This window comes from Fulvivirga sp. AWR4_260 (assembly GCF_056158185.1).
On the sequence record NZ_JBSWSU010000015.1, the window covers coordinates 3460287 to 3517957 of the forward strand.

Below are 57671 nucleotides of genomic sequence, written 5' to 3' on the forward strand. Positions count from 1 at the left end.
AAAAAAATATTTACAACAAACACCCAGTTCATTAATTTCCAATAGAATTATAATAGAAGCCAAACGCGAATTATATTTAACTTCAAAATCTTTGAAGCAAATCGCTGCTAATCTGGGTTATGCTGATGAGTTTTACTTTAGTAGGTTTTTTAAAAAGAAAGTAGGTGTCTCCCCTGATAATTACAGAAAGACAGTAGGTTTTGCTAAACTAGAAAAATTGTGATTGTAGGGGGTAAGGATTAGTACATGCTACTCACCATGTTTTAATTTTTTTCTATTCCAAGTTTATCAATCAGGTCTGAATCTAAAATTGGGTAAACCTGCTCTACAGGAACGAGTAAGTTATTTTCGTCATCTATATTGTTCCGCTGTTCAGTTACAAAATCGGTTATATCTTCAATACTGATGATGCATTTTGAATTAAACTCTTTCAACATAGATCCCTTCATACCTATTTGAATTGCTCTTCTTTCCAGTTTCTCCCCTTTAGGGCCATGATCTGGGTCCCACTGCAATCGGACTTCTGTATTTTCTAATCGCATCTTCCATTGTTCATGACTCCCATAAATATCTTCATAATACGAAGAGTGAGTGGCCTCATGAAGTATATGATTAAATCCATTGTGAGTCAGTTTAATTGCTAAAATCCTCTCTTGCCACTCCTTTGTGGCCCACCCTGCACGATACATCATCCACAAGAAATTGGGTTTAATCCAACTCATCCTCGTAAAGCTGTAGTCACTTCCGCCAAATTTCTGTTGTTGGACAGCATACGTTGCTATTGATGGTTTAAATGCCTGATAGACAACAATTCCTTCGTCATCATAGCTTGCTATTATTTGTTGTCCTCTCTTAGGAATTCTTTCTCTGTAGGACTTATAAGATTCTGTAATCATTTAATTGTTATAAAGATCATCAATGATTCGTGAGGACTCCTCAGCACTATTCTGCTCTATGAAACCTATTCATCAGCGTATGTTAGCATCTTTTTTTCTATTTTTCCATTCTTCTGCACTTTAAACATTTCTGTTTTATCGTCTCCATAAGTTCGTTTAATGGTCATATCAGGCATCAGCCATCCTGAAAAATAGATTTGATTTTCATCATCCCACTGTGCTAAGGTTAAGTTAGCTATCAATTTGCCATCAAAGGTAAAAGTTCGTAGGTCAAAATGGTAATTCCTATAGCCAGAATTGTTCCTCCGGTTATTAATTATAAGTAGAACATAATTCTCCGTTACTAGCCGTTCATATGGAAAATACTCAACTCTTCTAATTATTGGTTCCATATAAGAAGAATCAACGTAAGTTTCAAGTGCGCCTTCTAGCTCGTTAGGAGTAAGAAAGTAATTTAAGTTTTCGTCATCAAATGGTAATATGTTGGCCGATTCTACCATATAGAGAATAGAGTTAGAATCACTAAAGTCACCTAGACTAAAACCATGAGGCAGTTGAGTTATTTCATAAAAGTATGGTTGTTCAGGCACTTCCTGATAGTTGATGTCTGAGAAGTTTTTGATCAACTGATTTTCAATGACTATCCTCTCTGTTGGCTGCCTGGAGCATGAAAAAGCAAAAACTATAAAAATCATTAATAAGAACTTGCTCATAGGCTACTCTACAGATTGACACTAACCAGTTTGGCGCTGTGCCCCCACTGGCTAACGGTTTTAAAATAGTAAATTTGCCAATGTTCCCAAAGTTTCCATGTGCTATTACGTTAAGAAAATTAAAAGCTTCTATAAACTGAGACTGCTAGAAAGCGTAGAAGTTTTCTTAGCAGCCGATTCACGGTGACGTTCCACCGAAACAGTCTAAATGCTCCGTTAACACATCCGTCCATACACAATGTTATGTCTCGTTTTTCAACAGTTATTCGCATTTATAATTTACACTTGTCAGGTTTTCCATGTTACCTACAGATCACATAAACAACTATTTTAATGATGCCTATTTTGCTTTGCCATCCCGTGTTTTTCTGATTCGGCAATTCTCTTGTTTCTCCATCCCCAATACCCCATTTTAGGTTTTATATGTTTAGTTTGTTGATGCATGAGCTTAAGAAAATCAGTATTCGTTGGAACTCTTATACCATTTTTTTTCTCTAAGCGTCTTTGTTTTATTAAACCCCCTATCATGCGTAAATAATCTTCTCTCTCTCTTTTTAAATACAGTGCAATTTCATGTATTTGTTGAAGGTTGGGCCACTTTTTCTTAACAGTTCTATCAAAATTAAAATCAGCTTCAATTTTCGCAAAAATTGAATTGAAAGATTTTCCAGTTGTTCCCGAATATGCCTCAATACACCTATGCAACTCAATCCAAGCATGAGAAACATCAGAATTCATCAAATTTCGGTAACAGCAATTGAACTTACTCACGTAGTAATAACCAATATTTATTTTTTACAATTATGATATCTTTATATTCAATGAAACCTCTTCATCTATATGTATTGTAATCGATTACTTCTGTATTTTAAGGTCGAAACTGATTTTTCCATCCACCCCTGGTTCAAATGATGTGATATTCATTACTCAGTAATTGTTAGCGGTCTGTGTGAAATGCGTTTTAATACATCCATTTTTGTACAATATCCCTTCCAAGCATTTCATTCAAAATCTCTTCACACCATTCTTCCACTTGTTCCTGTCCGATTTCCTGATTAAATAATTCTGCCTGACAAAAAACCAAGCACCCTTTCAGATAGTCATTTACATCGTCAAATAGTTTTGTCAAGAAAGGTTTAGAATCGTGATCATAATAATAGATTTCCTTAGTTTCACTATGAAAGCAAAACATGTTTCCATTGCCTAAATAATCACTGAAAGACACCAAAAATGGTAGATGTTTTTTGTCCTCGTCTGAAAAATCTGGTCCATATTCAGGTTGGTCTTTCCATATATCTTTTATCCATCCAATTTCATTCAAATTCTGTAATTGTTCGCCAATATTGGCAACTCCAAATTCTTGATAAAACAATTTTAAACGATCAGGTAAAGCAGTTCCCAATCGCTTTTCCAATTCGGATATTTCTTGCACAGAAATTGGCGGAGGTAACTCATAGTCCCAATAATCAGCAAGTTGAGTTAGAATATATTTCGTTTTATTCGTCCAGTTTTCATCTCCTATATTTTCAAAAGGAATAATGATTTCTGATTTTGACTTTATATCTATCATCTCTAATTAATACTAACGTTTTGGGTATGCGCAGTGTCCCGAAGTGTATTGCATTTAGATTTTGTTAGCTGTTGTTGCTATTTTTTGAGTTAGTGGCAATTCTAAACCCCAGGTCATCAATTTTGAACGAAAAGGGGTGACTTCTTCTTCGAGTTGTCGCCATTACGCTTCTTTCTTGGTCGCACCAGCCACCACCACGGAAAATGCGATACGTTCCGTATACGGTTTCGTCATAAATGTCTGAACACCATTCCCAAACATTGCCCAACATATCATAAAGTTCCCATTCATTTGGCTTTTTTTGTCCAACTTCTTGAGTCCTATTGATGGAGTTTTCTTTAAACCAGGCTATTTCACTCAATTCTCCATGTCTAATCTCTTTTGTGCCTGCCTGGCAAGCATACTGCCATTCCGCTTCTGTTGGTAATCGGAATCCATCTGCTTTAGCATTCATGGTTACCTTTTCAGTTGCTAAGTCAATTGTATAGCATTTGTCTTTTCCCAAAGAGCTAGATAGTTTATTACAAAAAATCACGGCATCTATCCAAGAAACTGTCTCAACTGGTAATTTGTCACCTTTAAAAGTCGAAGGATTGTTGTCTGTTACGACTTTATAGAATTCTTGGGTTACTGGAAATTTACTGAGTTCAAACGAATCTATATCAACTGACCAAGTTTCCTTTGTTCGGTCGTCTCTCATATGTACTGTCCCCGGAGGAATGGTCACAAACAACTCGTTAATTACTTCTCTATTTATCTTTCCTTTTATGGTCTCCACGTTGTTTTTTATAAAATAACGATACCTATAATTGCCGTGGCGAAGCAGTCGCAAGGCGTAGACAATTAAACCTTGATAGCCTCGGCTGCTTTATTTACTTTTCCGCCCTACCTCAAGTCTTTCTAATTGATTTTTTATTCTTTGTATAATTGATGTGTCAGAATCTCCATGAATATCTCTCATTGTGTAATTTTCTTTTTCTGGATTTTCTATATTCTTAAACTCATTTACTCCTAAATTGAACAACGCTTGTCCAAATCTTTGGTCATAATGCTTCGAAAGATATTCTGAAATTAAATCAAGAATCTCCTTATGTTCTTTTTTAGGATTAGACTTACTCCATTCTTCTTCAAATTCCGTCTTCTCTATTTCAAACTCTTCAAATTCAACTACATCCAAAGGCTCTGTTCCCAAACCTCCATAATCATCAAATCTTTTATCTGAATGATATTTTAATCTATTTCCGTTTTCGTATAGCTCAATTTGCCGACTAATGTATTTATCTTCTTCAATTTCAAAGTACCAAATCGATGTTCCCCATGAATCATATTCATCTCCTCTTGTTTCATCCCATTCTCTTTTGTAGTACTTTTTCATTATTCCTTAATTGATGCCAACAACCAGCTATCGGGTGCATGTTTGCAGCTATTGAATAGCACGAAAGTAGTAAAATCTGCCTAAGCTCACAACGGTGGCAGTTGGCGCATTCTTGTTAACGACTGTAATATATCGGCTATCTCACAAACGCATCCATTGGATTGTACTCGGTTATTTCGTATCCGTTTTCCGAGAATTCAATCAGATAATAGTGAAATTTATCTTGGTTGTTCAGCTTGCCGTCTTTGTTGATATCCTCCAAAGTTCTGAAGTATAATTTGTTGTCGCCCTTTAACATTCGATGATCATAGAAATCATGCAGTTCTTTAGAAATCTTTTTGAAATTGGTCCCATCAATGTTACTTAAATAGAAAGACTCCAAATCCTGTGAATTCATTTTACCGTCTCCATTCGTGTCTCTGTCATACAGGGAGTACATTAAAATTTGCTGTTTTGTACTGTTGTAAATGTCTCGTAAAAACAAGACTCGGTTAATCGTCATCTTGTGGTTAGTCAATGGAGTTCGGTTACCGTTCATATCCTCAAAAACAAGGTTGATGAACTGTCCTGATAAGTGGTCCTGATTAAAATAACTATAGCTGATTTCTGAACCTCCATATGAACCGGAACCGAATTTGCTGTATCCACCACGTTCTTGTAAATCCACAAACCCAACAGCGTATATCAACACTTCGGTACTATCAAACCGAACCGGAAGTTCAGATACTAAAATCATAGTAGTATCTTCAAAGATGTTGACAATAGTTGCAACAGTATCAATCTGATTTTCATAGTCGATCTTGGGAGTGCGCTCAGAACAAGAGAAGGTTAAAACTCCAAAAAATGCTAGTATCAAAAGTCTGTTCATATGGAATATTGAGATGATATATAACACCCGCACAAGGAAACACCTCCCTTACGCGCTAAATATAAAATAAAGTTAAGTAAAATATCAATATATCATGTTAATAAAAGATTTTTAAATTAGTAAAACCACGTATTAGTACTAATATCATATTTACTTAGTGATGTATAATAATATAATATTCTTTGCCATTTGCGTGGTCTAACCTTGGATTATGTAATGAGCTATCTTCATTCCATTATATTAAACTCCTAAAACACAAGTCTTAAAATAGCTAGAAGTAGGTATTGCCACCTATATAGACATGTTGTATACTTGCATTATTTAGAATTAATCTAAATAAATAAACATTGACTTTTCACCAGCTAAATGACCACAATCTACTAAGAGAACTTCAAAGAGGCAGCGAAATAGCCTTTGAGACATTATTTGATCAATATTGGGATCATGTATATGTAATCTGTCTCAGGGCCACAGCAAATGAAGAAGAAGCTAAAGAAATGACCCAGAATATTTTCAAATCTGTATGGGAAAATAGGAAAAAGCTTCAAATCAACACCTCTTTTAAGCATTACTTGGCTAAGGCTGCCAAATATCAGGTATATAACTACTACCGAGATAGACAGCTACACAAAAGCCATATGGAATGCTTCTATTCGGACTTTTGTGGTGAAGACAACTGCACTGAAAATGAAATATATTTTAATGAACTATCTCACAAATACGGCATTCTTATAGACAGCCTCCCATATGCCTGCAAAACAGTATTTAAACTCAGCCAAGAGCAGCACCTAACTCACCAACAAATTTCTGATAGGCTGAACATCTCCATTAAAACCGTTGAATATCATATGCGTAATGCCCGCACCTTTCTTCAATCTCAACTTCAGGTATACCGCCAGGCATAAATTCAAAAAAATTCGCATCCTGCACTAGGGTCATACAAGAGTTATGTTACTATATAAATGAGTGACTAATACATCTTAAATGAGCAGTATAAACCCCGAACTTTTAGAGCGATACTTCCAAGGCAACTGTACCCCTAAAGAAAAAGAATTGGTAGACCGGTGGTTCGCCTCTGAAGAAACCGAGTCTAAAGATGATTTTTTTGAAAGTGACCTTGACAAAAAACAGCTAAGAGATGAGCTATGGAATGGAGTAAAACCCAAAAAATCAACTCACACCAGATTAATATACCTTAAAGCTGCGGCCATGGCGCTTATATTTTTATCAGCAGGCCTGCTTATTTATAAGAAGTATAACAGCACTGATGCTACTCAATACAGAACAGTGGAAGCCACTGCGGGACAAACAAAAAAATTGATTTTAGAGGATGGAACACGGATTAGCCTTAATGGCAAAAGTCAGGTAAAAATCCCTGAAACCTTTGATAGTAATGAAAGAGTAATACTTCTTACTGGTGAAGCTTATTTAAAGGTAGCGAAAAATCCTAACCGTCCCTTTAAGGTAAAGACTCGCACCACTACCATAACGGTTCTGGGTACCATGTTTAATGTAAAAGCTTACGCTGAAGACGACCACGTAATGGTGACGGTAAAAGAGGGCAAAGTACGTGTGGCCGACTCCATAGTAGGCCATGTAATACTTACACGAGGTGAGGCCGCCATACATGATTTTGAAAATAAAAAAATCACTAAAAAGAGTTTAATAGGCAACCCAGAGCCAGCATGGATCAATGGTGGCTTTGTATTTAAAAACCAAACCTTAACGGAAATCGCCAAGACATTAGAAAGAAGATTTCCTGTTAAGATAGTATTTGCAAGAGACGATTTATCTACCTATAGGTTTACCGGCACCTATAACAATACCCCCACTTTACAAAAGATAATGGATGATATCTCTCTCACTATGCAGTTGAAATATAAAATTGAAGAAAATACAGTATCAATATTTTAAAAGAAATGCTACTAAAGCATAAGAAATAACAAAATATAAAAATAGAGTTTGGTGCTGTTGCACTTAAATTTTCGCGCCAAGCCATTATTCAATAGTCTGAGAAACGAAGCCTTAATCAACTAAAACTATGAAATCTTTACCGCTGAGAAAGCCTAAGATTTTACGTATTCCTCTGTGCTTTGCCTGCTTGTGCATAGCCGCACTATGTGCTCCATCATGGGCTACTGGCAATAGCGTATTAGATAAAAAAATATCTATACGATTTGCAGATATTACCTTAACCGAAAGCCTTGAAATTATGGCTCAACAGGCAGGATGTTCCTTTTCGTATAGCTCCACCCTATTGCCCATGGATCAAAAAATATCACGATCTTTTGAGCATAAATCCATCCGTTTTATCCTAAACAGTTTACTAGGAAAGTACTTACTAAATGTAACCGCAAAGGGGCAAACCATAATATTAGTAGCCACAGTGGGCCGGATATCGGGCTACATTACCGACAAGAATAATAACCCCATTAGCTATGGCACCATTACCTTAGAAAACACAGGGTATGGCTCAGTAGCAAATGATAAAGGGTACTACGAGCTTAAATGTCCACACGAAGGCATTTTTGATTTATCAATATCCGCGATGGGCTATGAATCATTACAAGAACAGATAGAGATAACCACCGGCCAGCACTACAACCGTAATTTTCATCTCCATGAAAGCACCGTACAGATGAATGAGGTAGTAGTAAGGGCCAATCGCAATGTAACGGCTTCGGCTACCCGCACACTAACAGCTATCAAAGATTTACCAATGCCTGTAATGGTAATAGACAATCGGCAATTAGAGATGATGGGCAGCAGACGGCTCAATGAAGTACTTCAAGAGCAAACAGGGCTGGCGCTTACTACTGATCCTAGTGGAGCTTCCAGTTCGGTAGGGCTGCAAGTACAAGGCTTCGATGCTTCCTATACCATGATTATGATTGATGGGCAACCTTTAATAGGCAGAAACTCAGTAGGCATATTAGACCTTTCACGCATCACAGTAGCCAACATCGATAGAATTGAGGTAATAAAAGGCACCTCCTCCGCCATGTATGGTAGTGATGCATTGGCCGGTGTGGTCAATATCATTACAAAGGACAAGCAAAACAACAATTATCAGGGTATGACCAGTGTAAAATATGGCTCCAATAATGTCTTTGATGCTACTTTAGATGGAGTTTTGCCTATTAAAAAAGATAAACTCACAGCCAATGTAAACACTAACTTTTACCGCACTGATGGTTTTGATGCAGACAACACTACTCCTGGCAAAACACAACCGCCCTATCATAGCTACGCCCTTCAGGGTAGTATCCACTATTTACCCAGCGAAAAAAGCTTTGTCAAACTATCTGCTCGGTATGCGAAAAGGCATCAAAACAACCACTATAATCTGGACCTTTTGGGAGAGCGAGAAGACACCAATATTGAAAAAGACTTCTCTGCCAGTGCATTGGTAAAAAATAGTTTATCACAGAAGGTGACGCTACAATCTCAATATTATTTCACTCAGTACAATGCCATAACCTCTTCCTCAGGACTGCAAAATAATGAGATATCTAACAATGAGTTTACTCAATACTTTCATAGGATAGAGTCTTATGCTAATTATAATATTCACAATAATGTGGTGCTAACCACTGGTGCTGGAGCAAACGTTGAGCAGCTACAAGCTACTCGCTACGGAAGTGAAAGACTGATGAACACAGTTTTTGCCTACCTGCAAGGCGATTATAAACCTACAGAAAAGCTGGGGCTTTTGGCTGGCGTAAGGTATGATGGGCACAATATTTACGGCTGGCAGCTCAGCCCTCGACTGGGTGTAAGGTATACTGTAAATAAGCAACTTACATTAAAAGCTACAGGTGGCTCAGGCTTTAAAGCTCCTAGTTTTCAGCAGCTATACCTCTCATTTACTAACCCTAGCGCGGGGTACACAGTACTGGGAGCTTCCGTTTTTGATGCAGAAATAGAAAGGATGCAAAATAACGGTGAGATAAAAGCATTATATACCACCACAGAACAGGTCTCCAGCTTAGAAGCTGAACATTCTTTGTCTTTTAATGCTGGCTTTATGTGGACTCCTTCTTCAACGATCTCAGTAGAATTTAACGGTTTCTATAATGATATAGACAATATGATATTTGAAGAACTAGCAGGCTTAAAGCAAAACGGATCTCAAATTTACACCTACAGAAATATAGACCAGGCTTTCACTAAGGGCACGGAAATTAATGTATCATGGTCTGCCCTACCACAACTTACCTTTTCAGTAGGACACCAACTATTATACGCCAAAGACAAAGGTGTAATAGATGAAATTGAAGCAGGAGAAACTGAGATAAGAACTCCTGAAGGAAGGATCATATCACCTCAAAAGTCAGATTATTTCAACCTGAGCAATCGCTCAAGGCACATGGCCAATTTCAAAGTATTTTATGAATACCTGCCTCTAGGCACCGCACTAAGCGTAAGGGTAAATTATAGAGGAAAATACGGTATAGGAGACAGAAACTACCCCAACAATTTCATAGACCCTTATGACCTATATGCTAGCGATTATATACTGCTAAACGCTACTGTAGAAAAAAGAATCTTAAAGCATCAATTAACCGCGCAGTTTATATGCGATAACATAACAAATTATAACGATCCTCTTATTCCTAATATGGCAGGGAGGCAATTCTTGTTGTCTTTAAGCTGGCAATTTACAAACCCTAATCGACCATGAAAATCCTGAAATATATTTTAATACCTATAGCTGCTGCAATATTTAGTTGCTCATCTGAAAGTGACCCTGCACCGCCTGAAGTTATACTAACTACCATTGATGCGAATACCAGCATAGACGAAAACACCGGCACTATGTACATTACTGATCTTCCGGGCTCTGTAGGAAATACATATGCTACGGGGCACATTCCTGTATTCTTCAGCCTATCAGAGCATGCCATTATCAACCCTTACAACAATGAAAATCAGTTGCAAGAGCTTCCCGACTCACTAAAAACCAGCACACTTTGGGACTTAGGTTTTACTGAAATTTATAACTCCTCTATTATCATAAACAACGGCAACATAGCTGGAAACCCTGGAGAAAACGGCCCGGGAATAGGAAAAATAATAGTGATAGATGCCCTTTTTGATGAAGTAGATGCCGCCCCCACTGACCAAGAATTTGATGAGTTTATGAAGAATCAGACGGCCACAGGCTGGGAAAACTACCCTCCGGGCAGCAAAGGATGGTACTTTTATAGCCTAGAAAGCCACATCATGTCTCCCATATCCGGAGTAACAATAATCATAAAAACTGCAGAAGGTAAATACGCCAAAGTTGAAATGGGATCTATCTATTTAGGAAGCCCGGAAAACCCAACGGTAAATACCCCTTCCCCATATTTCAATTTTCGCTATTTCCTTCAAACGGATGGCAGCAGAAACTTAAAAACAAGAAATTAAACTAATCTGACGTATGGAACCAATACACACTATCATCAAACAAGCCACAAAGGAAGCACATCAAAATTTAGAAAAAAAGGTGGTTTTAAGGCTTAAATCATTACGTAGTGAAGCTGACTATGCTGATCTTCTTAAGTGTTTTTTCAGTTATTTCCATTCACTGGAACATGCCATGTCCCCTTACCTATCAGATACCAGTGTAATTCCAGATTATGCAGAAAGACGCAGCTCATTATACATAAAAAATGACATCATAGAACTAGGCGCTAACATAGATCAGCTTCCCGCTTGCAGTGTGCCTGAGATAAATAATGCTGCCGGAGCTCTGGGGGCTCTTTATGTACGCGAAGGGTCAACAATGGGTGGTAGCATAATTGTAAAAATGTTGCAAGAAAAAGGTATTACTAAAGGAGTATCTTTCTTTTCTGGCTATGGACCAGCTACTGGTGCAATGTGGGGAAGTTTTCTCAATACACTAGACCTTAATACCTCAACAGAAGAAACTAAAGAAACAGCTATAAGTACAGCTCAGTCTACTTTCGAACATTTTTCAAGGGTATTTACAAATCAATCAGCAACCATCACAACTTCATAATCAAGATGCTAACAACCAAGTACACACATTACCTGAGTTCATTATTACTTGTTTTTGTAGCTGTCCTTACATTTAGCTGCAATGAAGATGATGTAGCTCCCGATGCTCCTGAAGATGACTCTACAGCAGCAAAAGGTATAGAAACATTCTATATTAAAAATCTGGTAGCTGACACATTAGCTAATTCAGGTGGCTTTGCCAAGCCTCTCTATTTTAGTTTGGAAAATAATAAAGTTGTATCAGAAGACTACGCACTGTCTAACGAATGGGACATTTGCTTCTCGGGCACTTATAATAGTTCTATCTATGCTAATAATGGCAGCAACCCCAATTCACCAGGCTATGGGGGTCCCGGCCAGGGACTTTTATACCTTAACATGGTAGATGAAGTAGAGGCCAAATACTACCCTGGCCCTGGCAAGCCATTGACCATTTTACCGGAAAAAGAATTATTTGATGAAGCATTCAATGCCACACCGGAGGTACCTGTTGCAGATACAGAATTTAGCTCTTCTGATATTTATCTAGACTTTTTTATGGGTAGCTCCTATGGCTGGGCCTACTATGACTTCTATGGAAAAATGTTCCCTGATGGTGATCCGGCTCTAAAAAGCCACGTATGCTATGCTTTACCCAGAGTAATCATAGTTAAAACAGCCAAAGGCAATTATGCAAAACTGGTTATTTATAGCATGTATGAAAATGCCCCTACCGTACCCGACAGAGCATATACCCCGGGCTATATTACTATGACCTACGCCATTCAAAGAGATGGATCTACCGATCTGAACCATAACAAGGAATAATACCTAATAACAACTTTCGATAGTTAAAACTAATAATATGCATTTCAAAAAATTGACCGCTTTGCTATCCATTGCATGGATACTGGGTTCTTGCACCGAAACCGAAACGATTGAAGCTCCGGCTCTGGCTTCTAACAGGGTAATGGAATTTAAAATCAGCAATTTAAATGAACCCATCTACGGAGCTATTAGTGAAGATAACCTCACTATCAACATATACCTCCCATATTACTATTTCTTAAGCATTATTCAGCCAGAAATAGAAATTTCTGAAGGTGCCATCATTAGTCCGGCCAGTGGTGAGTATATAGAAAACATACCGGCTCTCATTAATGGAGAAAATGACTTTATATATACCGTTACAGACGCTAACGGCCATAGCGTAGAATATCAATTAGAAATACACTCAGACCAGCCGGAACTAACTGTAGATGAAGTAAGTACAGCCGAAGACACGCTAGCACTTAGCCAAGGCACAATATACATGTACAACGGAGCTGAAAACTGGGTAGCTGGTGGCTTAGACCTTTCTGGCGCAGGATTTTTGATCAAATCTAATGAGGTACAAGTAGGCAAGGTATTTTTCATAGCAGAGGATGGCACAGCATACGAATCTCCCTTTATCCACGTGCCGAGTAGTACAAAAATGTCTACCAGCTTTCCTAGTTATGAAAATATGCCTACAGGAATTTATCAGGTGCGCATTGAAATGTACTCGCAATCTTATACACTAAAATATCCTGTGCTAGTAACCGAACATGTGACGTACGGCTAACCTTTAACCTTAATTATAATGAAAATTTTTACCTCAAATTATATTAGAAATTTCTCACTGGTTCTATTCAGCTTTTTGATTTATTGCTCTTGTGATACCGAATATGTAGATGAGCTATACCCATACAGTGAAATCACCAGTTTTTATATAGATATGGACAGTATAGAGTTGCATGGGGCTCTTTCTGGCGAAACCATATTCCTATATACCTCAGCGTTACAATCATTACCCGATTCTGTAACTCCAGAAATAATGATATCTGAGAATGCTACCATCTCCCCTTCCTCTATGGAGAAAGTACCGCTACAAGATGGTGTAACTTACACCGTAACTGCGCAAGACGGAAGCACTACCGTATATACACTAAATGTAATGCCCCTACAGGTAGACCTTACACTGGAAAAAATAAATGTCTCTACTGCCGAATATGGACAACCAAGGTATGTAGTAGGCTCTGGCTATTTGCTAAACAAGCCAATGAATGAAGTATACCTGGTTTCTGTAAAAGATGGAAAAGAGACGCCAGTCATCATAGATGCTGTCAATGAAAGTAATGCAGATGGCTTTGGAGAATCCATTTATTTTACCTTGCCTGAAGAAGGTACCACCCCACTAGATACAGGATTTCATTTATTGAAAATTGTAAGCGGAGAGAAAGAGATAATATCAGACTCTGCAATTCTATATGTAGAATTCACCTCGCCTAGCTTCGATGAAATAACAGAAACCATTACCGCTACCAGAGGAGAAACGCTAACCTTAACAGGCAGCTATTTTGGAGAAAACAGAAACCAGGCCGTGCCTGTAGTAGACGCTAAAGCATATCCTACATATGATGACTATAGAAATGATACTAATGGAGTGCTTTTAGAATATGTAAGCCATACCGATAACTCTGTTACTTATAATATTCCTGAAGAAGCCACTTTAGGAGACTACTATGCTTTTAGAATTAATTTATACGATTCGCGCAATGACAAAACGGGAGCCTACCGGATTAGATCTACGGAAGCCCCACTGCTTATTATTGAAAACAACTAATTTTTATAACCCAGGTAAAGAAGTAAATGAAAGGTAAGCCGAACACTGGAACTGTCCGGCTCATGCCTCTTAAATCTCATTACAAATAACCAATAATTAAATAATTATGAAATTAATTCAATTACGGGATTCAAAAAGCAATCCTAAATTAACTCAAAATCAAAGAATTACAAACCTATTTTTATGCATGCTTCTGGTTGTAGTAGTACTGTCTGCCTGTCAGGAAGAAGAAGTGCGACCAGAACAGCCCCTTGCAATAGACGAATTAGCGGTAAGCCTTGCCGATGGTGAAACGGCCTCTTTTGAAGAAGATGAAACTCATGGCGACATTACCAGAGATGGTGATGTTTATTCTGTAGAAAATTTCTTTCAAGGAATAGCCGGCACTACAGAAGATGAGCACGAAGCTAATTCTGAATACTATTTTGATTTATCAATAAATGATGGAGGTACTGCTTCAGATCATTGGATTGAGTTTAGTGGTAGTGCTAATGGCACCGTTTCTTCTCCATACACCATGTATTGGACTAACACTGCATTTGATGATGTAACCATCAGCACCTCTACTAATGGCCCTATTACTGAGCTAGGAAACAACCGTACTATGTGGGAAATATCTCCATCTAGTGGCGATTACTCTATCAATACCACTGAGCCAGGATGGTACAATTATCATTTTGTTACTCATACGCTATATCCTTTAGTAGAAAATGGAACAAATATAACTTTAGTAATTACCGATGATTCAGCAACTTATGCTGTGGAAATTCAGGATATATACTATGATGGAAGCCCTAACGGTGGTTTTGCTCCTGATAACTACCCTTATCTAAAATTCAGATATAAAGAGCTGTAACCAGTTACTTACATTTACTTCTCACCTGAACCCATTGAAGCCGCCCCCAGTTGTGCGGCTTCTTTTTTATATCCCACAACTGATGAGCAGAAATTTCACTCACTTAAGTTTTACTACCTTAAATTTTAATCGCTAATTTTCATTGCCGCTATTACATGCCAGTACCCTCTGAAGACCGCTCCCTAAATACCTGCCTGTTTGGGAGTAACTCCAAAGGTCTTTTTATAAGTAGCTATGAAATGAGAGACATTTTTATAACCTAAAGAATAAGCTATCTCCCCCACGCTATGATTAGAATTTAACATTTTACGCGCCTTTTGCATGCGGAGAGCTATCACGTAAGCTCTTATAGAAGTACCAAAAGCCTCTTTAAAACCTTGTTTCAATTTTAACTCATTTAAAGATACTATTTTCGATAGCTGCTTAATGGTGGGAGGGTTACGATAATGGTTATCTAAAAATGTTTTGGCTTTAACTAAATTTTCCGAAGCCATGAGATCAGCAGGAACACTCTCTGATGTCTTATAAATGTGCATCATCAAGAATAATTCTTTCAGTTTGGTCTTTACGAAATACTGAGCCACTTCACCTCTTAAATTATGGTCTAAAAGCTCTCCCAATATCTCTACCAACTTAAAACTTGCTGGCAACACTATTTGTCCAAAACTGATATAATTACCTTGTCTAACCTCTCTATGGAAAATATCATCGTTACGCCAATCTTCTCCAGAAAGCAACGCAAGATAAAACGAACGAGATAAAAATAGCCTGAAATAATTGAGGGGCTCATCGCTATCTTCTGGCATTAACACCTGCGTATTGATCTTTTTTCTAAAAGCAAGCTGTAGCACCCCTTGCGGAATATCCTTGATTGGTCTTTTATCCTTTTTAATGATTCTGGATTTACCAGTAGCCAATAATGAAATCTGTATATAATCAGCTCCTACAGTTATAAGGTCAATATTAGTGGTTAATACATCGTATTTATTATTAATAATACAAAACCCATCAGTGTAAAACACAGAACACTTACCTACTAAAAAATCATGATCTATTTTATGGGTTAAGCGGGTAACATCACCTGTAATCTGATACTCATCGGCCAAGTCTACGTCTACCAAAACCCTCCTATTCTCTTTCAGCTCTGACCTTATGTACATAATACGGATATCGTCATTTTTTATACCATTGCTGTTATCGGTGCTACTGGCGCACCACATAGATTTGCAATCTAATTTAGAATCAGTTTAAATAAAAATAATTATTGAAATCAACTGCCAGCTTTTTGATAATCCTCTGCCTTTCTGCTGTTAGCGGTTTTGCTCAGCAGCAGACTGCGCAAATCAGCGGAACGGTAACCTCGCCCGAAGGCCCATTACCCAGCGTGATGGTGTACATAAAAAATCTTTCTTTGGCTACACAGACCAATTCAAACGGTACCTATACGCTGACCGTTCCTGCCGGTAAACACAATCTACAATTCAGGCTGATAGGATACGAAGAAAAGTCAGTGCCGCTTACACTGGCTCAAGGAGAACAAAAAGATATAAATGTACTCCTCCACGAGGTGGTAGCACAACTCAATGAAGTGGAGATCTCAGCACAGGCTATAGAGCAGATAAAAGAATCTCCATATAACGTAGTGGCTTTAGATGCTAAACCCCTTCATAATTCTACTATGGACGTAAGTGGCATGCTCAACAAAGCCTCCGGAGTTAAAATCAGATCTTCTGGTGGAATGGGCTCCTCCATGTCTATTTCACTCAATGGCTTTACAGGAAGACGTGTAAAAGTTTTTATGGATGGCGTACCTATGAGTGGATTTGGTGCTGCATTTCAGTTAAACAACATACCCGTTTCCATAGCCAACAGAATAGAAGTTTACAAAGGTGTAGTGCCTATAGAATTTGGCTCAGATGCCATTGGTGGCGCTATTAACATCGTTACAAATCAATCTGCAAATACATATTTTGATGCTTCGTATTCTTATGGCTCCTTTAACACCCACAAAGGCAGTATCAGCGTAGGTCATACTACTAAAAATGGTTTTTCCTTCCAGCTAAATTCTTTCATAAATTATTCAGACAACGATTATAAAGTTCATTTAGACAAAATGCTAAACGTTTCTACCGGACAGTACATCTGGGGAGACTATACCGCAAGAAGGTTTCATGATGCCTATAAAAACCAGACTGTTATGGCTAAAATTGGTTTTATAAAGAAACCGTGGGCAGACCGAATATTTTTGGGTTTCACTACCGGAAAGGTAGAGCAGGATGTTCAAAATGCCAGCACTATGGAAGTAGTATACGGTGCCATTACCCAATCTGCGGCTACCTTCCTACCCTCTCTGGAATATTACAAAAGAGATTTTCTAACTAAGCATCTTTCTTTAAGGCTTACGGGTAACTACAACTATAATTATAATGAAAATGTAGATACTACCTCACGGTTATATAACTGGTATGGAGAGTTTACAAAAACCAGAACAAAAGGAGAAAAAGGTATCAACACCCTGTCTAAATACAAAAACAAAAACTACTCTTCCACTGCCAATATTTCTTATAAACTCAATAAGCATCATTCATTTATAGCCAACGATGTAATAACAGGGTACACGAGAAAAGCATCCAATAGCGTACCTGCTGAGGAGCTATCGGCCGCTGATACTATGAGGCGTGTTTCCCTCAAAAATGTATTGGGGCTGTCATACGTCTATCGGCCCAATTCTAAATGGAATATCAACCTGTTTTGGAAAAATTACTATCAGCATATAATAGGCCCAGTGGATACTGCTACCGTAGGCAATAGCTCGCATTATGAAGAACAAGAAAGGTCATTCCAAACCTCTGGCTACGGTATAGCTTTAACACGCTTTTTAAATGATGACATTCAAATTAAAGCTTCTGTAGAAAAGGCTTACAAATTACCCTCAGGCCAACAACTATTTGGTGATGAAAACCTTACCACTTCCAATGCCAGCCTTAAAGCAGAAAATTCAACAAACGTAAATCTGGGGGCATCTATCAATAAAGCACTGCATGAAAAGCATGTGTTATATGCCGATATAAGCGGGTACTACAGGTTAAATAAAGATTTTATTCGTCAAGTGCAAGATGCAAAATATGCCACCATGAATAACGTGAATTTTGGTAGGGTAAGAAATATAGGAGTAGACATGGAGCTTAGATATTATTATAAAAATAAGCTGATGATAGGCGGAACAGCAACTTATATGAGTCTTCTCAATAAGGAAAAATATAGAGACGCTCAATCAACGGTACAAAGTCCATTCTACGATAACCGAATGCCCAATATTCCTTATTTCTACGGCAATACCGATGCCGTATACTATGCACATAACCTATGGAGAAAAGGCAATACGCTAACCATAAACTATACTTTCAATTTTGTAGGCAAATTTTACCTGCTATGGGAAAGCCAGGGCAATGGCAACAATAAAGCTACCCTACCTAAGCAGTTATACCATGACTTATCTATTAGCTACTCCATGTCTAAGCAACGGTACAATCTCAGCTTAGAAGCACTCAATTTCACTGACGCCTCTCTGTACGACAATTTCAGCCTGCAAAAACCAGGAAGAAGCTTCAATGTGAAGGTGAGCTATCATTTTGTAAAGAAAAATTAACAAGAACAACTTAATCAAATTCTATAACAATAATCATTTCTTATAATGAAAATCAATTTCAAATTTTATGCCTTAAGCATAGTACTAGCTATGCTTGCTTTTGCAAGTTGCGATAGCGATGATGATGCTACTACCCCACAGCCAAATCCAGACCCAGATACGGATCCGGAAACAGTAGAACAGTCAAAATTTTTTATTGCTGCAGAAAATGAAGGTACTTACTTCTTAACTGTTGATAGCCTAAATGGAGGCACCACTACAACCACCAATAACGGTATAGAAGACCCTCAAAGTTATACTCACTATGCCTACAACGGCTCAGAAGCTGTATTAGCACTTTATTATAGACAAGGAAACCCTTCATTAGGAAGAGTTTTCGGGCTCAATACATCAGGTGATTTAACAGAAGTAGGTGCAGGTTTTCAAATGACAGCAGGTTTTTCATCTATTGGTTCTTTTGAAAACTATATCATAGCTACCAAAGGAGGTGTAACTTTTTCTGATGAAACCGTAGGGCAAAACTTCTATTTCATAGACCTAGATAATGATGGCGTTATTACCGGCAAGCAGTTAGTAACTAATGGCTTGGTAAAAGAAAACGAAGATGCTCAATTGGTAGGTATAGTAGATGCTGGAGATGGAACGTTCCTTTCTGCTGTTCAACCTGATAACGGTGTGGACACATGTTTCATTGTAAAGCTAGATGAAGACTTAAACGTGATCAAGGTTATGGATGACGATAGAATAGGCTTGGCCCTAGGACAATGGAGATCGGCAAGGTATTCTCTCATAGCTAATGATGATGACGGCAATACGTATGTCTTCGGGAGTCCTAATGGAGGAACAAAAAGCGGTGGAGTGCTTAGAATCAATCAGGGAGCTGATGACTTTGACACTGACTATTACTTTGATATACAAGCAGAATCTAACTACTCTTTCAGAAAAGTATTCCATATAACAGGGGCGTATTTCATGCTGGAATTCTACAACGAAGAGAACCCTGGTAATGGCACTGCTGCTACCCAATACGGAATTGTAAACGTAGAAACTAAATCATTCTCATGGATTACAGGATGGCCGGCCCTTGACAATATCCAGAATATTGGCTGGCCACTGTCTGCAGATGATTTAGCCTATGTACCTATTACCACATTAGATGCAGACCCTACTGTATATGTGATAGACCCAGTTACAGCTACAGCCACCAAAGGAGTAGTAGTAGAGGGCGCTACAAGTATAGGAGGATTAGCAAAACTATCTTATTAATTAGTTAATAGTAGAAGTAGGTGCTCCGGTATAATGCCGGGTGGCATCTGCTTCTTTCTTAATTAAACGTTAATTATGAAAACACTACTTCACTTAATGGTTTTTATAACCATGGCTGCATTCCATATTAATGCACAACCACACACTTCATCTAGCCCGCTAACAGACAGGGAATTTTGGAAAACAAACCCCAGCCTAGATCAGGTCAAAGCCGAAGTTAAAAAAGGTTTTGACTTTGCTGAAGTGGCTGGTATGTCAGATCCTATCTCCTTATCTATAGTAAGCAATGCTAACCCTGAGGTAATAAAATACTTAATAGATCAACCAGGTGTAGACCTTAAACACTTAACAGTAGAGGGACGAATATACCTGCACTGGGCTGCAAATAAAGGAAATGCCGAAATAACAGATTACCTCATCAAAAAAGGATCTGACATGGACTTTATGGACTCTCACGGTCATACGGCATTAACCTTTGCCGGTTTTCAAGGCCATTTGAATAAAGAGGTTATTGATGTTTTCATCAATAACGGCCTCGATATTAAGAAAAAATATGAATCTAAAGAGGGAGCAGACATTCTCCTACTCTCTATTCCTTACGATAAAGATTTGGTAATAACAGACTATCTGGTATCTAAAGGTCTTTCAATAAACACAACAGATAATAACGGTTATACTGCTTTCACCCACGCGGCCAAAATTGGGAATGTTTCTAACATGAAAAAACTGCTTGAGCGAGGTGTAAAATATGATGATGACGTGCTGCTTGTGGCTTCACAAGGTACCTACAGAACCGCTAATTCCATTGAAGTTTACCAATATCTGGTAGATGACCTTAAAATAAATCCTAAAATCACCTCTAAAGATGGCAGAAATGTACTGCATGCTATAGCTGGCAAAAAAGAGCAGGAAGAAATAGTGAAGTACTTTTTGGAAAAAGGTGTGGACATAAACCAAGTGGATCATGAAGGCAATACACCATTTATTAATGCAGCACATAGCCAAAGTGCGGAAGTAGTAAGCCTTATGCTGCCCTACCTAAAAAAGAAAACCATCAATAAAACGAACAAAGAGGGCCAAACAGCGCTGATGCTGGCTGTAAACAGAAACCAGCCCGAGGCAGTATCTCTATTATTGAAAAAAGGAGCAGATATATCCATCAAAGACGAGAAAGGTAATGATGTGGGTTACTATCTGGTAGAGTCTTACAGGGTACCAGGTGGTAGACATAGGGGCAACCAAAACAATGATGCGTTCAATGAAAAAGTATCTATCCTTAAAAATGCAGGATATAAGTTTAATTCTAAACAGGAAAAAGAACAATCATTATTACATTTTGCCGCTACTAAAAATGATCTAACGCTGATTAAAACACTTGTTGATGCAGGTGCAGATGTAAATGCCAAAGATGCCAATGGCACCACGCCACTTCACCTGGCTGCGATGAAAGCTACCGATGGCAAAATTTTAACTTATCTGGTAGGTGCAGGAGCTAATAAGCAAGATAAAACGGGCTTCGATGAAACCGCTTATGATCTGGCTCAGGAAAATGAAGCCTTGAATAACACTGGCATGGATTTACAATTTTTACAATAAATAAATGAAATCTAAATTTTATATACTGCTAGGCTTTCTAGCTATCGCATCTGCGTCTCTGGCCTTTAAAGCTCCTAATGAATCTAAATCTCTTAAATGTCTGGTACAGCTTACTAATTATGAAGGAGAAGGTGCTTACATAGTTATTTCACTCATAAACCCCGAAGGAAAATATGAGAGAACCCTTCATGTAGTAGGAGAAGATGAACAATGGTACCACGATCTAACAGAATGGTGGAACTTCTACCAGACTAACGACAAAAAAATAGATGGCACAAGTAGCGCTACTATAGCAGGTGGTGAAAGGACAGTTTGCTTAATTGATGTAGATGCTGATAAAATTGATGCCGGATACAAATTAAGGTTTGAAACGGCTGTAGAAGGACAAAAGTATTATACTGATGACTTGGAGTTTCCTTTAACTACAGCAAACATTACTAATAAATTTGAAGGAAAAGGGTACATAAGATATGTAAGAACCATGCCTTCGTAAGACTACATTTACCGTTGGTTGTTATTAGATGCAAGTTGGGTAATCTTCCTGTTTATTCAGGAAGATTACTTTTTCTCACTTATTAATTATTGCCTTATGAGCCTGTCATAAATTAATACCGCAGCCATTAATAAAAAACCATGTACTAAGCCAACAGCTGGCTGGGCACGTACCCAAAATGTTTCTTAAACGCTGTGGTAAAGTGTTGAGGATTTTTATAACCTACACTATCTGCCACCTCAGATACATTCATCTTTCTCTTCACCAGCATAGTTTTAGCCTCTATCATGCGCAGGTGTGTTAAGTAGGAAAACACAGGCTCATGATATACCTTTTTAAAATTTCTATTCAGCTTGTACCGGTTAGTACCCACTGCTGTTGCAAGCTCATCTACAGTGATGGATTTTTTAAGGTCGCTTCGTAAAATTTCTTCGGCTTTCACCACCTTCTGCATTTCAGCATTACTCAAAAGACTGGGCCTGCGTTTAGATTCCACTTTACTTAAATGCTCAAAGAGATATCTGAATATCGCATTTAACTGTGTTTCAATGTAAATAATATCCACCTCTTTTTGCTGAGAGGTTTTAATAATTTCTTCCACCTTCTCTTTCAAAAAGGTGTCTATACCCACACTATGTTCAAACATTTTAAACGGCTCCCTACTCTTTAGGGCTTCTCCAAATGAACTACTAATCTTAAAAAGATCATGCTTAAACAATCTTTTAAAAAACTCCTCTCCACACTCAATATCTACAGAACTAACCTCAAAAGGTTTCACCATTAATTTACCCTGAACTTCTGGCAAGTAAAAAAAATTATACTGCCCCTCCTCTATAGTTACAGGTATACCTCTGTCGGTCGAAGGTTCGTAATGAAACTTGCCATTAAATACAAACTGAAGCTTTATAAAAGGAAAATCATGATTGATATCAAACTCCATAGGAGCACCAAAGTCCATATTTCTAAAAAAGATTCTGGCTCCTTCCAAATACACTGATTTATTAAAGGTCTTGTCCAAATTCTATCAAGTTAGTTACTACTATTGATCCTCTTCCATTGAAAACGCTCATTTGCGTAGGTTATAATGCGTATTGCGTTATCAACTATTTTGAATAGAAAATTAGGTTTGCATCACTATTCATAATTAGTCTAAATAAATGCTAAGATACGGCAAAAATACGCTATTTCTGCTTTTTTCTATTTTCATTACCCCCGTATTGGGTCAATCTATCATTTCCGGAACAGTTACAGGACAGAATAAAGCCCCACTATATGGCGCTACCATACTGATTAAAGGCACCTCTTCTGGCACAGCTACTGACTCCGATGGCCACTTCTCCCTATCCACTTCACATACAGGAAATTACAACTTGGAAGTACATTATATCGGTTTTGACACAAAAACTATCGCCATTGAATTATTATCCGGTCATACTACTCACCTACAAGTTCAATTAACCCCTAAAGACAAACAACTAGATGAAGTTCTCATCAAAAGTAAGAGTATAAACGAATTAAAGAAATCTGAACCTATTAAAATACAGGTAATTGAAACAGAGCAATTTAAACTACAATCGGCTTCAGTAGTAGAATTAATTAACCGCTCCCCCGGTATTCGCATCCGACAGTCTGGCGGGCTGGGTTCTATTACTCAAATTAATCTTAATGGCTTTCAGGGCAGCTCCATACGAGTATTTAAAGACGGAGTACCTATGGATTATCTAGGCACTGCCTATAGCATAGGGCTAGTACCTACCAATACCTTGCAGCGAGTAGAAATATATAAAGGGGTTTTACCTGCACAGCTGGGATCTGACGCCTTAGGAGGTGCCTTAAACTTGGTATCTCAGAGCAAAAGCTCCAGCGGCATATCTGCCTCTTATGAAATAGCCTCTTTTAACACCAACCGCGCCACCTTAAATGCTAATATAGTTTCTAAAAACAAAAAAGTATTTGGAGGAATAGAAGCCTTTTTCAATTATTCAGATAACGATTATAAGGTAGATGTAAACTACGCAGATGAGGAAACGCGTAATGAAATTCCTATCGAAGCGAGGCTATTTCATAATGCTTTTCGACAACACTACATTGAAGCTTATGCAGGACTAGCTGATCTTACCTGGGCAGATGAACTCAAGGTTTCTGCTATTAACTTCAAACTACATAGAGAAAACCAGTTTGGCCAGCTCATGCAGTATCCGTTAGGAGCTGCTTATAACACTCAGGAGGCACATATTATCCCTACATTTCGTTGGAAAAAAGCCTTTTTCAATAAAAAACTGAAACTGGATCAGTTTTTAACATACAGCAAGATTACTCGTGTAGCGGTGGATACTTTAAGTGGTAGGTATGACTGGTTAGGCAAATACATACCTAATACAAACGGGCAGGAGCCTGGAGAGGGCGGCAGCGCTAATCTCACCACTATGGATATGTACAACACCACTTCCCAGACTACCGTCACCTACAGCCTAAATCCTAAAAATACCCTCACGCTGAATACGGTATATAATAAATATGAGCAAGAGGGTGATGATCCTTATGGGGAAATGACAGAAGGAGAAAACCCGGTAAGACTGATCAGCCTGCCCGCTGATTATAATAAACTGGTGGTAGGCCTGGCTCTGGATAGCGATATAAAAGATGAGAAAATACAAAACAGCTTACAGGTAAAATATTATGATTCTCATTCCAGCGGACTTTCTTATGATATCACTACCGGTCTGGTAAGTGATGAAGAAGAAGCTGCCAGCATATCAACCTTTGGTGCTGGTAATTCGATAAAGTACGCCTTAAGAAAAAGCTCCTATTTACGCTTTTCTGCTGAGCAAGCCACCAGACTCCCCTCTCAGCGTGAAATATTTGGTGACGGTGATATGCTGCTTGCCAATTTTGGCCTTAACCCCGAACGCAGCACTAACATTAACCTGAGCATGCACCGTGAAAATGACAACCCTCTTATAATGGACTTTAATTTTTTCTATAGATATACCAAGGATATGATTGCTACCAGGCTCTCGGAAAGTGGATTTTTCAGTATTAATGAAAACCTGAACAAGGTGCGAGGATATGGTTTAGAAACATCTGCTCAGTATAGTTTCCTGAGCCATTTTAAACTGAACGGTAATATGACCTATCAAAGTTTCAGACAAGTAGGTCATCAGGAAGATGAGACAGCTCTCTATGATGGTGCCAGGGTTAACAATATGCCTTACTTCTTCGCTAATATCGGCTTAGAGGCCAATTTCGAAAGTGTATTTACAAAAAAAGACATAGTAAAAGGTTATTGGAACTATTCTTATGTACATGCTTACTTCCTTAAAAGAATTCCCAAAGATTTAGAACCAGATGGATTTCTACAGTTATGGGGAGATCCCGGTCTGGAAACCCCTTTATATATGGATTCACAACATCTGCATTCTGTAGGATGGGTTTGGATACCGAATAAGGATAAAAAACTCTCTACCGGCATTGAAGTGAAAAATATATTCAACCAAGCGGTGTATGACAATTTCAAAATTCAAAATGCAGGAAGAAGCTTCCATTTCAAGCTCACTTATTCCTTAAACTTTTAACTATCAAACAATTAATTAATAATGAAACATATAAAAACTATTTACCTTTTACCCTTTCTTCTGATCACTTTTCTGTTGGCCTGCTCCAGTGATGATGATGACGCACAGCCAGCAGAAAATGCCCAAGGGAGATACCTGGTTATGTCTTCTACAGAAAAGCTTGCCACGGGTGAAGCATATTTAACTTTGTATGACACACTACCAGAAGGAGACATAGATAATGTAAGCACCAATACCACTCAGGTAGATGCTTACGGACGTTTTTCTGTTATAGATAATAAATGGGCATTCAAAAAATTTAAATTCACTGGCGAAACAGGCATAGTACGCTATAGTTTGGATGCTACAGGAGCCTTGCTCACTGACGGCTTCATCAGTTCTTCTGCGGCACCCAATTATTTCATAGTAGATGAAAATACCGGTTTTTATTCGGATGCAGACCTCAGTGCGCTTGGTGTGCAGACTTTCAACCCTACCACCATGTCACGAACAGGCTCTGTTGACGCCTCGTCTTTATTTTCTGAAGATGATCTGGCCAAATATAATATTCAGGTAGGAAGTCAAACGCTGGTAGCTTCAGGAGGAAAACTATTTGCCAATGTAGAATATGAAGTGAAAGAAGATGCCCCTGAGGGCACGTTGCCTCCTCACTATACCATGGTAGTATTTGATATCAGCAGTGGTATTGCAGAAAAGCTGATAGAGCACGAAGCGGAAGTATATGACCAAGGCCATCAGGGAATAACAGAGTACCCCGCTCTTTTAGTGACTGAAGATGGTACCATTTATATGTCTACCCATGCCCTGTTTGCTAAAGATGACAACGGTAATGTGCCTTCATCTTGCTTATTTAGAATTAAGGCAGGAGAAACGGACTTTGACCAAGATTGGCTCCTTACCGGATCTGATATACTAAGCAACGGAGCAAATGGACTGGTATGGTCAATAGCTTATACTAATGGCAAATTATATGTAGACTGCTCCGATGAGCCCATTGCCGCTGATTATTCTAACATGATGAACACCTTTTACAATGTTTATGCTGTAGATACTGAAACTAAATCAGCCAATAAAGTGACGGGGGCGCCTGCCACTACATTCGGTCATGCTGATGGCAACCTATTTGACGTAAATGGAGAAGTATTCTTTCAGGTAAAAAATGATTCTGAAGGATCTGGGTATTATGTACTCAATAGTGATAACACCTTCTCACATGCATTTGATATTACTGACACCTATCCCCGAGCTATAGGTTATTTAGAAATTCAGAAGTAATCATTATTTCAATTAAAATTAGACTTATGTACAGCCTATCATTACTAAGCAGTTTTTTTTCAGTGTGGTGCCTCTACTCTGCAAGTGAACGGGTAGAATATAATAAAAAAGGCATTGCTCTGTGGCTTGCTGCACATGGGTCTATATCAAGATTTCTATCAGGGTGCCTCTTTTTTTTGAGCATCCTGATATTAGCGAGCCATATAGGGCTTACCATCGCTATTTTAACCAGCGCATGTATGTGGATTTTTGTAGCAAGTGCTACCACACTACTTGCCCCCTTTCATAGGGTTAAACCCCTACACCTAGCGCTAATTATAGGAATTATAGCAGCAGCTGAATACTTATTTCACACCTTTCAAATTTGATAATATGCCCGCAAATCCGAAATACCTTACCACCTCTGGCTGGGTAAAATTTGGTAAGATTACAGCAGCAATAATTGGTGGTTTAATAGCCTCTCTGAGTTTTCATCTGGCCCTGGCCACCTGGCTTCGCCCTACTTTAGTATGGGGTACTTCAGTGTTTTCCATGTTTATTTTATGGGTGGGTTTAATTGTGGTTACATATTGGGTGCCTAAGGTGTGGCACATCTGGTGCATACTATTGCTTATCATAGCATTCAGCGTAGCATTTATTTACTTAGGAAAAAGTGTTTAATCTTCTAAAATTTTAACATGAACAAGAGAGATTATAATGTTTTCTTTAACACCCACACGGTAAGTGGTATTGTAATTAGCATTGGTTTATACGTAATTTTCCTGGCCGGCTCCTTCGCTCTATTCATGGAAAATATTGATCACTGGGAAATAAACGAACCAAGATCTTCAAACACACTTATAGACTATGATCAGGTAATACAAGAAGTAGCTGCCAAAGGATATAACATGCATGGGCGAGACTTCCTGATAGGTGGGCACAATGGAAAAGTTACTGTTACCTCTCGTCCGGTGGCTGACACTACAGCAGTAGCCAGTAAACTTAACATTCTACCCCCTGCTGTGGCCAAAGGCCCCATAAAACTAGAGATCAGTGCCGAAAGTCATTTAATTGATAAAAAAGAAAATACAAATGCCCCAAAAGCAGAATTGGGTCACTTTCTATTCAATTTACATTATTTCAATCAAATTCCTAAAGTAGGCATTTTTATTTCCGGGCTTGTTTCTATATTTTTTCTCTTTGCCATTATTACCGGACTCATCATTCATTGGGATAAGATTATTTCTCATTTCTTTACTTTTAGACTTAAAAGCTCATTAAAAAATTTATGGACCAATGCCCACACCACTTTAGGAATCATAGGTCTACCTTACCAGCTTATGTATGCCATTACCGGCACTGTGTTTGGGCTTTCGGTTTTGCTGTTTTTCCCTTATGCCAAAGTACTTTATGGAGGCAATTTACAAACAGCCCTTGAAGAGGTATTTCCTTCTCCCGGCACGCAGCACTTCGAGTTAAAAGGCTATACTGACTCTTCCGTTTCTATCAATAATTTAGTCTCACAAACCATAGAACTACTGCCAAAAAAAGCTGAAAAAATAATTAGCCTATCAGTAAAAAGCTATCACGATGAAAATGCTCATTTGGTAGTAAATATTATTAACGATCAAAAAAGCAGCTTTTTTAATACCGTAGAGCAAGTATACAGCCTGGCCGATGGGCATTTGATACACGAAAAGCAAGCTAAAGATCTACCTCAATATGCAGTAGGTATGGTAGAGTTTCTTCATAAAATACATTTTGGAAACTATGGCGGCTATTTTCTGAAAATAATTTATTTTCTCCTAGCCCTACTTACCTGTCTGGTAATTATTTCCGGGGTCATGATATGGCTAAAAGCCCGTGATAATAAGAAATACGCTTCTCAACATCAATTTAATACCAATGTAGGGTCCATTTATCTCGGAGCATGCCTGGGACTATATCCGTCTATTGCTTTGCTATTTATACTTACTAAAGTGATGCCTACTACAGATCATCGTTTTACCATCATCAGTTGGATATTTTTAGCTTTTTGGCTGAGCTATACTGCCTATGGATATATGAGCAAAAACTATTTTAACATTAATAAGAATGCCCTAATTCTGGCTGGTACGTTTGGTATACTCATACCTGTATGTAATGGACTAAACTCTGGACTATGGTTTTGGAAATCGATATCTCTAGGTTATACTGATTCATTTTTCGTAGATATATCATGGCTTATTTTAGGCTCCCTTTCACTAATAATAGCACTAAATTTAAAGCCCAAGAAGCTTCAACCTACATCAAGGTAAAATATCATATTCAATTAATACTGTCCCAAATTGGCTACTAAGCAGGTGCCTGTAGGCTATTTTATATTTATCGCAGCCTCTTAATAAGATTTTTCCTTCATTAAATGGAATGGCTGATCTTCCTCATAGCGGCAAGACACAGCAAAAACACTCCTTATCAGCAATATATTAATTTCTTAACAGAGAATATTTTAGTGTCGCTTTTAAATAGTGTAAATTGAACACTTTCTAAAAACTCCATTTAAAGAAGGGAAAGTAGCACAAAAAATAACCCCCTCAGAAAATCTGAGAGGGTCTGATAAGGTAAGAAAAAGCCTAAACGCCAATTTACTACTTTCCCTTTACCCATTTTCGTTACTCGCCTTGTTGAATGCAAATTCAAACTATTGCAGAGCAATTATTGCAGCTATATAAAGGATTGCTGCAATCCTAACCTAAATTTCATCTTCTGCTCAAGCACATCTTTAACCTGTGTTTTACAGATGATTTAAAAACCGCCCAGATAATTAAAAAGGACTCCTACAGTTCCCCATACAGTAAGAGAGATAACAACTATGTAGGTTGCATATCTGACAGTTTTCATAAAGCAAAACTATAATTATCTAACTCATTTGACAAATCTAAATGTTTAAGGTATGTCTCAATACTTGTAGATATGTAACACAAAACACCCATAAAAGCCTTAAAACCAAGATTTTCAAAACACATCGATAATTATTGATAAATAAATGAGACATTTTGAATAAAACATGTAATCTTATGACAACATGCTTTCGCACTAAATTTTTATGTTAAAACAATAATTATTTATGCAGCTGTTACAGCTTCTACCATTTCTTCAGAAAACCTACTTGGAGGACAACCAATCATTTCTGTAAAAATTCTAGTAAAATAGCTAACTGAATTAAACCCACAACTAAAAGCCACCTCTTTCACGGAGCATTGTTCATAGCTTAACATTAACACCGCCTTTTTTACTTTATAATACCTCATGTACTGACTAATAGAAATACCTAACAATGCCTTCATCTTACGGTGCAAATGGCTTCTACTTACGGCCAACTCATCACATAAATCCTGCACCTCGCCATGGCTCGTTTTCCCCATTAACTTATCTATAGCTCTATCTACCGTTTCTAAATATGCCGCATCGCATGCTTCTAAAGCTTCACAATTTTCAAAGACTTCATTAAATACATTGGCATCCTTTCTTAATGGGTTAGTATTCTCTTCACTCTTAGATACGGTATTGCTGCTACAACTGTTTGTGGCACACATTGCATCTTTCTTCTTATCTGACTGAGTCCGCTCATAACTGTCTCTTAAAATAGTAGAAAGTGCTGCCATACCTACCAACAGCCATACTAAATGAGCTGAAGCTCCTAGCTCTGGAGCATGAAGATCAACAAATTGTAAGACCTCTACAGACACCAAAGCAGCTAAGGCCGCATTTCTAAAAAGAGGTTCATTCAACTTCATTTTACCCGAGATCTTAGTATAAGGCTCCAAAGTAATTAACAAAGCAAAAACTAATAGCAAGGGATACATGGCCAATGTTCCAAATAAATAAACCGCAACACGAAATATTGTATATATAAACAACCCCACTAAGAATAAACTTCTATACGGTTTTACCAGTAGCATAAACTCATTGCTCATTCTGGTGGCCAACACAAATGATATGCTCAAAAATGACACAAAAGTAAGGTTTTTGCTAGACACCAAACTTCCAAAATTTATGGTAAGAGGGCCTTCCATATAATGATAGCCAACCAGCAAAGAACATATGCAGAGAAACATAACACCCGTTAAAATACAGCAGAGTCGCTTACACAATAAATCTTTGAATAATGTAATTCCAAAAAACATCAATATAGGGGCGCCAAAAAACTTAGCTAAACAAATAACATTCCCTAAACTTGAAATGGTTAAGTACAAATGATCCATAAATGAAATTATACAAGTTATTTTGAAAACAGCTCACTCATCTACGCATAAGAATATTTAGATACTTGGCTACAAAACCTTCCAGCTCTAACCAAAATCTCAACGTTGTAGTATCTGGCACTTTATCAACTTCAGCCTTTACCCTATTCACTTCTAGTTCAGACTGACCGGTACCAGTAATTTAAAGCTGTATCAATTTCTAAATTAATCGGTTAATAAATTCGTGCATAAAGCCTTTCTCTTTTTCAGTAAAGCCCATATACCTACCTATAAAGTAATAATATTAACTACCAGTAAGTATTTTCTCAAAATCTAAAATAGAAAAAAGCATGCCCTTGTAAGGTGCAATTTATTACAACTTCGGCCATCTGGGGATAATAACCGAACCTTTCATCAATACGCTAATAACGTATTTTATAACCACCCATTATTGTAATGGTTTTATAAAGAAACAAGAAATGATTTATTATAAGAATAATATGCGATAAATATTTTAAAAAATAATTCTACCGACCTAGATGTAGCCTCAAAACCCTGCATAACTTATAAAGATATGGTTGGTTTCAGTGAAGAATTTGATTTAGAACAGCTTCATTAATTTTAAATATGAAAGCCATTACTATTTGTAATGGCTTTTATGTTCTATTACTTTTTAAAGTGTCTTTTGCCTTTATTGTGATTCACAAATAATTCCATAGAGGCTATAGATTTACCTTTCTCCAAAAATGTACCAAACCCATTTTCAGACTGTTTCATCTTTTCAAGCGTTTCATCATATCCATCTACTCCCTCCACTTCGTACAAGTAAAATTCTAAATTAGAATCCCACGGCAATTCATAAGCAATAGATGACGGCAATTTCAGATCAGGAATAACTCCCGTCCCTTCGGAGACAAAATTAACCCAACCTACTTGTTCATCACTCTTAAATATTATGCCCATATCAAAATTACCAGAAGTGGTATAAGTCATTGATTTCTCCCCCTCACTAAGTTTTATCTCCCCATCTAAATCTAAGACACCAATACCTTCTACTCCATAACTATTTTGATCGAATACTCCCCAATCGCCAGAAAACTTTATTTCAGTATAATAATTATCAAAGGTATTTCCCGGATAATACATCGTGAATTGATTAGGAGGTTGGTTATATTGACTATAATCCTCAAGCTTGAATCGGTCTTCTCCTAGAAAGGCTATTAAAGAATAATCAAGTTTATCCAAATCCAAAGAAAGCTGAGTTGCTACCGATGATAGCGGCTTATTTACCAAACTTAAATCGATGTCATTTTCACCGACTACAATATTAGGGTACAGATTATAAAATTGCTTCTCACCCACAGCTGATTTTTTGATAACATACAAAGGGCTAGAACCATTTTCTATTAAAGGAAGTGAAACTTCTTCCTCACCTGCCTCCGCAATTTTACTAGTATATATAGAAGACAATACGTACTCTTCACCTGCTGTGAGGTTGTTGTTCAATAATGCAATATTTGCAAGATAATCATCATTTATGAGAGTCACCCCATCATGATCACCCTCACCATCCAAAAGAGATAAGCTCCATTCACTTCCTCTTTCTATATTAGAAAAAGTCAATAACTGAGCGCTTGATTCAAATTCAGTATATTCTGTCAGATAAAAGGAAGATCCATTAAAATCAGAGGCTTTTAAAGTTACCTTTTCTCCATTAACATAACTTTTAGATGTAATTAAATTACCGTCAGTATCAGAAAGGAATACTATTCCTGTTTCACCAGATCCAAGAAATGAGGCACCTACTTCAAACGTGATCAATCCATTTTTTACATGAATAGTTTTGGTTGCTTCTCCTTTGTTTCCTGAAGGGTCAAATGCAAAAGCTTTAATAGTATAGGTACCATCTGCCAAATCATTAGAATCCCAATCTAAAGTAATACTAGAGGTAGACTCTCCTTCTTTTGCCAATTCTTCATTGATATAAAACTGAATTAGACTAACGCCATTTTCATCAGCCGCCTGAATTTTGAAAGGTACAGTGTTAAAAACATCATTGCTTTCAAAACCATCAATAGAAACTGTAGGCTTGGTAGTATCTACAGCATCATTAGTGGGGGAATCATCATCTCCACAGCTACAAAATGCCATAGAAGCAGAGAACAATATTGAATACTTCAATAAAGTATACTTGTTGGTTTTCATATTTAGTTACAAGTTTAGATCAATAAAATTTGTACAATTTAATCAAAATAAATACTTATACCAACTAAATATCAGCAACTTACAACTCAACGATCACCCTTAGGAATAGTTCCGAAGACATAGTCCCAAAGAAGAGTAGAAACACCGAAAGCTTTATGCTCTGGGTACTTATAATGGTGCATAGCATGGTATTTCCAAAGCTTTTTTAAAGGAGCATAATTGGGGGCTTTAAATCTATGCTGAGCATAATGAAGAGAAATATACAAGAGATAACCTAAAAGAAAGCCCGGAAAGAATGCCAATGCATAGCTCCCTAGCGCCAACCAAAAAATGGTATAAAAAACACTTAATAATAATAAAGCAGGCACTGGTGGCATGGCCAACCTTGTGGGGTCTTTGGGGTACTGGTGGTGAATGCCGTGTCCCAAATGTTGAATTTTGAGTAAAAGCTTACTCTCTGTATGAACATGATAAACATACCTATGTATCCAATATTCAGCAAATGTCCACACTAACCAGCCCAGCACAAAGTATATCATTACACTTAGTGCAGGTAACCTTAAAAAGGCGAGCCAGCTAAATGCTATAATTATGACAGAATGCATCGTAATAGGTACCGCTACATGCGTACGTGTTAGCTTTTCTAAAAAACCACTTTTAAACAATTGATCCGTCCCCTCATTTTTTGGACGCAAATGTTCTGGTATTTGGTAAAACTTATTCTCTATCATGCTGTAAAGAAACAGCCCACGTAAAACTCATAATATGACAAATGTCAGTTTTTTATATTGACATTTGTCATACTTAATGATATCCGGCTCGCTATTTTACAACATAGCCAAGAAATTTTGCTATTTTCTCATAACAAGGAATGTCTACGGACTTTGTATTGGCCATTTTAACAATTTCAAAGATCATATTTTCTCTTTCATCTGCTCCTCCATTGGCAACATCCTTTTGCAAAGAGGTCGTAAAATTGTCAGCTAATTGACGAAGAATCTTCAAATTATTTTCAATGAAACTTTCATCTAATGTATAATTATATGCATCAGCCACTCGCTGTTGCTCGTGCAAAAGGTTTTCAAATTCTAATAAACAAGAGTTATTTTCTCGCATTTCTTTAGCAGCTACATTATAGAAAAGACCCACTGCAGAAAAAGCAGAGGTAAAGCATAGCTTTTGAAATATTTCACTTTCAATAGCCTGGGTATACTTTACATAAATATTGCTCTGCTCCAAGTCAGCATTTACTGTATTTAGAACTGGATAATCAGTAATACTGATATTTTTGTCTCCATACACCACACGAAAAATAGCATTGTTCTGTTTAATCTCACCGGGCGCAGAGATATACCCAGTAATATAGATACAGCCATCAAAAACCGTTGCTTCTGTCAAGCATTTCCTTAACACTCTTCCTGCATTCATAGCATTCAATACAGGAATGACTAAGGTTTTAGGATTTTCAATTCTTTTTATAATGGCTCCCGCATCTTCTAAGTTATAGGCTTTTACACATACAAAAATAACATCAAAGCTTTCATCTCCCAGTGCATCAGCACTTAGTGCTCTGATATTGTGAATCACATGCGAGTTTCCGTCATGAGAGTTTACTTTCAGCCCGCTATTCTGTATCGCCTCCAGGTGTTTACCTCTGGCCAAAATAGTCACATTATGGCTAGACTTAGCCATATAGGCTGCAATTAACCCTCCTGTTCCGCCTGCCCCGATGATTAGGTATTTCATAATGATTGTTGTGTTGGATTTAAACTAGCTTTATATACAGTTATACTAGATACAGAAAAAATAGATTAAAATAATTTCTCCAAAAACCATTTAACCTGTAGGGGAATTAGACCAGAGGATTGTTAACTTTAAATAGAGGAACTCCTCTACTACAACAGTAATCTTCCAACACTGTGAGCAAGAGCCGCATTTAGCGGCTCTTGCTGTTTATTAATTAAATCAATAGATTATTTAAAATATCTATAACACACCAACTATTATAATGTAACTTTTTAAACCCTTAAATAAACTATACCCACATTTAACCATCATTAGTTAAATATTTTAAACTCAAAATCTCAACACCCTTCTATCAAAAATGATAATCAACTCTCTATCAAAAAATTAACAAGCTATATTGATGAGCGAAAAGGTTACTCCTGCACTTTTCTTTCGTATGTACAGTGAACTAAAACGCTTTAATTACTATGGAAACAAAAGTTGTTAACGACTCAGAGTTTGAGAAAATCATTAGCTCCAATAAAAAAGTAATGGTAAAGTTCTACGCTGATTGGTGTGGTGTATGCAAACGTTTTGCTCCTGTTTATAAAAATCTTAGTAATGATGATAAATATAAAGACATCACTTTTATAGAAGTAGCTGCCGAACACACACCAAAAGCAAGAATAACAGCCGGAGTATACAGCTTACCTTATTTCGCCACCTTTGACAATGGCAATATTAAAGACAAAGTCTCATCTGACAATAAAAGTAAAGTTGAAGCTTTATTAAACGACCTAATCACCTTGTAAATTAACATGTACTGCCTTTATAGAAGGCAGTATAATTTACCCTTCTTTTATGATGGTAAGTGGTTTTTGTTCGGTTCCGGCATAGAAAACAACAATTACCGCTGGCTCATCTCCTACATTCTCTCCATAATGCCATTTATTAAACAGCTCAATTATAGTGTCTCCCGTTTTAAGTTCAAGCAGATCTCCTTCGTCATTTTCAACTCTTAAGTTACCTTTTAACATTACACCCGCATTTATTACCAAATGTTTGTGCCATTCGAGCTTGGCATGAGGTGGTATGCTAATTTTTAAAATAGTTATTTTTGGCTGATCGGTGGGGTAATTTGGCAAAGGGGTTCCATCCCAGCTCACAGTACTTTCAGCCAACTGCTCTACTTTTATTTGAGCGGTAACCATTTTAGCATCACAAATTAGTAATGTTGTAAAGAATAAAAATGGAATTATTATTCGTTTCATACAATTAAAGTTAAGGTTGATCACAACAACTATGACCAAAAGTAGTTTTTTATATGGGCTAAGATCAATTTATATTCCCAAGTTTCTACAGATTCTATAGCTATATTTACTGTATAAATAAGGAATGATGAACAGGAGGATGCAGATATGATAATTAAGAAACAGATTGTAAAAGCTGAATTATTAATTGAAATCCAGCAATTTGTAACTCAACTTATAAAAAGCAAAGTCAATTATCCGATTTTATTCCATCAATTAGATCATACCATTGATGTGGTAAAAGCAGTAAGAGTAATTGCCAGGGCGGAAAAGCTCAGTGCAAAAGAAATAGAATTATTAGAGATTGCTGCTTGGTTTCATGATACGGGTTACAGTATCTCCAACCAAGATCATGAAGAAAACAGCCAGGTGATAGCCCAATCTTTCCTAAAAAACAAAAACTACCCCGAAGAAGACATCAACATAATACTCAACTGCATAGCCGCAACAAAACTTCCTCAGACTCCCCAAAACCACCTTGAAGAAGTCATTTGCGATGCAGACTTATACCACCTCTCTCAACCAGACTACTGGTGTAAAAATGAGCTTTTGAGAAAAGAACTAGAGCAATGTTTCAAAGTCAACTATGACTGCAACCAGTGGTACAATAAAAACTTGCATTTCTTGCGAGACCATAAGTATTTCACAAATTATGGCAAACGTGTTTTAGAAGACCTCAAGTATAGCCACCTGAAGAAAAATCTAGAAATGATAAAAAACACATGCACCTTAGACAACATTTAGCATTTCTCTTTTGCTAAAAGACCAAGCCCTACCCCACTGCTTTTACCTCCTCATATCACTAGTAAAAGACACAAAAAGTGTGTTTTTCAATTAACAATCCTCTTTTTAAACGGTTTATAAATCAAACATATATTTCTAACCTAAAATAGATTGATATGAAAAAGATGATGTTAATATTAGGGCTGAGTATATTTTATTTCAATGCTAATGCTCAAAGAATATATACTGATGAAGTACAAGAAGCGCAAAATAAAAACTTCCATACTTTCGCTTTACTAGATAGGTCTTCAGAACCAGAACCTGGTAGTGCCGAAGCATTGATTATTGAAAGTGATGAGATGCAAAGTATTTTCATTTTTGAAGATGATGAATACCCCGGAGCTGACGTAAAAGCTTCTATAGACCGATCTCTTAAACAAGAACTGATAAGAAAAGATTTAAATTATGATGAGACCCACCCTGATGTACTCATCTCTTATACTGTTTTTGGCAAAGATGGAGAGTTGCGTGGTGAGTTTACTGATGAGGATGAACTTAACAATACACCTAGAAACGAAAAGTATAAGGTACAAGAAGGGACTCTACTTATTACCGTAACAGAAGTTGACAGCGGCCAAACGATTTGGCAAGGATTCGAGGATGGGGCATTTAATAAAGATGAACCCATTACCGAAAATGAAGCGATAAAGGCCGTTACAAACATAATGAAACGGCTAGCCATATAAATAAACTTATAAGTCCGGGCTGCAATTCATACTGCAGCCTGTTTTTATGCATTTTTTGAACCAAAATATTAGCTTACCAACTAGCTACCATCAACTTGGCTCCTAAAAATGCAATTTGACGTTGTTTAATAACCTCTCGAAGGAATTAGTATACTTATTAACTACCCCGGGAACAACTATATATTAACTTTCGTTAACACAACAATCAATTAAACCATTTACTCATGAACAACCAAAAAAGTGCTTATAATGAAATTATGGGTTATACGGATAAGTTGGAAAAAGCTTCATTAGAACTAAGATCCAAACTCACCCCATTATTGTTATACACGGAGGATTCAGAAGAATTATCGGCAGAAGAAAAAGATTGTATCTTAAATATTCTGGACACGATAAAAAAGAAAAGTGACGAGTTAGTGAATGTAGAAGAGCAATTAAAAGAAGTCATTTCATTACTTGCTTCAGGCAAGGCCGTAAATGAATTAGAAGCATCTACTATTTAAAAGTTAAAATAAAAAAAGGGAATCCGTAGATTCCCTTTTTCATTATTTCTGTATTTGCAACTTTTGAGTTATCACTCCATGGTCTGTCATTAAATTAATTATGTAAACTCCAGAGGTGAAAGCTTCCAAACTTATTGTTTGTTCATATACCTCAGGATACGCATTCAATAAAACTTTACCTGTCACATCTCTAATCTGAATTTCCTTTATCAGTATTTCCGAACTAATAGTAACATTATTTAAAGCTGGGTTAGGGTAAACCTTCACTCCTTCATCATTAGGTATCTCCTTAATGGCAGATTTAGCACTGGCAGTAAGCACAGAACAACCATTAGCCGTTCCTGGCATATTTGCATCCATCCAGTCTAGCCTACTGTGCAGCCATCCTCTTAGGGCATTTAACACACCTTCGTAGCTATTTGGCTGAATATACAACCAAGGATTTGGCCAGGTATAAACCCCTAAAACAGGCCATTGATCAAAATTACGCGTGTCGGCACCTGTCAGTTCATTAGCAAAACCATTAACATAAGAATCAACAGCAGCAGTACTTAAAATGGTCTGCCTTAGATACTGCCACCTGCACTTAAGCGCACTGGTAAACTGTGGATCTTGCAACATATTATGCCACCAAAAGGGGCTATTACCCGGACACTGGTAGTATATCCAGCCCGTAGGGTTATCACCAGCACAGTAATCAGCATTTCCGAATGATAAATTAAAATCCCAATAACCACACTTCAATTTTCCGCCTTTGCTTTCTTTGTCTTTGTAGAAATAGGTACTCAACCTGTAAGCATCAACATTTTTAGTCAGCTCATTAACAATGAAATTATCTATGAAAGCATCCACATCGATATAATCCATATAGTGCTTTCCTTTAGAGTTGTAGTGAGAACCCGAAGCTATGGCCTCTTCAAAGTCGCTTACATATTGTTGTATGTACTGCTGCTGTTGATATTGAATATCCTCAGCTTCTGGATAAAAATACTGAAAAAATATCCTGTGATTTCCTTGGTACGCATTATAGTTAGATGACCAACCAGGATCATTACCCTTGTCTATTCTAAAGATATACCCTCCCGTTAAGTCATCTCCTGCTATATCATCTTCTTTAAGCTTAGAGATATCGATCCTGTCGCCTCCTCTCTTCATTTTCTCCATTATGATATAAATCCCTTTGTATTCATCATTCAAGATAAGCTCTACAAATTGTGTTCTACTGGCATAATGGCCCATGCTTCGTGCCATTTTCATAGCCAACATATTATTCATCAAAGACTTATCAGCATATGGTCCATAAAGAATAAAATCCTCCTCTTCAGGGAAATCAAGAAAAGAAGTGTCTATATCTTCGCCTGCATCATCCCACATTTCTATGGCATAAGATTTTTTAGGAAAATCAAAAGAAGATTCACCTCGCTGCTCAATTCCAATAATTCCTGAGTACTCATTGAAAGGGTCGTTGATGTGATTTAACTGTCCTTCTCCATTATTAATTATTCCAAGATGAGCTCTCACTTTTGGATCATCAGGAATGCCCTGACCATAGGTATCTACTACTACCAGCGGCAAAGTGGTGGCCAAAGAAGTAGCTCCCTCAAACCATGAAGGTGTAGGCTGGTAATAAGAGCTATTGTTGTTAATGCCTACTGACAATACAGCCATTGCAGATAAATCAGAAGACGTTACACTCTCGTTATGCACCTCTATGGCGAGTATGTTTTGCCCATTATTTAACATGGATGGGTTAATTTCAAAAGCATCAGGCACCAGACCTTGATACAATGCGGCTTCATGCAGGCCATCAGAAAATTGATCAAAACGAGGCGGATAGCCAGAAACAAGGTTACGAGCTATTTCCACTCCATTAAGATAAGCTACGAAGCTGTCATCATAATCAAGGCTTAAAGTCATGGCTGACACCGCTTGATTATCCACCACATTAAAGGTTTTGCGCAAATACAAGGTTCTGGTACCGGCAGGAACAATGGTATTATCATCATTATCACCATACCCAAAACCCGAGCTGCCTTGCGCCCAGTTACCATCATAATATCCTAGCTGCGTCCAATTATAATCTGGCTGCGTAGTGGGCACCTGATACTTCCATTGCTCTGCAGGGGTAATAATAGACTCCCAATGGTACACTTGCGAAAACCCCAGAAAGGGCATACACAACCACAGGATAAAGGTTAATTTCAATTTGGTCATCGGTTTAGGTTGTTTTTTGGTTAAACCGACAAAGCTATCTGTTTTACCAAGCCTAATTCAAACCAACTAAATACTACCAAGTAGTATATTATTGCTTATTTAAACGAATTTGATCTTATTTAAATGCAGTACCATTGCTAGCAATGACATGTAGCGTACTATCTTACTGAAAGTAAATGATATAGTAATTGTGAAAGTGCGCTTAAAAAAAGCATACTGATGTGAGTAATTATTGTGAGAGCAATAAAACTACGCCCTATTCAACTTAAAAATTATCATAATAGGTATTATCCTTCGTGATCTTCCCGTTTTTAAAAGTAAAAACCACACACATGGGCAGCCTAAAAGCAGTACTATCTGGCGCTGTTCCTTTAGACACAAACTCTACTATTACCACATTTTCACCTGAAGGGTATATGTTCAAAACTTCATCTTGAACATCAGGTATATATGCTTCTAAATCGGAATATTTCTGCACTATCCCCTCATGACTTTGCCTAATGGGCTCACCGCCAAACGCAGGATCAAGAAATTGTGCATTGGCTTCATACATCTGAGAAAGCTTTTCCCAGTTATGATGATTAAAATATTTGAAATACTCTAATACTAACTTTTCATTTTGCAATGAGCCAGACACCATGTTAGCAGACTCATTATTCGGAGAATTGCAACTTAGCAATACCAGCATGAAAAGCAGTTGAAATTTCATAACATTGAGGTTTAGTAATTGTCAATATATAACTAATTACACTCTGTTACAATGATAACTCCTGATCAGTAAAATTAATTTTCCGCTAATAAATTAAAGCACAAAATAGCCCAGAGCCCTAGCGTTAATATGCTACTAAATGCCCCTCAAGCGTTTGCTTTAACTGCATCAATTCTTTTACCCTATCACTAATACTACCTTCAGATAAACGAATAAGAGACTCAGTGTTATTAAAACCTCCCAACATTTCACCTAAAGCACAATTAGCACTTAGCATAAGTTTTTCATCTCCTCTTTTTTCTACTATTTCCTCAATATTTTTGAGCAAACGCTCATTTACAATCACACTATTTGAATCAACATTTATGACTCCTAATGATAGGGTAAGGCATGCTGGCGCCATCTGAAGCACAGGCATAAGCTGCTCTGATGCATTAATAAGGTCTAGGTGCAATGCTGAAACTGGCAAATTTGTAGCCACTTGCACATTTTCCTCTAGGCCATGAAAATAGGTCGCCACCATGGTTTTCAAATGAGGGAATTGCCTTTTAATTTTTGAATAAGTAGCCGTAAAGGCTCTTTTGGTTTCATCATTAATAGCAGAAGCTAAACAAGGCTCATCAAATTGAACCCACTCTACATCCAATGCTTCTAACTTTTTCAGCACTTCGCAATAAACGGGAATTAGATGATCTAACAAATCTAAAACATTAAAGGCCTGTCCTATTTGCTTACCTAACAGCAAAAATGATACTGGCCCTAATAATACAGGCTTAGTTTTTACTCCCAAGCGCTTAGCCTCACAATAATCGTTAATCACTTTGGTACCAAACAGCCTAAACTGCTGCCCCTTAGTAAACTCGGGGACTACATAGCTATAATTAGAATCAAACCACTGCCGCTTATCCATGCCATTAACAGCAATATTTTCACTTTCATAGCCTTCCGCCATAGCAAAATAAAGGTCAAGCTCAGTTTTTCCATCTTTTAAGATCACATCATGGTATCTTTCAGGAATAGCGTCTACAGTAAAAGCCATATCCAGTACCCGATCATAAAAAGAAAAATCATTAGAAGGAATTAAATCAACCCCCATCTGCTGCAATTCTTGCCAGTTCTTTTGTTTTATAACATTACCCTGAACTATCAGCTCAGATATGGTTAATTGAGCGTTGAGATATTTTTCATAAGCCTCCTTTAAGCTCGCATGGTCTTGCGAGTGTGAATATCCTAAAATGTGAGTTTGCATTTCTTTTAACTTTAAGTGGTTGAACATTAGTTAAAAGTCCATTGCAAAATTTCGTCTTTGCCTTTATAAGAATAAATATATTGTGAGGATGAGTAAAAGAAACCACAAGACGTACCAATCCTATGACTATTTATTGTAAGCATCATTCCTGACCTATAACTTTATTACGCGAAAGCAATGTCATTGAGGATAAAGGCAGGTCTCCTGACTTATAACAGCCATTACTCACCTTCCCATTAATGATAACAGTGGTATACAAGCAATGCTTCTGTGTTAAATACAGTTGCGCGACAGTTCCGGATTTTCACCAGATTCCCTTTTAATTCACTTCAGTGCAACCCTATCCGATTGATGAAATTAAGTAAAGAACTTTACTATAAGTAAATATATTCAATTTATACTAAAAAATGGGTTTAGCTTAAATAAAAACAACTTTTCAAGTACTAATAATGAGCTTATTGATTGACCACCAACAGCTTTGCCGTTACTTTACTTCCCAATGGCTGACTCTCCACCTCTCCATAACTCACACGCATAGTACCATCATATTCTTCTACTGTATCAATGGTAATAACTGTACCTAGGTTGATACTTTTATTGTTTAAATACTTCAAAAATTCTTCTGAGGAATTAGTTACCGCAGTAACTTTAATTTTCTCTCCTGCAGTGCACTCACTTAACTTCTTATACTTTAACACCTTCACTTTGCCGTGCTCATCAGGAATAGGGCTACCATGTGGGTCAATAGTGGGGTAGTTAAGCATCTGATCCATTTTAGAGAAAAATGCTGCTGACTTAATATGCTCTATTTGCTCAGCTATCTCATGAACCTCTTCCCAGCCAAAGCCCATTTTTTCAACCAAAAACATTTCAGTAAGCCTATGTTTACGAATAACCTTAGCAGCCTCTACCCTACCTTTTTCTGTAAGATTTAGCGGTTTATAACTTTCATAGTTCACCAAATCTTTCTGAGCCAACTTTTTTATCATGTTGGTTACGGTGGGCATTTTAATGCCTAAATGCTTACTCAGCACATTTACATTTATTTCAGATTGCTGATCCTCTATAGTAAAAAGCGCCTTTAAATAGTTTTCTTCAGTATATGAATACATAAATATTACTTGCTACAGCACAAATTTAATTTTTTTGATCAGAATATAATTGTTAGCTTTATCTAACTTTTATATTTTACATTAAAATCAATTAAAATAAAGTGGTCAAATTATATACTTTACTATTACTATCAATACTTGCCATTACAGGCCATGCACAGCAAGTGGTCTCGGGCAAAGTATTAAACCAAAACCAAGAGGTACCCTATGCTAATGTATATATTAAAGGAACTCATATTGGCACTAGCACTGATGCTGAAGGGAACTATAGCCTTAAAATACCCCAAAAAGGCAGTTATAAGATAAGCGCATCGGCCATAGGCTATAAAACAGCTACTCAATCAATAGACATTTCTGCATCGCACACTCATGTAAATTTCAACCTCTCGGAAGCCGAAGACATGCTTGATGAAGTAGTGGTTTCAGGCACTTTAAACGAGGTTTCTAAATTAGAAAGCCCCGTACCGGTAGAAGTTTTCAGTAAAGACTTTTTTAAAGCAAACCCTAGCCCTTCGTTATTTGAAGCCATTCAAAACATTAATGGTGTAAGACCTCAAATCAACTGCAATGTATGCAACACAGGAGACATCCACATCAACGGATTAGAAGGGCCATATACCATGATTTTAATCGATGGCATGCCCATAGTGAGTGGACTTGCTACAGTTTATGGCCTTAGCGGTATACCTCAGTCACTCATTGAAAGGGTTGAGGTAGTAAAAGGACCGGCCTCTACGCTGTATGGCTCAGAAGCTGTTGGCGGGTTAATAAATGTGATTACAAAAAATGTAGATAACGCTTCTCATTTTAGCACTGATATTTACACCACCTCTTGGCAAGAAGTAAATGCTGACATTGCTACAAAAATTAAAGTTGCTCCTAAGTTAAATACACTAGTAGGAATAAATTACTTCAATTACTCCAATCCAGTTGATCATAATAATGACAACTTCACAGATGTTACGCTCGAGAATAGAATTTCGGTTTTTAACAAGTGGCAAATAAAACGAGCCAGCAATAAGGAATTTCAAGTGGGTGGCCGTTATATTTATGAAGACCGATGGGGAGGTGAAATGAACTGGTCATCAGAAAATAGAGGTGGTAATGATGTATATGGCGAAAGTATTTATACAAAAAGATGGGAGTTAATGGGTACTTATGAGTTACCTACCAATGAAAATCTAAAAATCACATTTAGCGCCAACCGCCACTTACAAAATAGTGCCTATGGAGACATGCTCTTTAACGCTGACCAACAAATATATTTTGGTCAATTAACCTGGATCAGGACGTTAAATAACCACAATTTACTAGCAGGGGCTGCCACTAGGTATACTTACTATGATGATAATACCACTGCCACCGAAGAAAATGACTCAAATGCTCCGTCAAAAATTTACTTACCCGGTTTATTTATTCAAGATGAGTATAAAATAGACAAAAATCAGTCATTATTACTGGGCATGAGGTATGACTACAATTCAATTCATGGCAATATTCTTACCCCAAGACTCAATTATAAATGGACTTCAAATAACAAAAATAATGTTATAAGACTAAGTACCGGACGTGGCTATAGAGTAGCTAATGTTTTCACCGAAGATCATGCGGCATTAACAGGCGCACGTGATGTGGAATTTATAGACAACCTAAAGCCTGAAACATCATGGAACGCCAACCTTAATTATGTAAGAAAGATATACACCGTTAATGGCACTTATATTCAATTAGATGCTACGGCATTCTACACATATTTTGGCAATAAAATAATAGCGGATTATGACAGCGACCCCAACAAAATTATTTATGACAACCTTGATGGCCATGCCATTAGTCAAGGGGCATCTGTAGACATCGACACCTATTTCAGCAATGGACTGAAAGTAATGCTTGGTGCTACCCTCATGGATGTATATCGCAAAGAAAACGGAGAAACCATTCAACAACTATTTACAGAACATTTTACTGGTACTTGGCGCTTAGGCTATGAAATACCCAACACCTCTATTACTTTAGACTATACAGGAAATGTATACAGCCCCATGCGGCTACCATTATTAGGCACTCTCGACCCTAGAGATGAATATTCGCCATGGTGGAGTATTCAAAACATACAAATAACTAAAAAATGGAATAAAAATCTGGAGTTATACGGTGGCGTCAAAAATCTATTAAACTGGACTCCCAACAAGGGAAATCCCTTTATAATAGCACGGTCTAACGACCCTTTTGACAAGCAAGTAGATTTTGACCAAAACGGACAGGTAATTGCAACTCCTAATAATCCTTATTCATTAACTTTTGATCCTACATACGTATATGGCCCCAACCAAGGCATTAGAGGCTTTATTGGGCTAAGGTATGCTATTGATTAATAAAAAAGGGAGCAGTTGCTCCCTTACTATTATCCTTATGGCTTAGTTAATACATCATGAGTTTTCGCCCACTCTACCCACAGCGCCTCCAGCTCTCTCACCACCTCGGGGTACTTTTTAGCCACATTCTTGGTTTCGGTTCTGTCATTTTTTATTTGATATAACTCCCAAGGGCTTTCTGCATTATAAGCCACCAATTTCCACTCGTCATTACGCACATATTTACTTCCCTCATGCTCATTATACAGCACCTCATGCCCACTTCTTTTATTGGCCATAAAAATAGGCCGTAAGCTTTTACCTGAAGTAGGTATCACCTCATTACCATGGTAATTTTCTGGATATTTGGCCTCTGCCACATCCATAAAAGTAGCCATAAAGTCCATCACATGCCCTACTTGATCACTAACCTCGCCCTGCTCAGCAGTAATACCTTTAGGCCAAAATGCAATCATAGGAGTATGAATACCTCCTTCAAATGACTCCATTTTCCAATAACGAAAAGGTGTGTTAGCCACATTTGCCCACCGTGCACCTATTGAAGCATAGGTAGTTTGAGGCCCTGGCATCACATCCTTATCTACTGGATAAGCTACTTTTTTTCCATCGCGAGTTTGACTAGGCCTATCAAACCCGGGCCCATATCGCATGCAATCTTCAGGACTTGCCCCATTATCACTCAAAAACACAATTAATGTATTGTCTAATTCACCCGTTTCCTTCAATGTTTGTATGATTCTGCCTATCCCCTGATCCATCCTGTCAATCATAGCGGCATGCACTGCCATCGCTCTTGCGTCCCATTCCTTATCTTTATTATCCTCCCATTTAAGCTCGTTTTTCCATCTAGGGCTCAACGGGTAAAGGCTAGAGTCTATCAAACCACTACTCGTCATTCTTTTGTATCTTGCCTCTCTAATAGCATCCCACCCTACTTTATAAACATCTTTATACTTATCAATATCTTCTGGCAGCGCCTGTAATGGCCAATGTGGAGCCGTGTGTGCTACATATAAAAAAAATGGCTTATCCTCTTTACTGAACTCCCGAATATAAACTGAAGCAGTATCATTAATAGCATCTGTATGATAGTAGTTTTGCGGCACTTCCTTTACCGCTTCTGTACCATTTACCAAACTAAAAGGATCGAAGAAATCTACCACTCCCCAAATATTACCGTAATACTTTTCAAATCCTCTATTAACAGGGTATTGCTCTATCGGTGAAAACTCAGGGTAAAATGATTGGTGATTTAACCAATTAAGCTGCTCTTGTGGATCTTTCTGCACTACGGTATTAGAAACATGCCACTTACCTACCATTCCTGTATGGTAGCCAGCTTCCTTTAATGCTTCGGCCAATGTAACAGAAGCCTCTACCAAATGGCCTCGGTACCCATCTCTACCTGTGTCACCGGTCATATCTCCTATTCCCGCTTGGTGATTATACAATCCCGTTAATAAAGATGCTCTGGTTGGACAACAACGTGAAGTATTATAAAATTGGGTAAACCTTAAACCATGTCCTGCCAGCCAGTTCAGATTAGGCGTTTCTACCTCCCCTCCATAACATCCGATATCCGAAAAGCCTAAATCATCAGCCATAATTAAAACTATATTGGGCCGTTTCTGATCTTCTTCAGGCTCGTAAGGGTGTGTTTTGGGTGTACAACTTAGCAGCAATAAGACTGCAAGCAAATAAAAGGCGTTCTTCATAGTAGTTAGCATTATTAATATTGAGGAACCTGGTACTTGATACTAAAAGGATAGCTGCTACCAAAACCAGATTAATATTCCATTAAATTACATATAAAAACCGGTTTAGCAATCAATTTATCTAACATCTCATTTTTTAAAATCATAGTCAAACCTAAATTTTTAACCAAATCTTTCGTAGAGCTCACCCCATATCTTAAATTAAGATTAGCACGCTTTCTTTGATAAGATTACCCCCTCCACCATCTTTATATTTAAAAGTCAGATGATTTTAATTCAACATTTAACCTACTATTATGAAAAAAACATTGATAATACTTAGTCTATGCCTGATGTACTTCACCGGCATGGCTCAAGAACCCATGGAACTGCCTCGGCCTGATAACATCAAAGATGGAATCAACTACATGCAAGATGGTCGAATTATATTTTGCTTGTTTGCCCCCTACAAGCACGATGTTTATTTGATTGGTGATTTCAACAACTGGGAAAAAGATGTCAATTATTTAATGAAAAAAGATGTAGTAGATGCCGACCATGTCTACTGGTGGTATGATTTAAGAGATTTAGATTCAAATATTGAATATGCATTTCAATACCTAGTAGATGGAGATTTACGCATTGCTGATCCTTATGCAGAGAAAATACTTGACCCTATCAACGACCAGTGGATACCATCTTCTATTTACCCTAACCTTAAGAGCTATCCAGCTGGCCAATCGAAAATAGCATCGGTAGTATATCCGCACAATATGGACTACGAATTTGAAGTCAGCGATTTTCAACGCCCCGCCAAAGAAGAACTGACAATTTACGAACTGCACCTACGCGATTTCCTTGGCCAGCATGACTACAACACACTTACTGATACCCTATCTTACCTACAGCAACTTGGCATAAACGCTATTGAATTAATGCCTATTAATGAATTTGAAGGTAACAGCAGCTGGGGCTATAACCCCTCATTTTATTTAGCACCGGACAAATACTATGGCCCTGCTTCAGACCTAAAAAGATTTATAGATACTTGCCACAAACAAGGCATAGCTGTAATTATAGATTTAGTCCTGAACCATTCTTATGACCAGTCACCTTTGGTGCAGCTCTACTTTGATGGAGACAACCCCACCGCACAAAATCCATGGTATAACAGCGAGTGCATTAGCGATTATTGCTGGGGCAACGACTTTAACCATGAAAGCGAAGCTACTCGATACTTTGTAGACCGAGTGACAGAACATTGGTTAAAAAACTACCATTTTGATGGTATTAGATTTGATTTCACTCAGGGTTTTAGCCAAAGAACTGGCGGTAACAACTGGGCCTATGATGCCAGCAGAATAGCCAATATTGAAAGAATGGCAGATCATGTATGGCAGGCATCTCCCGGAGCCTATGTTATACTAGAGCACTGGACAGAAAACAGTGAAGAAATTGAGTTATCAAATTATGGCTGCATGCTGTGGGGTAATGTAACCGATAAATACATGGAGGCTGCCATGGGGTATAATAGTGGAGACAATTCAGACTTTTCATGGGGGTATTTCAAAAACAGAAACTGGACCAAGCCACACCTAGTATCCTTTATGGAAAGCCACGATGAGGAACGAATAATGTTTAAAACGTTGCAATGGGGAAATAGCAGTAATAATTATGACATCAAAAATTTAGACAATGCTCTAAACCGCTCAGCGTTATGTGCCGCATTTCTCTTCACCCAGCCCGGGCCTAAAATGATGTGGCAATTTCAAGAACTAGGCTACGACTACAGCATTGATTATAACGATCGTGTAGGAGAAAAACCTATTAGGTGGGATTACTTTATTTTAAATGAAAACCGGAAATCACTATATAACAATTACAAAAAGCTCATTCGTTTGAGAGCCAACAATGAAGTTTTTACCAGCGCTGAAACGTCACTAACTATGAACCTGCAAAATAGTAGCGGTGTCAAAAGTATGACCTTACAGCATGCTTCTATGAGCGCTGTGGTTGTGGGTAATTTTGGCGTAGAGTCAAGCTCCATAACAGTAGACTTTCCTTTTACGGGTACTTGGTACAGCTGTTTTAGCAGTGAAGATATCAATGTGGCAGGAGAAGTTAATATAAATCTGGCTCCCGGTGAATACAGGGTTTACACCTCCAATAACATTAGAAGCACACTGGCTTATCACCATAACAATAAATTGATGTATGCTGCCGGTACTTTTAACGGCTGGGCTCCCGATTTAGGCGCCATGACACTTTCAGAAGATTATACATGGGTAAGCCAGCCGTTATATCTGGCCACAGGAGATTATGAATTTAAATTCACTAATAATGCTGAATGGACAGGACAAGACTGGGGTAATGCTAGCGGGCTAACAGGAAATGCTTCGCCCACCACCGGAGGAGGTAATAACATATCTTTTACTATTACCACTAGCGGCTACTATTCTTTAACGTTCAATGACTACAATATGTCATATAGCGTAAGTAAAGCTAGTGGAGTTACCTCTCGCGAAGCTGATTTTATTGCACCTAATAGCATTAAGCTTTACCCGAACCCTTCTATTGGCCAAAGCATTAACATAAGCAATAATAATCAGCAACTTATAAAAAATATTACCATCTATTCATTTAATGGACAAAAGAAAGAAAGTTACGCACTAAATACGAGAAAAAATACTATAAATATAGCTACTAACTTACATGCTGGAATTTACCTAATTAACATTCAGCTCGAAAATATCACGGCCACAAGAAAATTAGTAGTAACAGAATGATTAATTGTAATACTTACAATTAATAAGAAATTGAGGGTGGTCTTTCTAAAAGTCACCCTCTTTTTTTATCCCATTCATACCAATTTCACCCCCTTAAGTTCAAAACATAGTTAAAAAGGCATTTCTCCGTGAAAGCATGAAAAACACAACAAAAAGGAAATAATTACATATTATCATCTTGACTATAAGGTATAATTAACTTAGCAGGAAATTATTGTTCAACACTAAATTCTAAGAATGAAAAAAAACTACTGTTTCATTATGTTGTTTATGCTATTAGGGTGGCTCCCTAATTTGTACGCTCAGCAAAACGTAGCACTAGAGGCCTCATCCTCTACTTCTTACGTTTCATCCTGGGAAACATTAAATGCAGTAAATGATGGTTTTACCCCAACCAATTCCAATGACAAATCGCATGGTGCATACGGAAACTGGCCCAACCCCAACTCTACCCAATGGGTACAGTACAATTGGTCTTCTCCAGTTTCGATTAATGCCTCAGAAATTTATTGGTTTGATGATGGAGGGGGTGTACTAACTCCTACTGTAGCGTACCTAGAGTATTGGAATGGGTCTAACTGGGTAAACCTTGGAAACATTTCCACTAATAAAGATGCGTGGAATGTATTTTCATTTAACACTATAGAAACCAGCAGAATCCGTGTTTCTATGTTAAACCCTACTCAATCTACAGGAATTTTAGAATGGAAAGTTATTTCTACAGGAGATGACACCCCTGGCGGTGGCGATGGCGATGGTAATGGCGATCATTACAATTGGCCTGATTATAGCCCTAGCATCAGCTACAATTTCAAAGATGAGTTTCCTTCATTACCTATGCCTACCAAAATTTTGGATGATTGTCCTCAAGTTGTAGGTGAGCAATCATCAGAATGGTGGACATTCCGTTGGGGGCCTAATGCCAACTCTTTGGTTACTTCTGCGGCTATTACACCACTATTAGCTCGTATGAATACTGATTTCGCTTACTTTAGAGACGAAATGGGATGGCCGCCAGATTTAAGGGCTAAAAATGGATATAAAAGTGCCATCTACCTTTACGGTTCTGGATTGTGCACCGACAATGCTTCTCCTAACGATTTAGGAGGATGGCAGAGCGCTATCTATTACAACGGCAAAAGCTGGCCTATGGTATTAGCTTCATACTATCCTATTTACAGCTTTGATCCTTCTTGCACATACGCTGACAAAGAATCTCAGCAAAGTGCTATGGTTCATGAGGGAATACACGCAGTATTAGCGGACTTACCTGGTGTGAAGAAGTCTGCATGGTTCCACGAAGGTGGTAACGTATGGCTTCAGCAAACAGCTGATGCGCGCAGAAGTGGAAACTACAGCTCTATGGGATTCTTAAATGGTACTGACTTTATTGCTCCTTTTATGCCTATAGAATGTTATTCTGGCTGGCTTCAAGATGGTAGCTTTGGTGGTCCATCGGCCGAAGGCGTTAATATGTTTGAGGGTAACCAGCAAATATGTACATGGAGAACTTATTTAGGTGGACACCAATACAGTACTTCTTTCCCTACATTTTTAGGAAACACCTTAGGTGATGGTGCCATTCCATGGATATGGAGGTATTGTCCTGAAAGAGTTTTAGAAGGTATTGCCTCTGGTTTAGGCGAAGCTCAAACACGTAGACTTATTTCAGAATACCGTGCTAAGCAAGCTTTAGTTGACTTTGGACCTTGGACTAACGCGGTTATCTCTTTAATAGATGCCAACTTTCAAAGGTCTATCGGTGCTGAATGGCAACCATCTTGGTTAAACCCTGAAATATGGACCGCTACTCCTTATGTTAAAACAACTAACAATGGTAGTGGATTATTAACCCCTGAACAAAGAACGACTCCAGGATGGTCTGGAGCCAACCAAATTCCTTTAAAAGTTAATGGCAATACTGTTACTGTAAATTTCCAGCCTATAGGTCAGAATATGACTTGTCAGTTAGTTTACAGAGGTACTGATGGCTCTGCTAACTACAGTGAAATAGTAAGTAGCGGTGAAGTAAGTTTATCACTTTCTCCTGCAGCTGCAGACAACATTGTAATTGCTGTTATCACTAACACTGATTATGTATACGAAGGAGAGCAAACCAGAAAAGCGCACTTCGATTACAGGCTTCAGCTTGTAAATGGAGTACAAAGCACTGCCGATATTTATACAAGATGGTACCGATCAGCTCTTAACACTAGCAATAGCAAAGTGGCTGCTTCTGAAAATAATATAGGTATAGATATGTCTAAATATTGCTCTCACGCTTATCACGAGAAAGTTGCTGAAGAATTAAATGCTAGCAATGAATTAACAGTATATCCAAACCCGGCAGTAGATGAATTTTTAGTTCAATTCAAAAATGCCGCCAATGAAAATACAGAAATTTTCATTACGGATATGTCTGGAAAAACTATTTACAAAACCTCTACTCATGCTAGTGAGGTAAAAGTAAAAGGAAACGAATTAAAGCCTGGTCTTTATATCATTTCCGTAGAGAACAGTTCAGGCAAGCAAAAGCAAAAATTAATTGTGGAATAAATTTTTATTCCTGTTTTCTGATAATTTAAAAAAGCTGACTTCTATGAAGTCAGCTTTTTTCATTTTATACAATCATCATTTAATTATAATCTTTTTAGTAGTAAGCTCTTGCTCGCCTCTTACTTTTAGCAAGTAGTTACCTGGCTTTAAAAAAGTTAAATCAATAACTTCCTTTGGCTTCTTTATAGCTATTAAGCTTTTTCCTTGCATATCTAAAACCTCCACAGTCTTTACTTCCCATGCTGCTTGTATATTAAATACGCCATTAGCAGGATTAGGATAAACTTCTAATGATGGAGTAGACGTGGCACTAGTAGCTGCCCTAGCCGCCATAGCTCCAGCAGAGCCTATTTCCACCAACTTAATGCAGTTGACATAAGCAAAACTATTAGATGCTTTATTGATAGTCATGCGTATCTCCCCATTGCCATTGGGTCTTATAGCACCAATAGTAACTACTGTTCTATTATTGCCATGATAACCACTACCGCCTATATCAGTTCCGGACGTTTGCAATGTAGCCTCTAACTGAGTAGCTCCGTTAAAAATGTATTGAGACTTCCTCTCCTCTTCGCTATTACGGCTAGCAAATACTGAAAAAGAGTAGCTCTTTCCCGTATTCAGACCTTTAAAAAGTAACTCACCCTGATTTTCGGTATAGAAATAATCCTGAGTAGCTGTTGGCACCCCCAATTCATTTAGCTGAGCCATAAAGGGATCCTTCAATCCTCCATTATTCAAACCATTAGTAGACATACCTTGAGTAACTTCAATAGCGAAAGAAGAAGCTTGTCCTTTGGTATTTTTTAATTGACTCACAACAGCCCCTACACCTGAACTACTAGCACTATTCCAATAGTTATAGTTGTAATCATTGCCCACAGTGGCATTGCCATTATTGCCGTCATTAGGCCCAAAATCGATCAAATAAGTATTATCTAAAGAATTATTCACCTTTTTTAACGTAATAGTACTTTGCGCTCTGTTTTCAGTGAAATTGCTACTTACTAACGGAGCATAAAGCTCTAAGCTAGATTTCAGCATTTGCCCTTGATTGATCAGGTTAATTTCTGAATCGTTCATACCCGCTCTGTAAAAGAACCATTCTTTATAAGTGGCAGCAGGTCCATTCACATCGCTTAAAGAAACTGTTACAGGAAGTAACTGCTCATTTACTGAACCTTGTAAAGCTCCATCTACATACAACAAGGTAATACCTCTTGCATAATAATGCGTAAGCACTACTGTATGGTAAGCATTATTACCCACATTGGCCGAACCATAAATATTCCTTGAATCATGAGAACGGTAGGCAATCTTACCATTGCCATCTACAATTACATTGGCATTTCCTTTTTCCGTTTTCACCTTGGCAATAACCCCTTGCCCAGCTGTTTTAACACTAAATACTGTTGTAAAAGAATGCACCCTTGCATCTGGCGTAAATTCTAATTTGAAATTATTAGCAGCACCACCAACTGCATAACCACCATTAGCATTGCGCTGAGGCTGAGGTTTACCGGCTCTTAGAGCATCAAATAAAGAAGGTACAAAGGCATAAGAAAATTCATCATGGCCTGAGTTATTAGGGTGTCCTGCATCTGCCCAATAACCATTCACCCACTTGCCTGAACCATCATCAAGAGCACCAAGCATATTTATACTGGCTACATCCCACCTATTAATTTCGGCATTCATTTGTTTCACATAGTTGTAATGCGTGCTATTATAATCTCCTTTTGGATAGCAATTAGCTACTATTGGCTCTATGCCTTGTGCTCTAGCTTTATCAACCAATGCCTTCAAGTTGTTTTTAAATTGATCATAAATAGCCTGTCCACCACCTATAATACCTTCATTAGCTAGTGAAAGGCCATACACTACATACTTTGCCCCTGTAGGCAATAAGTCTCTAGTCCATCTGTCGTTAACATTAACAGTAGAGTTACCTCCAATAGAAACGTTACTTACGCGCCAGTCAGCACCTCCGCTAGTAGATCTATCACTAAGTATTTGGGTATATTTGTAGGCGTACCCTTGCGAGTCCGTGGCACCTTGACCTGCAGCTACAGATGATCCCATAAAGGCTAATCTATCTGGATTCTGATAGGTTATTCTAAACCAGTTGATATTCCATCCACCCTGTTGTGCATAAATACCAAAGTCATAAGTACCAGCGTTGATATGAATTTTGTGATAAACAGTAGTCCAGTTTTGCCAACCTCCGGTACCGGGTAAGTTAGCATCATCTAAAATTGTGGCTCCTGCATTAACATCTAAAGTTAATCTACCACCAGCAGCTCCACTAGAAACTCTGTATTCCACTGTGTAGTCACCGGTATATGGAATATTAATATTAGCATATGACATCCAGTCTCCAGTATCGATGTAATCTACATTAAGGCCTCCATCTGCATCAGTAGTGTTTTCAGTCTCTACACCCGACATATAGGTATAGTTCTCGGCCTGAATTTTATTACTATAATCTTTTGACTTAGTTCTTATTCTAACAGAAGAAATCCAGTCGTTAATACCTTCATCCACCAAGCAATCATTATCACCAGATAACACCACATTTTTTCCTGTGAAGTTGAAATCTGCATACATAACAATTTCATAACCAGAAGTGATTTTTAATGAAGAGATATCATCATTTAAAATACCTCTGGCATTTAAGGCAAACATGTCATAATTACCAGCAGCTAGGCCTACAGCTTTGCCTGAATAATTACAATCTGCGTACATGGTTACTACAGTCTGGGCGTAAACTGAAGTGACACACCATGAGAGCAGCATAAAAGCTACACTAAGAATGTTTTTTCTCATTTTTAATAGGTTTAAGTTGAATAAAATTCATTAATGATAGAACAATGCACTGCCACCATAGATGAAACAATATCCATGAGCATACAAGTTGGACATTAATAAATCGGTTTAGTTTGCTTTGAAATTCGCATTTTAAATAGAATATCCCTAACAATTCTAGAATTTAAACTCTTGAGATGGATGTAAAAAATGAGGAAGGCTTAACGCCACATGGATAGTAATAGGGGGAATACCACTGTACAACTTGGTTGAAATTGAGAGCATGCCGCTCTAAAAAACAAAAAGGAATAAAGTGTTTACTTTATTCCTTTTGTAGCATATACAACAGGAAGCACTCTGTAGCTATGCCATTTAGTTCAAACCAATTAATACCAACTTCTCTGTTCAGTCTGCTCTTTAACAAAACCTTTCAGATTGCAATATTAGCTGATTTCCATGGGTTTAACCTAACATAATAATAATATTTTAAATGCAAACACCTCTAAACCAAGCAAATAACCAAGATAGATTAATGTAGTGTACAGCACATTTTTAAAAACATACAAACAACTCATTTACAATATGTTGCCAAATGACGTGCTATTTTGGATTTAATTAAGAGGAATTTTACCTGCAGATACTCTAAAAAAAATAATCATTCACGCTCTTCTTCCATTGCGTATTGTACAAACCTGAACCCCAATTCGGTAAGTTCATAATATTGCAGGTCATCAAATGCTGATGTAAGGCCAGTACTTTTTCTCTTCTTCTTCACCATATTACCGTCTCCGTCCTGAGCCCTTTCTTGCCTAATGATACCTCCCGTACTCAAGTCTCTGATCAGTAATTTGTATAAATCTGCTTCTATTGAACTTTCTTCGGGTCTATCTTCACTGATGCTGGCCCAAATTTCTTTTCTTGTAGCCCTCTCATTTTTATATATCTCTTTGATAATCAAAAAATGTGTCTCGTGATAAACCCTAATCCAATCTATAAATAGCCGAATGAGATCATCTGTTGAAAGAGTAAGCCGCCCAGCGTTAATTAAAAGATGTTGGATATACTGCTTTTTCTCATCGGTTTCAGCGTTATTCCATTCCCTAAAACCCTTTTTTACAAGCTGCAGATACTGCGTAGATTCTATCCTTTGATGCACCTCTGCCCCTTCTTTACCTAGCAGCTCTGTAATGTTGTAAAGCGCATCGTATAAAGCTTCTATTTTGAGCTGATGCTCCTCAATCCAAAGCCTTTGAAGCACATTAATTTGCTCTTGTTCCTTTTCGCTATGCCAAGTTACTCCAGCTTCCATCAGGCTACCCACCCAAGGAATACTACTCATAGCCGCTACAATAAAGCGCCCCATTCTATTTCTTCCGGCCTTCAAAGTTAGGGCATCGAGCTGTGCTCTTACCTCCGTAACTTTATTCCAAGCATCATTAGTTTGATCCATTTTACGAAATATCAATATCTAAATGACTTAATAAACCTTGTACACCCTCAGATGAAAATTTTGCTTTCTTAATATGATTTTGATCTGGATTGATAGCATAATTAAAGGCCGTTCGGAAATCTACCTTTTCTAAATTAGTTTGATCAAACATAGCCCCCATTAAATCACAACTCAGAAATACAGACTGTGAAAGATTGGCTTCCACGAAATCAGCTTCATGAAGCGTACAATCTTTAAAAGATGTTTTTTTAAGCTGCTTCTTATAAAATGATGTCAGGTTTAAACTACATCCATCAAAGCTCATGGCTAATAAGAAATCATTACAATTCTGAAACTGAACCCCTACCAATTTACAGTTTTTGAAGTGTACCTCTTTAAATGCTGTATTATTCACATTCACCAAGCTCATATCGCATCCTTCAAATTCACACTCCGAAAAAACTGCGTTTCCCAAATTAACCTGATGAAATTTACAATTTAAAAAAGTACAACTATCATACTCCCGAATCTCAAAAGGTTCAGTGGTAAAATCTTTTCCTCTGATAG

At 37.6% G+C, this 57671-nt stretch carries 47 protein-coding genes and 1 riboswitch (2 of these 48 cut by a window edge); of the genes, 25 read left to right on the plus strand and 22 right to left on the minus strand.

The window, feature by feature from the left end:
• Positions 1-223 carry the 3' portion of a helix-turn-helix domain-containing protein gene (locus ACXACQ_RS20850; protein WP_474977933.1) on the plus strand. 641 nt of this gene lie to the left of the window's left edge, so the window shows 223 of its 864 coding nt (coding positions 642-864); the start codon falls outside the window, past its left edge; the stop codon is at positions 221-223.
• Positions 224-263: 40 nt separating this feature from the next.
• Here the strand turns inward: ACXACQ_RS20850 and ACXACQ_RS20855 are convergent, their stop codons facing one another.
• From ACXACQ_RS20855 to ACXACQ_RS20885, 7 genes are all read right to left on the minus strand, one after another.
• Positions 264-896: a DUF4291 domain-containing protein gene (locus tag ACXACQ_RS20855; protein WP_474977934.1), complete on the minus strand. Its 633-nt coding sequence runs from the start codon at positions 894-896 to the stop codon at positions 264-266.
• Positions 897-961: 65 nt separating this feature from the next.
• Positions 962-1609, minus strand: coding sequence for a hypothetical protein (locus ACXACQ_RS20860; protein WP_474977935.1), 648 nt, complete (start codon positions 1607-1609; stop codon positions 962-964).
• Between the two features lie 330 nt (positions 1610-1939).
• Entirely contained in the window at positions 1940-2347 is a 408-nt protein-coding gene (locus ACXACQ_RS20865) for a hypothetical protein (RefSeq protein ID WP_474977936.1), read from the minus strand.
• Between the two features lie 223 nt (positions 2348-2570).
• Positions 2571-3179: an SMI1/KNR4 family protein gene (locus tag ACXACQ_RS20870; RefSeq protein ID WP_474977937.1), complete on the minus strand. Its 609-nt coding sequence runs from the start codon at positions 3177-3179 to the stop codon at positions 2571-2573.
• A 64-nt stretch (positions 3180-3243) separates the two neighbouring features.
• Complete coding sequence (locus ACXACQ_RS20875; RefSeq protein ID WP_474977938.1) at positions 3244-3957, minus strand: formylglycine-generating enzyme family protein; 714 nt, start codon at positions 3955-3957, stop codon at positions 3244-3246.
• A gap of 90 nt (positions 3958-4047) precedes the next feature.
• Positions 4048-4554, minus strand: a complete 507-nt coding sequence (locus ACXACQ_RS20880) for a hypothetical protein (protein ID WP_474977939.1) — start codon at positions 4552-4554, stop codon at positions 4048-4050.
• Positions 4555-4690: 136 nt separating this feature from the next.
• Complete coding sequence (locus ACXACQ_RS20885) at positions 4691-5422, minus strand: hypothetical protein (protein WP_474977940.1); 732 nt, start codon at positions 5420-5422, stop codon at positions 4691-4693.
• A 347-nt stretch (positions 5423-5769) separates the two neighbouring features.
• Here ACXACQ_RS20885 and ACXACQ_RS20890 point away from each other — a divergent pair, with 347 nt between their 5' ends.
• The 9 genes from ACXACQ_RS20890 to ACXACQ_RS20930 all read left to right on the plus strand — a co-directional run bounded on the left by ACXACQ_RS20890 (position 5770) and on the right by ACXACQ_RS20930 (position 14907).
• Positions 5770-6327: an RNA polymerase sigma factor gene (locus tag ACXACQ_RS20890; protein ID WP_474977941.1), complete on the plus strand. Its 558-nt coding sequence runs from the start codon at positions 5770-5772 to the stop codon at positions 6325-6327.
• 79 nt (positions 6328-6406) lie between these two features.
• Positions 6407-7336, plus strand: a complete 930-nt coding sequence (locus ACXACQ_RS20895) for a FecR family protein (RefSeq protein ID WP_474977942.1) — start codon at positions 6407-6409, stop codon at positions 7334-7336.
• Between the two features lie 127 nt (positions 7337-7463).
• The gene (locus tag ACXACQ_RS20900) at positions 7464-10106 is read left to right on the plus strand and encodes a TonB-dependent receptor (RefSeq protein ID WP_474977943.1); all 2643 of its coding nucleotides are present in this window, start codon (positions 7464-7466) and stop codon (positions 10104-10106) included.
• Entirely contained in the window at positions 10103-10834 is a 732-nt protein-coding gene (locus tag ACXACQ_RS20905; protein WP_474977944.1) for an HmuY family protein, read from the plus strand. Before ACXACQ_RS20900 ends, ACXACQ_RS20905 begins: the two co-directional genes overlap by 4 nt.
• 13 nt (positions 10835-10847) lie before the next feature.
• The gene (locus ACXACQ_RS20910) at positions 10848-11429 is read left to right on the plus strand and encodes a biliverdin-producing heme oxygenase (RefSeq protein ID WP_474977945.1); all 582 of its coding nucleotides are present in this window, start codon (positions 10848-10850) and stop codon (positions 11427-11429) included.
• A 5-nt stretch (positions 11430-11434) separates the two neighbouring features.
• The gene (locus ACXACQ_RS20915; protein ID WP_474977946.1) at positions 11435-12235 is read left to right on the plus strand and encodes an HmuY family protein; all 801 of its coding nucleotides are present in this window, start codon (positions 11435-11437) and stop codon (positions 12233-12235) included.
• A gap of 37 nt (positions 12236-12272) precedes the next feature.
• On the plus strand, positions 12273-13010 hold the full coding sequence (locus ACXACQ_RS20920; protein WP_474977947.1) for a hypothetical protein: 738 nt from the start codon (positions 12273-12275) through the stop codon (positions 13008-13010).
• A gap of 18 nt (positions 13011-13028) precedes the next feature.
• On the plus strand, positions 13029-14051 hold the full coding sequence (locus ACXACQ_RS20925) for a hypothetical protein (protein WP_474977948.1): 1023 nt from the start codon (positions 13029-13031) through the stop codon (positions 14049-14051).
• A 187-nt stretch (positions 14052-14238) separates the two neighbouring features.
• Positions 14239-14907, plus strand: a complete 669-nt coding sequence (locus ACXACQ_RS20930; protein ID WP_474977949.1) for a hypothetical protein — start codon at positions 14239-14241, stop codon at positions 14905-14907.
• A 182-nt stretch (positions 14908-15089) separates the two neighbouring features.
• Here ACXACQ_RS20930 and ACXACQ_RS20935 read toward each other — a convergent pair whose 3' ends face one another.
• Positions 15090-16127 carry a helix-turn-helix transcriptional regulator gene (locus ACXACQ_RS20935; RefSeq protein WP_474977950.1) on the minus strand — a complete coding sequence of 346 codons (1038 nt, stop codon included), beginning with the start codon at positions 16125-16127 and terminating at the stop codon, positions 15090-15092.
• Between the two features lie 65 nt (positions 16128-16192).
• Between ACXACQ_RS20935 and ACXACQ_RS20940 the strand changes: the two genes are divergently transcribed.
• The 4 genes from ACXACQ_RS20940 (at position 16193) to ACXACQ_RS20955 (ending at position 21911) form a co-directional block, all read left to right on the plus strand.
• Positions 16193-18556, plus strand: coding sequence for a TonB-dependent receptor (locus ACXACQ_RS20940; RefSeq protein ID WP_474977951.1), 2364 nt, complete (start codon positions 16193-16195; stop codon positions 18554-18556).
• A gap of 45 nt (positions 18557-18601) precedes the next feature.
• On the plus strand, positions 18602-19822 hold the full coding sequence (locus tag ACXACQ_RS20945) for a DUF4374 domain-containing protein (RefSeq protein WP_474977952.1): 1221 nt from the start codon (positions 18602-18604) through the stop codon (positions 19820-19822).
• Between the two features lie 75 nt (positions 19823-19897).
• Positions 19898-21418: an ankyrin repeat domain-containing protein gene (locus tag ACXACQ_RS20950; RefSeq protein ID WP_474977953.1), complete on the plus strand. Its 1521-nt coding sequence runs from the start codon at positions 19898-19900 to the stop codon at positions 21416-21418.
• Between the two features lie 4 nt (positions 21419-21422).
• Positions 21423-21911 (plus strand): DUF2271 domain-containing protein, encoded by a 489-nt coding sequence (locus tag ACXACQ_RS20955; RefSeq protein WP_474977954.1) that lies wholly within the window; start codon positions 21423-21425, stop codon positions 21909-21911.
• Between the two features lie 145 nt (positions 21912-22056).
• On the opposite strand, the gene ACXACQ_RS20960 is transcribed toward ACXACQ_RS20955, so the two are convergent.
• Positions 22057-22929, minus strand: a complete 873-nt coding sequence (locus tag ACXACQ_RS20960) for a helix-turn-helix domain-containing protein (RefSeq protein ID WP_474977955.1) — start codon at positions 22927-22929, stop codon at positions 22057-22059.
• A gap of 139 nt (positions 22930-23068) precedes the next feature.
• Between ACXACQ_RS20960 and ACXACQ_RS20965 the strand changes: the two genes are divergently transcribed.
• From ACXACQ_RS20965 to ACXACQ_RS20980, 4 genes are all read left to right on the plus strand, one after another.
• Positions 23069-25486 (plus strand): TonB-dependent receptor, encoded by a 2418-nt coding sequence (locus ACXACQ_RS20965; RefSeq protein WP_474977956.1) that lies wholly within the window; start codon positions 23069-23071, stop codon positions 25484-25486.
• A gap of 21 nt (positions 25487-25507) precedes the next feature.
• Entirely contained in the window at positions 25508-26761 is a 1254-nt protein-coding gene (locus tag ACXACQ_RS20970; RefSeq protein ID WP_474977957.1) for a hypothetical protein, read from the plus strand.
• 372 nt (positions 26762-27133) lie between these two features.
• Positions 27134-27421, plus strand: coding sequence for a hypothetical protein (locus ACXACQ_RS20975; RefSeq protein ID WP_474977958.1), 288 nt, complete (start codon positions 27134-27136; stop codon positions 27419-27421).
• A gap of 17 nt (positions 27422-27438) precedes the next feature.
• Positions 27439-29037, plus strand: coding sequence for a PepSY-associated TM helix domain-containing protein (locus tag ACXACQ_RS20980; protein WP_474977959.1), 1599 nt, complete (start codon positions 27439-27441; stop codon positions 29035-29037).
• An 807-nt stretch (positions 29038-29844) separates the two neighbouring features.
• On the opposite strand, the gene ACXACQ_RS20985 is transcribed toward ACXACQ_RS20980, so the two are convergent.
• The 4 genes from ACXACQ_RS20985 to ACXACQ_RS21000 all read right to left on the minus strand — a co-directional run bounded on the left by ACXACQ_RS20985 (position 29845) and on the right by ACXACQ_RS21000 (position 34914).
• A complete protein-coding gene (locus tag ACXACQ_RS20985; RefSeq protein ID WP_474977960.1) occupies positions 29845-30837 on the minus strand; it encodes a helix-turn-helix transcriptional regulator in 993 nt (330 codons plus the stop codon).
• A gap of 792 nt (positions 30838-31629) precedes the next feature.
• The gene (locus ACXACQ_RS20990; protein ID WP_474977961.1) at positions 31630-33168 is read right to left on the minus strand and encodes an Ig-like domain-containing protein; all 1539 of its coding nucleotides are present in this window, start codon (positions 33166-33168) and stop codon (positions 31630-31632) included.
• Between the two features lie 86 nt (positions 33169-33254).
• Positions 33255-33899 carry a sterol desaturase family protein gene (locus ACXACQ_RS20995; RefSeq protein ID WP_474977962.1) on the minus strand — a complete coding sequence of 215 codons (645 nt, stop codon included), beginning with the start codon at positions 33897-33899 and terminating at the stop codon, positions 33255-33257.
• A gap of 91 nt (positions 33900-33990) precedes the next feature.
• A complete protein-coding gene (locus tag ACXACQ_RS21000) occupies positions 33991-34914 on the minus strand; it encodes a ketopantoate reductase family protein (protein WP_474977963.1) in 924 nt (307 codons plus the stop codon).
• A 467-nt stretch (positions 34915-35381) separates the two neighbouring features.
• Between ACXACQ_RS21000 and ACXACQ_RS21005 the strand changes: the two genes are divergently transcribed.
• The gene (locus ACXACQ_RS21005; RefSeq protein WP_474977964.1) at positions 35382-35705 is read left to right on the plus strand and encodes a thioredoxin family protein; all 324 of its coding nucleotides are present in this window, start codon (positions 35382-35384) and stop codon (positions 35703-35705) included.
• Positions 35706-35741: 36 nt separating this feature from the next.
• On the opposite strand, the gene ACXACQ_RS21010 is transcribed toward ACXACQ_RS21005, so the two are convergent.
• The gene (locus ACXACQ_RS21010; RefSeq protein ID WP_474977965.1) at positions 35742-36164 is read right to left on the minus strand and encodes a cupin domain-containing protein; all 423 of its coding nucleotides are present in this window, start codon (positions 36162-36164) and stop codon (positions 35742-35744) included.
• 147 nt (positions 36165-36311) lie between these two features.
• Between ACXACQ_RS21010 and ACXACQ_RS21015 the strand changes: the two genes are divergently transcribed.
• The 3 genes from ACXACQ_RS21015 to ACXACQ_RS21025 all read left to right on the plus strand — a co-directional run bounded on the left by ACXACQ_RS21015 (position 36312) and on the right by ACXACQ_RS21025 (position 38175).
• Positions 36312-36947: an HD domain-containing protein gene (locus ACXACQ_RS21015; RefSeq protein WP_474977966.1), complete on the plus strand. Its 636-nt coding sequence runs from the start codon at positions 36312-36314 to the stop codon at positions 36945-36947.
• A gap of 155 nt (positions 36948-37102) precedes the next feature.
• Positions 37103-37672: a DUF4136 domain-containing protein gene (locus ACXACQ_RS21020; protein WP_474977967.1), complete on the plus strand. Its 570-nt coding sequence runs from the start codon at positions 37103-37105 to the stop codon at positions 37670-37672.
• Between the two features lie 224 nt (positions 37673-37896).
• Entirely contained in the window at positions 37897-38175 is a 279-nt protein-coding gene (locus tag ACXACQ_RS21025; RefSeq protein WP_474977968.1) for a hypothetical protein, read from the plus strand.
• Between the two features lie 42 nt (positions 38176-38217).
• Here the strand turns inward: ACXACQ_RS21025 and ACXACQ_RS21030 are convergent, their stop codons facing one another.
• The 4 genes from ACXACQ_RS21030 to ACXACQ_RS21045 form a co-directional block, all read right to left on the minus strand.
• Positions 38218-40389 (minus strand): CotH family protein, encoded by a 2172-nt coding sequence (locus tag ACXACQ_RS21030; RefSeq protein ID WP_474977969.1) that lies wholly within the window; start codon positions 40387-40389, stop codon positions 38218-38220.
• Positions 40390-40654: 265 nt separating this feature from the next.
• Positions 40655-41098 (minus strand): nuclear transport factor 2 family protein, encoded by a 444-nt coding sequence (locus ACXACQ_RS21035; protein WP_474977970.1) that lies wholly within the window; start codon positions 41096-41098, stop codon positions 40655-40657.
• 124 nt (positions 41099-41222) lie between these two features.
• The gene (locus tag ACXACQ_RS21040) at positions 41223-42347 is read right to left on the minus strand and encodes a hypothetical protein (RefSeq protein WP_474977971.1); all 1125 of its coding nucleotides are present in this window, start codon (positions 42345-42347) and stop codon (positions 41223-41225) included.
• 177 nt (positions 42348-42524) lie between these two features.
• Positions 42525-42705, minus strand: a riboswitch (cobalamin riboswitch).
• Positions 42706-42802: 97 nt separating this feature from the next.
• Positions 42803-43459, minus strand: coding sequence for a metal-dependent transcriptional regulator (locus ACXACQ_RS21045; protein ID WP_474977972.1), 657 nt, complete (start codon positions 43457-43459; stop codon positions 42803-42805).
• 101 nt (positions 43460-43560) lie between these two features.
• On the opposite strand from ACXACQ_RS21045, the gene ACXACQ_RS21050 reads away from it, so the two are divergent.
• Positions 43561-45834 (plus strand): TonB-dependent receptor, encoded by a 2274-nt coding sequence (locus tag ACXACQ_RS21050; RefSeq protein WP_474977973.1) that lies wholly within the window; start codon positions 43561-43563, stop codon positions 45832-45834.
• A gap of 35 nt (positions 45835-45869) precedes the next feature.
• Here the strand turns inward: ACXACQ_RS21050 and ACXACQ_RS21055 are convergent, their stop codons facing one another.
• Complete coding sequence (locus tag ACXACQ_RS21055; RefSeq protein WP_474977974.1) at positions 45870-47549, minus strand: arylsulfatase; 1680 nt, start codon at positions 47547-47549, stop codon at positions 45870-45872.
• A gap of 296 nt (positions 47550-47845) precedes the next feature.
• On the opposite strand from ACXACQ_RS21055, the gene ACXACQ_RS21060 reads away from it, so the two are divergent.
• A complete protein-coding gene (locus ACXACQ_RS21060) occupies positions 47846-50314 on the plus strand; it encodes an alpha-amylase family glycosyl hydrolase (protein WP_474977975.1) in 2469 nt (822 codons plus the stop codon).
• A 237-nt stretch (positions 50315-50551) separates the two neighbouring features.
• Positions 50552-52870, plus strand: a complete 2319-nt coding sequence (locus tag ACXACQ_RS21065) for a T9SS type A sorting domain-containing protein (RefSeq protein ID WP_474977976.1) — start codon at positions 50552-50554, stop codon at positions 52868-52870.
• A gap of 75 nt (positions 52871-52945) precedes the next feature.
• Here ACXACQ_RS21065 and ACXACQ_RS21070 read toward each other — a convergent pair whose 3' ends face one another.
• From ACXACQ_RS21070 to ACXACQ_RS21080, 3 genes are all read right to left on the minus strand, one after another.
• On the minus strand, positions 52946-55696 hold the full coding sequence (locus ACXACQ_RS21070) for a carbohydrate-binding protein (RefSeq protein ID WP_474977977.1): 2751 nt from the start codon (positions 55694-55696) through the stop codon (positions 52946-52948).
• 634 nt (positions 55697-56330) lie between these two features.
• Positions 56331-57125, minus strand: coding sequence for a hypothetical protein (locus ACXACQ_RS21075; protein WP_474977978.1), 795 nt, complete (start codon positions 57123-57125; stop codon positions 56331-56333).
• A gap of 1 nt (position 57126) precedes the next feature.
• A protein-coding gene (locus ACXACQ_RS21080) for a pentapeptide repeat-containing protein (RefSeq protein WP_474977979.1) crosses the window boundary here: on the minus strand, positions 57127-57671 show its 3' portion. 13 nt of this gene lie beyond the right edge of the window; the window shows 545 of its 558 coding nt (coding positions 14-558); its start codon lies beyond the right edge, outside the window — the gene reads right to left on this strand; the stop codon is at positions 57127-57129.

Bases quoted from the DNA above. Each gene is read 5' to 3' on its own strand.
- ACXACQ_RS21030 (WP_474977969.1), bottom strand. From the start codon at position 40,389: ATGACCAAATTGAAATTAACCTTTATCCTGTGGTTGTGTATGCCCTTT.
- ACXACQ_RS20950 (WP_474977953.1), top strand. From the start codon at position 19,898: ATGAAAACACTACTTCACTTAATGGTTTTTATAACCATGGCTGCATTC.
- ACXACQ_RS20870 (WP_474977937.1), bottom strand. From the start codon at position 3,179: ATGATAGATATAAAGTCAAAATCAGAAATCATTATTCCTTTTGAAAAT.
- ACXACQ_RS20865 (WP_474977936.1), bottom strand. From the start codon at position 2,347: ATGAATTCTGATGTTTCTCATGCTTGGATTGAGTTGCATAGGTGTATT.
- ACXACQ_RS20980 (WP_474977959.1), top strand. From the start codon at position 27,439: ATGAACAAGAGAGATTATAATGTTTTCTTTAACACCCACACGGTAAGT.
- ACXACQ_RS20995 (WP_474977962.1), bottom strand. From the start codon at position 33,899: ATGATAGAGAATAAGTTTTACCAAATACCAGAACATTTGCGTCCAAAA.
- ACXACQ_RS21035 (WP_474977970.1), bottom strand. From the start codon at position 41,098: ATGAAATTTCAACTGCTTTTCATGCTGGTATTGCTAAGTTGCAATTCT.
- ACXACQ_RS20955 (WP_474977954.1), top strand. From the start codon at position 21,423: ATGAAATCTAAATTTTATATACTGCTAGGCTTTCTAGCTATCGCATCT.
- ACXACQ_RS21015 (WP_474977966.1), top strand. From the start codon at position 36,312: ATGATAATTAAGAAACAGATTGTAAAAGCTGAATTATTAATTGAAATC.
- ACXACQ_RS20925 (WP_474977948.1), top strand. From the start codon at position 13,029: ATGAAAATTTTTACCTCAAATTATATTAGAAATTTCTCACTGGTTCTA.
- ACXACQ_RS20900 (WP_474977943.1), top strand. From the start codon at position 7,464: ATGAAATCTTTACCGCTGAGAAAGCCTAAGATTTTACGTATTCCTCTG.
- ACXACQ_RS20970 (WP_474977957.1), top strand. From the start codon at position 25,508: ATGAAACATATAAAAACTATTTACCTTTTACCCTTTCTTCTGATCACT.
- ACXACQ_RS20975 (WP_474977958.1), top strand. From the start codon at position 27,134: ATGCCCGCAAATCCGAAATACCTTACCACCTCTGGCTGGGTAAAATTT.
- ACXACQ_RS20855 (WP_474977934.1), bottom strand. From the start codon at position 896: ATGATTACAGAATCTTATAAGTCCTACAGAGAAAGAATTCCTAAGAGA.
- ACXACQ_RS20985 (WP_474977960.1), bottom strand. From the start codon at position 30,837: ATGTTTCTCTGCATATGTTCTTTGCTGGTTGGCTATCATTATATGGAA.
- ACXACQ_RS20965 (WP_474977956.1), top strand. From the start codon at position 23,069: ATGCTAAGATACGGCAAAAATACGCTATTTCTGCTTTTTTCTATTTTC.
- ACXACQ_RS20990 (WP_474977961.1), bottom strand. From the start codon at position 33,168: ATGAAAACCAACAAGTATACTTTATTGAAGTATTCAATATTGTTCTCT.
- ACXACQ_RS20885 (WP_474977940.1), bottom strand. From the start codon at position 5,422: ATGAACAGACTTTTGATACTAGCATTTTTTGGAGTTTTAACCTTCTCT.
- ACXACQ_RS21045 (WP_474977972.1), bottom strand. From the start codon at position 43,459: ATGTATTCATATACTGAAGAAAACTATTTAAAGGCGCTTTTTACTATA.
- ACXACQ_RS20895 (WP_474977942.1), top strand. From the start codon at position 6,407: ATGAGCAGTATAAACCCCGAACTTTTAGAGCGATACTTCCAAGGCAAC.
- ACXACQ_RS21000 (WP_474977963.1), bottom strand. From the start codon at position 34,914: ATGAAATACCTAATCATCGGGGCAGGCGGAACAGGAGGGTTAATTGCA.
- ACXACQ_RS20905 (WP_474977944.1), top strand. From the start codon at position 10,103: ATGAAAATCCTGAAATATATTTTAATACCTATAGCTGCTGCAATATTT.
- ACXACQ_RS21040 (WP_474977971.1), bottom strand. From the start codon at position 42,347: ATGCAAACTCACATTTTAGGATATTCACACTCGCAAGACCATGCGAGC.
- ACXACQ_RS21020 (WP_474977967.1), top strand. From the start codon at position 37,103: ATGAAAAAGATGATGTTAATATTAGGGCTGAGTATATTTTATTTCAAT.
- ACXACQ_RS21055 (WP_474977974.1), bottom strand. From the start codon at position 47,549: ATGAAGAACGCCTTTTATTTGCTTGCAGTCTTATTGCTGCTAAGTTGT.
- ACXACQ_RS20910 (WP_474977945.1), top strand. From the start codon at position 10,848: ATGGAACCAATACACACTATCATCAAACAAGCCACAAAGGAAGCACAT.
- ACXACQ_RS21060 (WP_474977975.1), top strand. From the start codon at position 47,846: ATGAAAAAAACATTGATAATACTTAGTCTATGCCTGATGTACTTCACC.
- ACXACQ_RS20915 (WP_474977946.1), top strand. From the start codon at position 11,435: ATGCTAACAACCAAGTACACACATTACCTGAGTTCATTATTACTTGTT.
- ACXACQ_RS21075 (WP_474977978.1), bottom strand. From the start codon at position 57,125: ATGGATCAAACTAATGATGCTTGGAATAAAGTTACGGAGGTAAGAGCA.
- ACXACQ_RS20930 (WP_474977949.1), top strand. From the start codon at position 14,239: ATGCTTCTGGTTGTAGTAGTACTGTCTGCCTGTCAGGAAGAAGAAGTG.
- ACXACQ_RS20935 (WP_474977950.1), bottom strand. From the start codon at position 16,127: ATGTGGTGCGCCAGTAGCACCGATAACAGCAATGGTATAAAAAATGAC.
- ACXACQ_RS21065 (WP_474977976.1), top strand. From the start codon at position 50,552: ATGAAAAAAAACTACTGTTTCATTATGTTGTTTATGCTATTAGGGTGG.
- ACXACQ_RS21010 (WP_474977965.1), bottom strand. From the start codon at position 36,164: ATGAAACGAATAATAATTCCATTTTTATTCTTTACAACATTACTAATT.
- ACXACQ_RS20880 (WP_474977939.1), bottom strand. From the start codon at position 4,554: ATGAAAAAGTACTACAAAAGAGAATGGGATGAAACAAGAGGAGATGAA.
- ACXACQ_RS20920 (WP_474977947.1), top strand. From the start codon at position 12,273: ATGCATTTCAAAAAATTGACCGCTTTGCTATCCATTGCATGGATACTG.
- ACXACQ_RS21025 (WP_474977968.1), top strand. From the start codon at position 37,897: ATGAACAACCAAAAAAGTGCTTATAATGAAATTATGGGTTATACGGAT.
- ACXACQ_RS21070 (WP_474977977.1), bottom strand. From the start codon at position 55,696: ATGAGAAAAAACATTCTTAGTGTAGCTTTTATGCTGCTCTCATGGTGT.
- ACXACQ_RS20860 (WP_474977935.1), bottom strand. From the start codon at position 1,609: ATGAGCAAGTTCTTATTAATGATTTTTATAGTTTTTGCTTTTTCATGC.
- ACXACQ_RS21005 (WP_474977964.1), top strand. From the start codon at position 35,382: ATGGAAACAAAAGTTGTTAACGACTCAGAGTTTGAGAAAATCATTAGC.
- ACXACQ_RS20945 (WP_474977952.1), top strand. From the start codon at position 18,602: ATGAAAATCAATTTCAAATTTTATGCCTTAAGCATAGTACTAGCTATG.